The sequence below is a fragment of the Sphaerisporangium sp. NPDC005289 genome, assembly GCF_040607455.1.
Classification (GTDB): Bacteria; Actinomycetota; Actinomycetes; order Streptosporangiales; family Streptosporangiaceae; genus Sphaerisporangium; species Sphaerisporangium rhizosphaerae.
Window position 1 is genome coordinate 275070 of sequence record NZ_JBEXGS010000001.1, and the last position, 57427, is coordinate 332496.

Annotated in this window: 47 protein-coding genes (2 of these 47 only partly in view); 22 read left to right on the plus strand and 25 right to left on the minus strand. The window is 72.1% G+C overall.

Features of this window, described 5'->3' with window-relative positions:
• The 8 genes from ABZT47_RS01000 to ABZT47_RS01035 all read right to left on the minus strand — a co-directional run.
• A protein-coding gene (locus tag ABZT47_RS01000) for a hypothetical protein (RefSeq protein WP_354834605.1) crosses the window boundary here: on the minus strand, positions 1 to 215 show its beginning. It extends 373 nt beyond the left edge of the window; only the first 215 of its 588 coding nucleotides appear in the window; its start codon is at positions 213 to 215; the stop codon falls past the left edge of the window.
• A gap of 216 nt (positions 216 to 431) precedes the next feature.
• Complete coding sequence (locus tag ABZT47_RS01005) at positions 432 to 1232, minus strand: AfsR/SARP family transcriptional regulator (protein ID WP_354834608.1); 801 nt, start codon at positions 1230 to 1232, stop codon at positions 432 to 434.
• A gap of 330 nt (positions 1233 to 1562) precedes the next feature.
• Positions 1563 to 4178 (minus strand): glycoside hydrolase family 2 TIM barrel-domain containing protein, encoded by a 2616-nt coding sequence (locus ABZT47_RS01010; protein WP_354834610.1) that lies wholly within the window; start codon positions 4176 to 4178, stop codon positions 1563 to 1565.
• Between the two features lies 1 nt (position 4179).
• Positions 4180 to 5067 (minus strand): ATP-binding cassette domain-containing protein, encoded by an 888-nt coding sequence (locus ABZT47_RS01015; protein ID WP_354834613.1) that lies wholly within the window; start codon positions 5065 to 5067, stop codon positions 4180 to 4182.
• Positions 5067 to 6014 carry an ABC transporter ATP-binding protein gene (locus ABZT47_RS01020; protein WP_354834616.1) on the minus strand — a complete coding sequence of 316 codons (948 nt, stop codon included), beginning with the start codon at positions 6012 to 6014 and terminating at the stop codon, positions 5067 to 5069. The genes ABZT47_RS01015 and ABZT47_RS01020 overlap by 1 nt, the downstream gene beginning before the upstream one ends.
• A complete protein-coding gene (locus tag ABZT47_RS01025; protein WP_354834619.1) occupies positions 6011 to 6904 on the minus strand; it encodes an ABC transporter permease in 894 nt (297 codons plus the stop codon). The genes ABZT47_RS01020 and ABZT47_RS01025 overlap by 4 nt, the downstream gene beginning before the upstream one ends.
• Positions 6905 to 7006: 102 nt before the next feature.
• Positions 7007 to 8002, minus strand: a complete 996-nt coding sequence (locus ABZT47_RS01030; RefSeq protein ID WP_354834622.1) for an ABC transporter permease — start codon at positions 8000 to 8002, stop codon at positions 7007 to 7009.
• Positions 8003 to 8072: 70 nt separating this feature from the next.
• Entirely contained in the window at positions 8073 to 9842 is a 1770-nt protein-coding gene (locus tag ABZT47_RS01035) for an ABC transporter substrate-binding protein (RefSeq protein WP_354834625.1), read from the minus strand.
• 479 nt (positions 9843 to 10321) lie between these two features.
• Between ABZT47_RS01035 and ABZT47_RS01040 the strand changes: the two genes are divergently transcribed.
• The 6 genes from ABZT47_RS01040 (at position 10322) to ABZT47_RS01065 (ending at position 16519) form a co-directional block, all read left to right on the plus strand.
• Positions 10322 to 11203, plus strand: coding sequence for a helix-turn-helix transcriptional regulator (locus ABZT47_RS01040; RefSeq protein WP_354834628.1), 882 nt, complete (start codon positions 10322 to 10324; stop codon positions 11201 to 11203).
• Entirely contained in the window at positions 11200 to 11613 is a 414-nt protein-coding gene (locus ABZT47_RS01045) for a VOC family protein (RefSeq protein WP_354834631.1), read from the plus strand. The genes ABZT47_RS01040 and ABZT47_RS01045 overlap by 4 nt, the downstream gene beginning before the upstream one ends.
• Before the next feature lie 51 nt (positions 11614 to 11664).
• Positions 11665 to 12609: an acyl-ACP desaturase gene (locus ABZT47_RS01050; RefSeq protein WP_354834634.1), complete on the plus strand. Its 945-nt coding sequence runs from the start codon at positions 11665 to 11667 to the stop codon at positions 12607 to 12609.
• Between the two features lie 196 nt (positions 12610 to 12805).
• Positions 12806 to 13141, plus strand: a complete 336-nt coding sequence (locus ABZT47_RS01055; protein ID WP_354834637.1) for a hypothetical protein — start codon at positions 12806 to 12808, stop codon at positions 13139 to 13141.
• Positions 13142 to 13325: 184 nt separating this feature from the next.
• Positions 13326 to 14180 carry a hypothetical protein gene (locus ABZT47_RS01060; RefSeq protein WP_354834640.1) on the plus strand — a complete coding sequence of 285 codons (855 nt, stop codon included), beginning with the start codon at positions 13326 to 13328 and terminating at the stop codon, positions 14178 to 14180.
• Positions 14181 to 14383: 203 nt separating this feature from the next.
• Positions 14384 to 16519: a tetratricopeptide repeat protein gene (locus tag ABZT47_RS01065; RefSeq protein WP_354834643.1), complete on the plus strand. Its 2136-nt coding sequence runs from the start codon at positions 14384 to 14386 to the stop codon at positions 16517 to 16519.
• Between the two features lie 183 nt (positions 16520 to 16702).
• Here the strand turns inward: ABZT47_RS01065 and ABZT47_RS01070 are convergent, their stop codons facing one another.
• The 3 genes from ABZT47_RS01070 to ABZT47_RS01080 form a co-directional block, all read right to left on the minus strand.
• Positions 16703 to 17854 (minus strand): PfkB family carbohydrate kinase, encoded by a 1152-nt coding sequence (locus ABZT47_RS01070; protein ID WP_354834646.1) that lies wholly within the window; start codon positions 17852 to 17854, stop codon positions 16703 to 16705.
• Positions 17851 to 18507, minus strand: coding sequence for a hypothetical protein (locus ABZT47_RS01075; RefSeq protein WP_354834649.1), 657 nt, complete (start codon positions 18505 to 18507; stop codon positions 17851 to 17853). The genes ABZT47_RS01070 and ABZT47_RS01075 overlap by 4 nt, the downstream gene beginning before the upstream one ends.
• A 200-nt stretch (positions 18508 to 18707) precedes the next feature.
• Positions 18708 to 20246 (minus strand): hypothetical protein, encoded by a 1539-nt coding sequence (locus tag ABZT47_RS01080; protein WP_354834652.1) that lies wholly within the window; start codon positions 20244 to 20246, stop codon positions 18708 to 18710.
• A gap of 231 nt (positions 20247 to 20477) precedes the next feature.
• Here ABZT47_RS01080 and ABZT47_RS01085 point away from each other — a divergent pair, with 231 nt between their 5' ends.
• On the plus strand, positions 20478 to 23624 hold the full coding sequence (locus ABZT47_RS01085) for a tetratricopeptide repeat protein (protein ID WP_354834655.1): 3147 nt from the start codon (positions 20478 to 20480) through the stop codon (positions 23622 to 23624).
• 489 nt (positions 23625 to 24113) lie between these two features.
• Here the strand turns inward: ABZT47_RS01085 and ABZT47_RS01090 are convergent, their stop codons facing one another.
• Positions 24114 to 24995, minus strand: coding sequence for a sigma-70 family RNA polymerase sigma factor (locus ABZT47_RS01090; protein ID WP_354834658.1), 882 nt, complete (start codon positions 24993 to 24995; stop codon positions 24114 to 24116).
• Positions 24996 to 25221: 226 nt separating this feature from the next.
• On the opposite strand from ABZT47_RS01090, the gene ABZT47_RS01095 reads away from it, so the two are divergent.
• Together ABZT47_RS01095 and ABZT47_RS01100 are read left to right on the plus strand one after the other, a co-directional pair.
• Positions 25222 to 25578 (plus strand): DoxX family protein, encoded by a 357-nt coding sequence (locus ABZT47_RS01095; RefSeq protein WP_354834661.1) that lies wholly within the window; start codon positions 25222 to 25224, stop codon positions 25576 to 25578.
• Between the two features lie 302 nt (positions 25579 to 25880).
• Complete coding sequence (locus tag ABZT47_RS01100; protein WP_354834664.1) at positions 25881 to 26594, plus strand: SDR family oxidoreductase; 714 nt, start codon at positions 25881 to 25883, stop codon at positions 26592 to 26594.
• 167 nt (positions 26595 to 26761) lie between these two features.
• Here the strand turns inward: ABZT47_RS01100 and ABZT47_RS01105 are convergent, their stop codons facing one another.
• Complete coding sequence (locus ABZT47_RS01105; protein WP_354834667.1) at positions 26762 to 27382, minus strand: TetR/AcrR family transcriptional regulator; 621 nt, start codon at positions 27380 to 27382, stop codon at positions 26762 to 26764.
• 94 nt (positions 27383 to 27476) lie between these two features.
• Positions 27477 to 27938 (minus strand): nuclear transport factor 2 family protein, encoded by a 462-nt coding sequence (locus ABZT47_RS01110; RefSeq protein ID WP_354834669.1) that lies wholly within the window; start codon positions 27936 to 27938, stop codon positions 27477 to 27479.
• 89 nt (positions 27939 to 28027) lie between these two features.
• On the opposite strand from ABZT47_RS01110, the gene ABZT47_RS01115 reads away from it, so the two are divergent.
• The 3 genes from ABZT47_RS01115 to ABZT47_RS01125 all read left to right on the plus strand — a co-directional run bounded on the left by ABZT47_RS01115 (position 28028) and on the right by ABZT47_RS01125 (position 29775).
• Positions 28028 to 28747, plus strand: coding sequence for a TetR family transcriptional regulator (locus ABZT47_RS01115; RefSeq protein WP_354835436.1), 720 nt, complete (start codon positions 28028 to 28030; stop codon positions 28745 to 28747).
• A complete protein-coding gene (locus ABZT47_RS01120; protein WP_354834672.1) occupies positions 28722 to 29228 on the plus strand; it encodes a GNAT family N-acetyltransferase in 507 nt (168 codons plus the stop codon). The genes ABZT47_RS01115 and ABZT47_RS01120 overlap by 26 nt, the downstream gene beginning before the upstream one ends.
• A gap of 151 nt (positions 29229 to 29379) precedes the next feature.
• A complete protein-coding gene (locus ABZT47_RS01125; RefSeq protein ID WP_354834675.1) occupies positions 29380 to 29775 on the plus strand; it encodes a CoA-binding protein in 396 nt (131 codons plus the stop codon).
• Between the two features lie 35 nt (positions 29776 to 29810).
• Here ABZT47_RS01125 and lepB read toward each other — a convergent pair whose 3' ends face one another.
• The 5 genes from lepB to ABZT47_RS01150 form a co-directional block, all read right to left on the minus strand.
• Entirely contained in the window at positions 29811 to 30293 is a 483-nt protein-coding gene (gene lepB, locus ABZT47_RS01130; RefSeq protein WP_354834678.1) for a signal peptidase I, read from the minus strand.
• Positions 30294 to 30432: 139 nt separating this feature from the next.
• Entirely contained in the window at positions 30433 to 32268 is a 1836-nt protein-coding gene (locus ABZT47_RS01135) for an ABC transporter ATP-binding protein (protein ID WP_354834681.1), read from the minus strand.
• Positions 32265 to 32939 (minus strand): TlpA disulfide reductase family protein, encoded by a 675-nt coding sequence (locus ABZT47_RS01140; RefSeq protein WP_354834684.1) that lies wholly within the window; start codon positions 32937 to 32939, stop codon positions 32265 to 32267. The genes ABZT47_RS01135 and ABZT47_RS01140 overlap by 4 nt, the downstream gene beginning before the upstream one ends.
• Positions 32936 to 33085, minus strand: a complete 150-nt coding sequence (locus tag ABZT47_RS01145; RefSeq protein ID WP_354834687.1) for a hypothetical protein — start codon at positions 33083 to 33085, stop codon at positions 32936 to 32938. Before ABZT47_RS01145 ends, ABZT47_RS01140 begins: the two co-directional genes overlap by 4 nt.
• Positions 33086 to 33190: 105 nt before the next feature.
• Positions 33191 to 33355 (minus strand): hypothetical protein, encoded by a 165-nt coding sequence (locus ABZT47_RS01150; RefSeq protein ID WP_354834690.1) that lies wholly within the window; start codon positions 33353 to 33355, stop codon positions 33191 to 33193.
• 163 nt (positions 33356 to 33518) lie between these two features.
• Here ABZT47_RS01150 and ABZT47_RS01155 point away from each other — a divergent pair, with 163 nt between their 5' ends.
• Entirely contained in the window at positions 33519 to 36461 is a 2943-nt protein-coding gene (locus ABZT47_RS01155; protein ID WP_354834693.1) for a BTAD domain-containing putative transcriptional regulator, read from the plus strand.
• 66 nt (positions 36462 to 36527) lie between these two features.
• Positions 36528 to 38312 carry a HAMP domain-containing sensor histidine kinase gene (locus tag ABZT47_RS01160; RefSeq protein ID WP_354834695.1) on the plus strand — a complete coding sequence of 595 codons (1785 nt, stop codon included), beginning with the start codon at positions 36528 to 36530 and terminating at the stop codon, positions 38310 to 38312.
• 103 nt (positions 38313 to 38415) lie between these two features.
• Here the strand turns inward: ABZT47_RS01160 and ABZT47_RS01165 are convergent, their stop codons facing one another.
• The gene (locus ABZT47_RS01165) at positions 38416 to 39756 is read right to left on the minus strand and encodes an NAD(P)/FAD-dependent oxidoreductase (protein WP_354834698.1); all 1341 of its coding nucleotides are present in this window, start codon (positions 39754 to 39756) and stop codon (positions 38416 to 38418) included.
• A 101-nt stretch (positions 39757 to 39857) separates the two neighbouring features.
• Between ABZT47_RS01165 and ABZT47_RS01170 the strand changes: the two genes are divergently transcribed.
• The 3 genes from ABZT47_RS01170 to aceE all read left to right on the plus strand — a co-directional run bounded on the left by ABZT47_RS01170 (position 39858) and on the right by aceE (position 44217).
• On the plus strand, positions 39858 to 40349 hold the full coding sequence (locus ABZT47_RS01170; RefSeq protein ID WP_354834701.1) for a MarR family transcriptional regulator: 492 nt from the start codon (positions 39858 to 39860) through the stop codon (positions 40347 to 40349).
• A gap of 192 nt (positions 40350 to 40541) precedes the next feature.
• Positions 40542 to 41180, plus strand: a complete 639-nt coding sequence (locus tag ABZT47_RS01175; protein ID WP_354834704.1) for a GntR family transcriptional regulator — start codon at positions 40542 to 40544, stop codon at positions 41178 to 41180.
• A gap of 367 nt (positions 41181 to 41547) precedes the next feature.
• Positions 41548 to 44217, plus strand: a complete 2670-nt coding sequence (gene aceE, locus ABZT47_RS01180) for a pyruvate dehydrogenase (acetyl-transferring), homodimeric type (protein WP_354834707.1) — start codon at positions 41548 to 41550, stop codon at positions 44215 to 44217.
• Positions 44218 to 44298: 81 nt separating this feature from the next.
• Here the strand turns inward: aceE and ABZT47_RS01185 are convergent, their stop codons facing one another.
• Positions 44299 to 47424, minus strand: a complete 3126-nt coding sequence (locus ABZT47_RS01185) for a hypothetical protein (protein WP_354834710.1) — start codon at positions 47422 to 47424, stop codon at positions 44299 to 44301.
• A 642-nt stretch (positions 47425 to 48066) separates the two neighbouring features.
• Here ABZT47_RS01185 and ABZT47_RS01190 point away from each other — a divergent pair.
• Positions 48067 to 49587, plus strand: a complete 1521-nt coding sequence (locus ABZT47_RS01190; RefSeq protein ID WP_354834713.1) for a M1 family metallopeptidase — start codon at positions 48067 to 48069, stop codon at positions 49585 to 49587.
• Between the two features lie 79 nt (positions 49588 to 49666).
• Here the strand turns inward: ABZT47_RS01190 and ABZT47_RS01195 are convergent, their stop codons facing one another.
• Together ABZT47_RS01195 and ABZT47_RS01200 are read right to left on the minus strand one after the other, a co-directional pair.
• The gene (locus ABZT47_RS01195) at positions 49667 to 50578 is read right to left on the minus strand and encodes an SAM-dependent methyltransferase (RefSeq protein WP_354834715.1); all 912 of its coding nucleotides are present in this window, start codon (positions 50576 to 50578) and stop codon (positions 49667 to 49669) included.
• A 115-nt stretch (positions 50579 to 50693) separates the two neighbouring features.
• On the minus strand, positions 50694 to 51173 hold the full coding sequence (locus ABZT47_RS01200) for a pyridoxamine 5'-phosphate oxidase family protein (RefSeq protein WP_354834718.1): 480 nt from the start codon (positions 51171 to 51173) through the stop codon (positions 50694 to 50696).
• A gap of 178 nt (positions 51174 to 51351) precedes the next feature.
• On the opposite strand from ABZT47_RS01200, the gene ABZT47_RS01205 reads away from it, so the two are divergent.
• A complete protein-coding gene (locus tag ABZT47_RS01205) occupies positions 51352 to 53562 on the plus strand; it encodes a hypothetical protein (protein ID WP_354834721.1) in 2211 nt (736 codons plus the stop codon).
• A 55-nt stretch (positions 53563 to 53617) separates the two neighbouring features.
• Here ABZT47_RS01205 and ABZT47_RS01210 read toward each other — a convergent pair whose 3' ends face one another.
• Positions 53618 to 54478 carry an aldo/keto reductase gene (locus tag ABZT47_RS01210; RefSeq protein ID WP_354834724.1) on the minus strand — a complete coding sequence of 287 codons (861 nt, stop codon included), beginning with the start codon at positions 54476 to 54478 and terminating at the stop codon, positions 53618 to 53620.
• A gap of 106 nt (positions 54479 to 54584) precedes the next feature.
• On the opposite strand from ABZT47_RS01210, the gene ABZT47_RS01215 reads away from it, so the two are divergent.
• The 3 genes from ABZT47_RS01215 (at position 54585) to ABZT47_RS01225 (ending at position 57361) form a co-directional block, all read left to right on the plus strand.
• Positions 54585 to 55490, plus strand: coding sequence for a LysR family transcriptional regulator (locus ABZT47_RS01215; RefSeq protein ID WP_354834727.1), 906 nt, complete (start codon positions 54585 to 54587; stop codon positions 55488 to 55490).
• Between the two features lie 124 nt (positions 55491 to 55614).
• Positions 55615 to 56049, plus strand: coding sequence for a Fur family transcriptional regulator (locus ABZT47_RS01220; protein WP_354834730.1), 435 nt, complete (start codon positions 55615 to 55617; stop codon positions 56047 to 56049).
• A gap of 124 nt (positions 56050 to 56173) precedes the next feature.
• Positions 56174 to 57361, plus strand: coding sequence for a VIT1/CCC1 transporter family protein (locus tag ABZT47_RS01225; protein ID WP_354834733.1), 1188 nt, complete (start codon positions 56174 to 56176; stop codon positions 57359 to 57361).
• A gap of 30 nt (positions 57362 to 57391) precedes the next feature.
• On the opposite strand, the gene ABZT47_RS01230 is transcribed toward ABZT47_RS01225, so the two are convergent.
• A protein-coding gene (locus ABZT47_RS01230) for a sulfite exporter TauE/SafE family protein (RefSeq protein ID WP_354834736.1) crosses the window boundary here: on the minus strand, positions 57392 to 57427 show its final stretch. The gene runs 702 nt beyond the window's last position; only the last 36 of its 738 coding nucleotides appear in the window; its start codon lies beyond the right edge, outside the window; it ends in the stop codon at positions 57392 to 57394.

Below are 57427 nucleotides of genomic sequence, written 5' to 3' on the forward strand. Positions count from 1 at the left end.
ACTCGATGCGCGGGAGGCTCGGGGAGATCGGCCGACGAGTCCGCCCGCGCCGTAGTGGGACCGGGGCCGATCACCGTCGGACCAGGGCCGATCACCGTCGGACCAGGGCCGATGTCGGTGCTGGAGTCGGCCATCGCCTGGCTCGGGCCGGTGGCGGCCACGATCACGGTGACGATGCCGGCCAGGAGTCCGGCCATGATTTTTGATCTGGACATGCCTCTCCTCTGTATCTGTGGCTGTATCGCTCGGCGGCGGAAAAGTGCCTGCGAGAGTTTCGCGAATCCCGTTGCCTCGCCAAGGCCACTGATGCGATGTCGTGAGCACCGCTCGGCGCCTGAACGGTGACCGCTGTCCTGGACAGGATGACGACCACGGCTTGACGCGGACTTGCCACGACCGCTGCTCATCCCGGCGGCTCGCCGCGAGCGGGATCAGGCGCCCAGAGCGTGAGAGCGTGAAGGCGCGAGGTGGAGGGAGTCGTCCGCGCGGATCATCCGGTCGTGCAGGTCCTGGAGTTCTCTCGTCGGATCGAGGCCCAGTTCCCGCCCGAACCGCCGGCGGGCCGTCCGGTACGCCGCCAGCGCGTCCGGCTGACGGCCGTCGCGGTACAACGCGAGCATGTACGCCCGGATCAGTGCCTCCCTGAAAGGATGGCGCCGCACCAGGTCGGCGAGCTCCGGGAGGAGTTCGCGATGCCGGCCGCACTCCAGTTCGGCGTCGACCCACGACTCGGTCGCCGACAACCGAAGCTCCTCAAGGCCGGTGCCCACCCGGTCCCGCAGCCGGTCCGTAGCGGCATCGGCGAGCAACGGCCCACGCCAGTACGACAGCGCGCCCCTCAGCAGCCGAGACCGCTCTTTGGGGCCCGCCGCACGACGGGACCGTCCCACCAGGTCCTGGAATCGATGGACGTCCACCGCGTTGAAGTGGGTCTCGGCCAGGTATCCGTCACCCCGGCGCAGCAGGCGGAACCCCCGGCAACCGGTCCGGTCGGGATCGAGCGTCCCCCGGAGTCTGGCGACGTGACTGTGCAGGCTCCCCCGGGCCAGCTCCGGCGGCTCGCCGTCCCAGAGCAGCTCCAGCAGCCGGTCCACCGGCACGACCCGCCCCGCCTCCAGCAGCAGCAGGCCCAGCAGGCAGCGTTGCGCGCGCCGGCGCAGAGCGATCGGGCCGTCGTCGCCCCACACCTCGACCGGACCCAGTAATCGGAAGTACCAACCCCCGTGATGCATGATCTCCCTCTCTCGTACGTGTCCGAAGCACGTCCCCGTGACCATGAGGCCCCCTTCGAGAACGGGCCGGTGAAGCCCCCGAACGCCGGCGTCCTGGTCGCGGGCTCGGGAGCACCATGGAGAGCCGGGCCCGGCGAGACGGACCTGGCCCATCTCGCTGCCCTCTACGCCGGCGGAGGGCCGGCCGCGCTGGTGATCCAGTGGCTTGCCATGCCGCGAACGCTAGGTGCTAGACCGCGGTCTAGGTCAACGGAGTATTCACGTGCGGCGGCCTCCCGGTGTGATGGCAGGCGTGGGAGGCCGCGATGTGTCGCACGGGACTCCGGCGTCTCACCCTGCGGCGGGCTCGTTCAGGCAGCGCAGGACGGGCGGGGTGGTCAGGGCGGCGGGGTCGAGGGCGCGGGTGGTGGTGACGTGGAAGGTCGCCGTTTCGCCGGGGAGGAGGGTGAGGAGCATGTCGTCGACCTCGGCGGCCGGGTCGAGGCGGTCGGGGAACAGGGCCAGCTCGCGGACGATCGTCCGTGCGGTCACGGTGACCCGGTAGCCGCCGGGGGCCGGTTCGGCGCGGGCGTCGAAGTCGGCCGCGGGGAAGGCGACGGCCGCGTCCTCGGCGAAGAACGCGAGCGTCCGCCGGTCGTCCAGGCGGGCGGCGAGCACCTCGGCGGCCGGGTCGCCGGGCGTGGCCAGGGGGCGGGGCAGCTCGACTCTGGCCACCGAGCGGGGCTCGGCGGCCACCTGGAAGGTCTCCTTGGCCAGCGGCTCACCCCCGAGCGCGTACCGGATCACCGACAGGTCGCCGCGCCAGGGCTCGTCTGAGTCGTTGACCGCCACGACGGCGCCGTCCCTGATCTCCAGGATGCGGTCGGCGTAGACGCGGCGCAGGGCGTACCAGAGGGGCTTGCGCCGGGCGTCGCCGTCGATGGCCGACCAGGAGGTGACCGGCCAGCAGTCGTTGAGCTGCCACATGATGGTGCCGGAACAGTACGGCGCCAGGGTGCGGAACCAGCCGATGCCGAAGGCGACGGCGCGAGCCTGGTTGACCTGGGTCAGATAGTGCCAGTCGTCGAACCTCTCCGGCCGGGTCAGGTAGTGCCACTCCTCGACACCCTCCGGCCGGGGCACGTACCGGCCGTTGTCGACACTGTCCGGCCGGGGCCCGTGCGTTCCGCCGTCGGCATCCTCGGGGTTGGTCAGGTGGTGTCCGTCGGCGAAGGCCCGCGGGCGGGGCAGGTGGTCGGCGAGGCCGCGCAGGAGTTTGGCGTTGCCGTCTATGGCCTTCTGGTGGTGCAGGACCAGCGGGGCGTCGGCCGACAGTTCGCCGCTGACCGCGCGGCGCAGCGTCGCGTAGGCCGGCGGGCCCTGGAAGCCGAACTCGGCGGCGAACCGGGGCCGGTACTCGGCGTACCGGGTGTAGTCCTCGCGGTTCCAGACGTCCCAGATGTGGATCGTGCCATGTGCGGGGTCGTTGGGCGGCAGGTCCGGGGCGCCGGAGTACGGGCTGCCGGGCCAGTACGGGCGGGTCGGGTCCAGCTCGGCGACGATCGAGGGCAGCAGGTCGTGGTAGAAGCCGGCGCCCCAGCTGCGGCCGCCGAGCCGGTCGCGCCACCCCCAGTCGGCGTGGCCCTCCAGGTTCTCGTTGTTGCCGCACCACAGCACGAGGCTCGGGTGCGGGGCGAGCCGGGAGACGTTCTCGCGCGCCTCGGCCGCCACCTCGGAGCGGAACGGCTCCTCCTCCGGGTAGGCGGCGCAGGCGAACGGGAAGTCCTGCCACACCAGCAGGCCGAGGGAGTCGGCGAGGTCGTAGAAGTCCTCGCTCTCGTACAGGCCGCCGCCCCAGACGCGCAGCAGGTTGACGTTCATCTCGACGGCCTGGCCGAGGCGGGCGGCCAGGCGGTCGCGGGTGACGCGGGCGGGGAAGCAGTCGTCGGGGATCCAGTTGACGCCTCGGACGAACACCGGCCGGCCGTTCACCGAGATGGCGAACGCGTCGCGGTCCAACTCGACCGAGCGGAAGCCGATGCGCCGGTGCCACCGCTCTTCGCCCATGCTGACGGTGAGGTCGTACATGGTCTGGCCGCCGTGGCCGCGCGGCCACCACAGCTCGGGGTCGGGCACCTCCAGCCGCAGCACCGCCTCCCGGGCGCCCGGGGCCAGAAGCGACCGAGCCTGGATTCCGGCCACCTCGGCGGTGATCTCGTGCGGCTCCTCGGTGGTGCGCTCGGCCCGTACGCGGACCTCGACGTGGCCGGTGCGGCCGTCGGTGGTGACCAGCGGACGCACCTCGGCCAGCCGGGCGCCCGACCAGCTCGACAGGCCGATCGGCCGCCAGATGCCGGCGGTGACCACCGTCGGCCCCCAGTCCCAGCCGAAGTTGCAGGCCATCTTGCGGATGAACTGATAGGGCTCGTCGTAGGCGCCGGGCCGGTCGCCGAGGGCCGCCCTCTGCGCCTCGGCGTAGGCGTAGGCGGAGGCGAAGCGCACGCTGAGGGTGTTGTCCCCCTCGCGCAGCAGGTGGCGCACCGGGAAGCGGTAGGACCGGTGCTGGTTGGCGGTGCGGCCCACCTCGACGCCGTTGAGCACGACCGTGGCCACGGTGTCCAGGCCGGCGCAGACCAGGTCGGTGCGCTCGTGCTCGTCCGGGGCCCAGGCGAAGGAGGTCTCGTACACCCACTCGGTGCGGCCGATCCACGACAGCCGGATCTCGTTGTCGTCGAGGTAGGGGTCCTCGATCAGCCCTGCCGCGAGCAGGTCGGTGTGCACGCACCCGGGAACCGCGGCCGGCACCCCGGAGATCGGGACACCCGTGCCCGGCAACCCCGAGGTGGGGCCACCGGCGCCCAGCTCGTCCGAGTTCGGGACACCGTCGCCTGGCACGCCCGAGATCGGGACGTCCGCGTCGGCGGCGGTGAGGGTCCAGCCGTCGTGCAGTGCACGATAGGCGCTCAAACTAGCTCTCCTTAGGGCAGTCGCCCAGCCTGGCGCAGGCGACGAGGTGGTCCTCCTCGGCGGCGTACAACCGCCCGGAGGCGCCGTGCTTGTGGTAGAGGCAGGCCTCGACCGGCTCGGCATCCTCCCACGGGGCGTGCAGCCGCGGCACCGCCGACAGCAGCTGACGGGTGTAGGGGTGCAGCGGGCGGGTGAAGACGGCCTCGGTCGGGCCGGTCTCCACCACCTCGCCGTGCCGCAGCACGACGGTCCGCTCGGCCAGGTAGTGGCCGAGGGACAGGTCGTGGGTGATGTAGAGCACGCCGAGGCCGCGCTCCTTGAGGTCGGCGAGCACGTTGAGCACGTCGATGCGGGTGGAGGCGTCCAGCATGCTGGTGATCTCGTCGGCCACCAGCAGCCGGATGTCCAGCAGCAGGGCGCGGGCGATGAGCAGGCGCTGCAACTGACCGCCGCTGAGCTGGTGGGGGAACCTGCCGAGCACCTGGCCGGGGTCGAGCCGCACGTCCCGCAGCGCGGCGTCCAGGCGGTCGGTCCAGTCGGCGTCGGGCACGCCGGGGAAATACGCCTCGCGGATCATGGCGAAGACCCGGTCGGCCTTGAAGACGGGGTTGAACGTGCTGAACGGATCCTGGAACACGCCCTGCACGTGGCGGTAGTACGCCTTGCCGGGCTTGACCGGGGCGCCGTCGAAGGTGATCGTCCCGCTGGTGACCGGGGTCAGGCCGAGGATCATGCGGCCCAGCGTGCTCTTGCCGCTGCCGCTCTGCCCGATCAGCGACACCACCTCGCCCTGGCGGACCTCGAAGCTGACCCGGTCGACGGCGGTCAGCGTCGTGCCGCCGAACGCACCGACCTTGAACACCTTGGTCACGTTGTCGAGTTCCAGCATCAGGCGTCCGCCTTCCAGCACGCGACAACGTGGCCGGGCTCGACCTCGCGCGCCGGCGGCTCCTGGACGCACCGGTCGAAGGCGAGCGGGCACCGGTCGCGGAACCGGCATCCGGCCGGCGGGTCGAGCAGGGAGGGCGGGCCGCCCGGGATGCCGGTCAGCCGCCGCTCGGTGTGCCGGACGCCCACCTCGGGCAGCGAGTCGATCAGCAGCTTGGTGTAGGGGTGCCGGGGCGACTCGACGATCGTCTTGGCCGGCGCCTTCTCCGCGAGCTTCCCGGCGTACATCACCATGATCGTGTCGGCGATCTGGTAGGTGAGCGAGATGTCGTGGGTGATGAACACCATGCTCTTCACCACCCCGCCGTCGCGGAAGCCGGCCAGCGCGGTGGCCACCGCCTTCTGCGTCGAGACGTCGAGGGCGGAGGTGATCTCGTCGGCGATCAGCAGCGAGGGGTCCAGCAGCGTCGAGATGACCATCACCATCCGCTGCTTCATGCCGCCGGACAGCTCGATCGGGTAGCGGCGCAGCACTTCGCGCGACAGGCCCACCAGCTCCAGGCGGCCCTCCAGCTTGGCCTGGTCGAGCGGCACGCCGCGCGACCTGAGCAGCTCGCCGACCATCTTCCCGATCTTGCGGGTGGGGTTCATCGCGCTCATCGAGTACTGCGGGACGAGCGAGACCTTGTGGAAGCGGAACGGGTTCATCCGCCGGTCGTCGCCGATGGGCAGCTTCTCGCCGTCCAGCTCGACCTCTCCGCTGATGTGGCGCATCCGGCCGTCCAGCCGGATGAGGCTCTTGCCGAGGGTCGTCTTGCCGCACCCCGACTCCCCCGCGACGCCCAGGATCTCGCCGTCCCCCACCTCGAAGGAGACCCCGTCGAGCGCCCGCACGTCGCCCTTCAGCGTCGTGTAGTGCACCCTCAGGTCGCTGACGCGCAGGCTCATGTCCGCCTCAGTTTCGGGTTGAAGACCTCGTCGAGGCCCACGTTGGCAACGTACAACGCGCCGACGATGGCGGTGATGGCGGCGCCGGGCGGGACGAACCACCACCACAGGCCGAGTTGCATGGCGCTCCACTGGCCGGCGTTCTGCAACATCAGGCCCAGCGAGACGCCCTCGGTCGGCCCGAGGCCGATGAAGTCGAGCGAGGAGGCGATCAGGATGGAGTTGCCGAACAGCAGGATGAAGGTCAGCAGCAGGTAGGAGCTCATGTTCGGCCCGATCTCCCTGGTGATGATCTTCCAGGTGTTCGCGCCGCTCAGCCGGGCGAGGTCGACGAAGTCCCGGCCGCGCAGCGAGAAGGTCTGCGCGCGGATGGCGCGGGCCGCCCATGGCCAGGAGGTCAGGCCGATGAACAGCGCCTGGGCGCCGACGCTGCGGATGCCCAGGTAGGCGTTGACGATCAGCAGCACGGCCAGCGCGGGCAGCACCAGGATGATGTTGGTGATCATGTTGAGCACCTCGTCGACCATCCCGCCGCGGTAGCCGGCCACGAAGCCGACCACCATGCCGACGATCGCCGCCACCCCGCCGCCGAGGACGCCGACCAGGAAGGTCGTGCGCAGGCCGTGGACGAACTGGGCGAAGACGTCCTGGCCGAAGGTCGTGGTGCCGAACCAGTACTGCGCGGACGGCGGGTCCATCGGCCGGCCGACGTACTCGTTGGGCGCGCCGCTCACCAGCAGCGGGCCGACGATGCCGGCCAGCAGGAACACCAGCACGACGGAGACGCCGACGATCAGTTTGGGGTTGCGCAGGGCGAAGTACAGCGCCTCGCGGCGGGCGCTGCCCGGGGCGGGCGTCCTGCGGGTGGAGATCTCCTGCAGAGCGGTCATGCCGACGCACCCGCCGTTCCCGTAGGTGTCCGCGTCTCGCGTGGAGCGGTCATGCCGACGCACCCGCCGTTCCCGTAGGTGTCCGCGTCTCGCGTGGTCCGGTCATGCCGACGCACCCGCCATTCCCGTGCGCGTCCGTGGGTCGACCAGCACGTAGACGATGTCGATGACGAAGTTGGCGACCAGCACGCCGAGCACGATGAACAGGAAGATGCCCTGCAGCAGGAAGAAGTCCTGGTTCTGGATCGCCTTGAGGATGAGGCTGCCGAGGCCCGGATAGGAGAACACGATCTCGGTGACCAGCGCGCCGGCCACCAGCACGCCGAGCTGGAGCGCCAGCCCGGTGATCTGCGGGAGGACGGCGTTGCGGAACGCGTACCTGCGGATCAGCCGCTGTGGCGCGCCGAGCGCGGACAGGTAGGTGGAGTAGTCCGACTCCAGCTCATAAATGATCATGTTGCGCATCCCGATGGCCCAGCCTCCGAGTGCGACCAGGAAGAGCGAGAAGAACGGCAGCACCCAGTGGTGCAGCAGGTCGAGCAGGAAGTCCGGCGACCAGTTCGGCCGGATGGAGAAGCTGTAGCCCCCGGCGACCGGGAAGAGGCCGGCGACGACGCCGAGCCCCCAGGCCAGCAGCACGGCCAGCCACATGTACGGGGTGGCGGTCAGCACGTAGCCGATCGGCAGCACGGTGTTGTCCAGCAGCTTGCGCCGGGCCGCGTACGCGCCGACGCGGTTGCCGACGAAGTAGCTGAGCAGCACCGAGGGGATCATCAGGCCCAGGGTGTAGGGCACGGCTCCCATGATGACGGTGCCGACCGGCGTGGGGAACACCCAGATGCTGGTGCCGAAGTCGCCGCGGAACAGGGCGCCCCAGAAGTTCAAATACTGCCGCCACAGCGGCTGGTCGAACCCGAACAGGCTGGAGTAGTACGAGCGCATGGCCTCCACGGCCTGCGGCTGGGACACGTTGGCCCGGGCCAGCATGCTCGCGACCGGGTCGCCGGGCATGAAACGCGGGATCATCCAGTTGACCGTGACGGCGACGACGAACGTCAGCCCGTAGATCAGTAGTTTCCGGCCGAAGTAACGACGCACGAGATGCCTCCCGGGCAGGCCCCTCCCCCTCGCGCGCGGGCGGGAGGGGAAGGGGCGGCGGCTTGCGAGTTCAGGAGCCCGCGGGCTGGAGCTGGGTCAGCGTCTCGAAGCCGCCGAGCTCCCACCAGTTGCGCCAGGTGACGGCCGGGGTCTTCGGCGCACCCTGGGCCGAAGAGGGCCAGTTCTTCCACACGGCCGTGCTGGTCTGCGACCACAGGCCGTTGTACCAGAGCGGGATGGCCGGAAGTTCGTCCAGGTGGATCTTCTCGATCGCCGACAGGATCGACTTCATGCCCTCGACGTCGTCGGTCTTGACCTGGTCGAGCTTCTGCACCAGATCCCAGGCCTTCTTGTTCTCGTAGCGGCCGAAGTTGACGGTGTTCTGCACCTTGTTCACCGGCAGCTGGAACACGTACTGGTAGTAGGTGAACGGACTGTTGGACAGTTGCCGCTCGTTGTTGATGACCAGGTCGAAATCGCCCTTGCCGCGCTTTTCCACCAGGGCGTTGAAGTCGGGGAAGTCCGGGGTGATGTTGATGCCGGCGTCCTTGGCGCTGCCGGCGATCGACCGGGACGCCTCCATCCAGTCCGTCCAGCCGGACGGCACGATGAGGCTCAGGCTGATCTTGGAGCCGTCCTTGTTCTCCACGAACCCGTCGCCGTCGCCGTCCTTGTAGCCGGCGTCGGCGAGCAGCTTCTTGGCCTTGGCCTTGTCGAAGGAGAAGCCCGCGCCGCCGGTCAGGGTCTTGTCGATGTACTGGTCCCACTGCGGCAGCAGCCCGGTCGGGTCGGAGGCCTTGACCAGGTTGCCGTAGACGCCTTCCACGATCTTCTTGGTGTCGATCGAGGCGGCCAGCGCCCTGCGGAACGCCGGATCGTCCATCGGCTTCTTCTTGGTGTTGGGCACCAGCCAGGCGGTGTTGGCCGACAGCATGTACGGCGGCTCGTTGTAGTAGGTGGTGATGCCGAACTTGCCGCCCTGCACGAGGTTGGCGATGCCGGGCAGGAAGTTGTTGCTGAGGTCCAGGCCCTTCTGCAGCAGCAGGCCCATCGCGACCTCGTTGCTGCCGTTGACGATGTCGACGATGTACTTGGGCTTGGGCTCCATCTTCAGCGCCGTCTTGCCCCACCAGTCGTCACGGCGCTGGAGCACGACGCGGTCCTGGTCCTTGCTGAGGAACCTGTAGGCGCCGGTGCCGACGGCGTCGTCGTTCACACCGTTCAGCACGTCCTCCTCCGAGAGCTTGCTCCAGACGTGCTGGGGGAGGATGGCGCGGCCGTAGAGGTTGAAGTCCCACTCCTGGTAGTTGGCGGTGGAGAAGGTGAACTTCACCGTCTGGTCGTCGACCGCCTCGGCGTTCTTCAGCCACTCCCACAACTGGTGGTACGGGCTGGTCTCCATCTTGCCGAGTTCGTAGGTGAACGCGACGTCCTTGGCGGTGAACGGGGTGCCATCGGACCACTTGATCCCTGGCCGGAGTTTCAGCGTGTAGGTCGTGTCGTCGGTCCAGGATCCGCTTTCGGCCAGCCAGGGGGTGAGCTTGAGGGTCGTGGTGTCGAAGTGGAACAGGGTCTCGTAGACCAGGCCCTTGGTGCCGGCGGCGTGGTCCCACTCGCGGATCGGGTTGTAGTTGGCCGGCGGCCCCCACTGCACGCCGCTGGTGTACAGGGTTTCATTGCGCGGAAGCGAGTTGGGGTCGGCGGCGGCGCCGGTCGCCGGGGCGCCGCCCGCCTGGGAGCTCTGGGAGGCGGAAGGGGAGCCTCCGCCGGTGCACCCGGCGGCGGCCAGCACACCCGCCGTCGCCAGGATCGGGAGCAGGGTCCGTAACCGGTTTCGCATCACATCTCTCCTTCCTCCGCACGTCCGGCGGAGGTCCGCGGTTCGCCAAGCCCCGATGGAATCGGCCCGTGAGGCGAACCCCACTGGCTGTGGGAGCGCTCCCAGACCGGGCCGGCGGAGATGCGCTCGATGTTTCCGTGACCGGCCAGGATTCCTGCCTCACCCGCACACGCGCCCCTGACCAGGCGCTGTACGGCCGGCCGAGCCGCCATACTGAACCGGATAAGTAGGCCCGAACGTAAATTCCGGATGTCCGTTCTGTCAATACTCGTGACGCGTTCGAAACCGTGCGCGCCATCGGAACGGCGGAGATCGCGGCCGGCGGGGATTCGAGGTGCGCACCGCCGTATCCGGGGCGTGGTGGTCGACGGTGTTCCGCACCTTGTTCACCGGCGTTCACCGGCAGCGGAGAGGGCGTCGCGGGTGCGCACGGCGCCCGTCCTGCGTACGGTGGTCGGGGGCGGCGGGAGGAGGCGGTCATGGAGATGGTGGAGGGCAGGCCCGCTCCCGCGTTGCGCCCCCTGATCGGCCACTACCACGGCTACCGGGAGCTCGACGGGACGCCGGGCCACCATCGGGGGCTGCCGTCCCCGTATCTGACGCTCATCGTGACCCTGGACGAGCCGCTGGTCGTCGAGGCCCATCCCGACCCCGCCCAGTCGCCGGGCCGGTACGAGACGCTGGTCGGCGGCCTGCACACCACGCCCGCCCTGATCGCCAACGGGGTGAGGCAGGCCGGCGTTCAGGTCGCGCTGAGCCCGCTCGGCGCGCGCGCCCTGTTCGGCCTGCCCGCGGGCGCGCTGCGCAACCTGGACGTGGACGCCGCCATGGTCCTCGGCCACGCGGCCCGCGAGTTGCACGAGCGCCTGAACGCCGCGCCGAGCTGGGAGCGGCGTTTCGCGATCCTGGACGAGCTGCTGCTGCGCCGGGCCGACCTCGGGCGCGACGTCCCGGCCGAGGTCGCACGGGCCTTCCGGCTGCTGATGTCCACCGGCGGGGCGATGACGGTCGCCGAGCTGGCGCGCGAGGTCGGCTGGAGCGCCCGCCACCTGTCCGCCCGATTCGCCACGGAGACCGGGCTCGGTCCCAAGGCCGCCGCCCGGGTCATCCGCTTCGACCGGGCGCGCCGCGAACTCCAGCGGATCGGTGCGGCGCAGGGCTCGGCACATGGCCGGGCCAGGGCGGGGGCGGGTCTCGCCGGACTGGCGGAGGTGGCGGTCGAGTACGGGTACTACGACCAGGCGCATCTGGCCCGGGAGTTCCGGGAGCTGGCGGGATGTCCGCCGAGCAGGTGGCTGGCGGAGGAGTTCCGATTCGTCCAAGCCTCCGGCACGGCTCCCGCGCCAGACTCGACGGCATGACCCAGACACCACCTCCCCAGGTATGGCCCACGCTGCGCGCCCGTGACGCCCGGCGACTCATCGCCTTCCTCGTCGAGGCGTTCGGCTTCGAGGAGACCGTCGTGTACGGCGACGGCGAACGCGTCGACCACGCCCAGCTCGACTGGCCGCTCGGCGGCGGCATCATGCTGGGCTCCGACCGCGAGCGCGGCGAGGACAACCCCTGGTGGCTGCCGCCGGGCACCTTCGGCGCGTACGTCGTGACCGACGAGCTCGACGCGTTGTACGCCCGGGCCACGGCGGCCGGGGCCGAGACGCTCTACGCGCCCCGCGACACCGACTACGGCTCCCGCGACTTCGCCGTTCGCGACCCCGAGGGCAACCTGTGGTCTTTCGGCACCTACCGCGGCGAACCGCGCAAAGGCTCGTAACTTACGCTAGCGTAAGTTACGGTCCGGTAAGCCAAACGGGGGGAACGTCCTGTGCGCGAGTTCACTGACACCGAGTTGCTGTTCGAGCTGGAGCCGGTGGTCGCCGGCGAGCTGGACCGGCACCTCAAGGTGGCCAAGGAGTGGTTCCCCCACGAGTACATCCCCTGGTCCAGGGGCCGCGACTACGACGGCGTCTTCGGGGGCGAGGCCTGGGCCGACACCCACTCGGCCATCCCGGAGGAGGCCCGGGTCTCCCTGGTCGTCAACCTGCTGACCGAGGACAACCTGCCGAGCTACCACCACGAGATCGCCACCACGTTCGGCCGGGACGCGGCCTGGGGCACGTGGGTGCACCGGTGGACCGCCGAGGAGGGCCGGCACGGCGTCGCCATCCGCGACTACCTGACGGTCACCCGGGCCGTCGACCCGGTCGCCCTCGAACGCGCCCGCATGGTGCACATGGGCGAGGGGTTCGCCAACTCCTACGAGGGCGTGCTGCACTCGCTGGCCTACGTCTCCTTCCAGGAGCTGGCGACCCGCGTGTCCCACCGCAACACCGGCAAGGTGTCGCTGGACCCGGACTGCGATCGCCTGCTCTCCCGCATCGCCGCGGACGAGAACCTGCACATGCTCTTCTACCGCAACCTGCTCGGCGCGGCGTTCGAGCTGGCCCCGAGCCAGACGATGCGCGCGGTCACCGACGTGGTGACCACCTTCCAGATGCCCGGCGCCGGCATCGAGGGCTTCACCCGCAAGGCCATGACCATCGCCAACGCGGGCATCTACGACCTGCGCCTGCATCTGGACGACGTCCTGCTGCCCGTGCTGCGCCAGTGGTCGGTCTTCGACCTCACCGGCCTGTCCCCGGAGGGCGAGAAGGCCCGTGAGGAGCTGTCGGAGTTCCTCGGCCGCCTGGAGGTCTCCGCCACCCGCTTCACCGACCGCCGCGCCTCCCGCCGCGCCCGCCTCGCCGCCACCGCGACGAGCCCCGAGTAGCCGTATGAGGGCGTCGGCCGGTCGAATCACCGACGATCCCGGTCCTGGCCTTTGCCCGCGCGACGTGATCGTCCGCGGTTCCGTGACTAGCGTGATCAGGAGTGGACGTCGTTCCGGCGACCCTTGCGCAGCCGGTTCGGCGCTCCGTGAGTCCAGGCACCACGCCCGGCTCGATCACCTGACACGGAGGTCTCCGATGCTCAAGACCGCTCTCGCCGCCGCCTCGCTGGCGGCGTTCGGCCTCGCCGTTCCGGCCGCCGCCCTCGCCCGGTCCGCCGGCGCGGACGCCATGACCGCGGCGGCCGGCTCCCCGGCCCACCCGTGCCCCCAGGCTCCCTACGGCCGGTACGCCAACGGGTGCTACTACGGCCAGCCGCAGGGTGTCCACCACTGGCACCACGGCCACCACCACTGGCACCACGGGCATCCCTACGGTCACCACCACTGGCACCACGGGCATCCCTACGGTCACCACCACTGGCACCCCGGACACCCGTATCCCTCCGGCCCTGGCTACACCCCGCGGGGGTAGGCCCCGACGAGCCGGTGGCCGCGCCGTGCACGCGCGCGCCGGTCGACGCCCGCCTCCACGGCCGCGACCGCGGCGGACCGGCCATGGAGGCGAGGCCGCTCCCCGCTATTGTCGGCGGCCGACGCTATTGTCGGCGACCGACGGTTTTCCGATGGACGCCTAGCGGCACTGGAGCGACTGATCCGTGAGCGAGTACCAGTACTACGAGTTCGTGGCGATCGACCGCCCGCTGACCGACGACGAGCGAGCGGAGGTGCATTCCATCTCCCCCGATGCCCGGGTCACCTCGACGACCTTCGCCGACGACGACACCTCCGGAGAGTTCGGCGGAGACCCGGCGCTGATGATGGAGCGGTACTACGACGCCCACGTGTACGTCGCCGACTGGGGCGCCGCCCAGGTGATGCTGCGCATCCCCGGCAAGCTGCTCGGCATCGACGCCGTGGAGCCCTACCTCCTCGACGAGCGGGTCGAGGCGTGGGTCGCGGGTGAGCACCTCATCCTCGACTTCCGGAGCGAGGACGAGGACGCCGACCCGATCGAGGCCCCCGACCGCCTGCTCCCGGCCATGGCCGGCCTCCGCGCCGAACTGGCCTCCGGCGACCTGCGGCCGCTGTACCTGGCCTGGCTGGCCGCCATCGGCGCCTGGGAGCGCGACGAGGACGCCTTCGACGAGGACATGGAGGACGAGCAGGAACCCCCCGTCCCCCCGGGCATGGCCTCGCTCACCCCGGCCCAGCGGGCCCTGGCCGACTTCCTGCGCCTGGACGCCGACCTGCTCGCGACCGCCGCGACGGCGAGCCCCGAGCCGCCGTCCGGCCGGGACGACCCGCTGACCGCGTGGCTCGAAGGGCTGCCGGAGCAGGACAAGAACGCCCTTCTCCTGCGCGCCGTGCGCGGCGACGCCGACCGTGTGCGCATGGAGGTGCTCCACCGCTTCCGCGAGGGGACGCCGCTCCGTGCCGATGCCCGGCAGGACGTGCCCCGCCGCACCGTCGCCCAGCTCCTGGACGCCACCGCGGCGCGGCGCTCCGGGTAGGGCCGACGCGGCGGCCGCGGGACGTCCGTCGCCGCTGTCCCCCGAGACCGATCGTGCGATCGGCCTTGACGGGGTGTTCGGGCGCGAGCAAGCATGGAAGTCCGGTTTCGTGCCGACAGGGAGACGGTCATCCGCTGGCTTCGGAGTTCTCACCGGTCATCACGGTGCTCCATTTTTTCAGCCGATTTACCGAAATCCCCGTTATGCCGGGTCTTCTGGATGCCGGCGGCGTCATGAACGGCGGACCCGGCGACGACGAGGTGCGTGACGGTCACGTCAACGACGTCAGCGGGTCGCTCACGGGTCCGCTCGTCCAGGCCCGCGAGATCCACGGCGGCATCCGGGTCCACCACGGGTTCGAGCCGCTTCCCCCGCCGTTCCAGCTCCCCCCGGCCGGCATTCTGGTCGACCGGGAGGAGGCGCTGGCCGCTCTCGACTCGGTCCGCATGGACGACCAGGCCGCCGGGTCGCCCAGGGTCGCCGTGCTCAGTGGCCCGGCGGGCATCGGGAAGACCGCCGTGGCGCTGCACTGGGCGCACCGCGAGCGTCAGGCGTTCCCCGACGGCCAGCTGTACGCCGACCTGCGCGGGCACGCGGCGGGCGAGCCTGTCGAGCCGGCGGAGGTCCTCGGCCGGTTCATCCGGGCGTTCGGCATCTCCCCCGAACGCATCCCGGCCGACGCCGCCGAACGTGCGGCGCTCTACCAGTCCCTCGTCAGCGAACGCCGCATCGTCGTCGTCCTGGACGACGTGCTCTCCGCCGCCCAGGTCGGTCCACTGTTGCCCGCCTCGGCGGCGGGCATGGCCGTCGTCACCAGCCGGTGGCGGCTGGCCGGGCTGCTGATGCGCGGCGGCCGTGGCATCCGGCTCGAGCGCCTCAGCGCCGAGGGGGCGCTGGACCTGCTGCGGCGGACCCTCGGCGAGGACCGCGCCGAACGGGAGCCGGACGCGGTCCGCGAGCTGGCCGAGCTGTGCTCGGGTTTCCCGCTCGCGCTGTGCGTGGCGGGGGCGCGGCTCGCGGCCCGGCCGGGCTGGGATCTGGCCGAGATGGCGGACGCGCTGCGCCACGAGAGGCGGCGCCTGAACGCGCTGTCGGTGGAGGAGGACATCACGATCCGGGCCACCTTGACGCTGTCCTACCGCGGCCTCAGCCCGCCGGAGGCCGCCCGCGTCTACCGGCTGCTGGGGCTGTTCCCCGGCCCGACGTTCGACAGCCGGGCCGCCGCCGCCACGGTAGGGCTCCCGCGTGCGCGCACCCGCCACCTGCTCGGGGTGCTGGTGGACGCGAACCTGCTGGACGACGTCCCCGGCGGGCACTACCGGTTCCACGACCTGACCTTGCTCCACGCGCGGGAGACGGCCGAGGAGGTCGACGTCCCGGCCGTGCGCGAGGAGACCGTTCGGCGGGCGCTGGACTGGTTCCTGCACGCCACCTTCGCCGCGAGCGGCGCCGTCCTGCCGTACCGGCGCCTGTCCGCGCCGGAGCCGGCCTACCCGCCGGCCGAGCCCCTGGCCTTCAACGGCCGCGACGAGGCCCTGGACTGGCTGGAGAACGAGTTCGCCAACGTGCGGGCCGCCGCGCGCGCGGCCTTCGAGCTGGGAGCGTTCCAGACGGCATGGCGGATGGTCGACGCGATCTGGCCGCTGTTCCTCTACCGGGGCCACCGCGCCGAGCGGCTCGCGGTGGACCGGCTCGGGCTGGAGGCGGCCCGGGCCTGTTCCGACGTCCGGGCCGAGGCGAAGATGCTCAACCGCACGGGGTTGGCGCTGCGCGACCTCGGCCGGCCGGAGGAGGCGGCCGAGGACTTCCGCGAGGCGCTGCGCATCTGGCGGCGGCTCGGCGACGCGCAGCGCGTCGCGGGCGGCCTGCGGCGGCTCGGGCTGGTGGAGCGGGACCTGGGTCACCTCGACCGGGCCCTCACCTTGTTCGGCGAGGCCCTGGAACGCCACCGCTCGCTGGACGAGTCCCGCAAGGCGGCTCTCACGCTGTGCGACATCGGCCAGACGCTGATCGCCGAGGGGCGGGCGGCGGAGGCGGTCGCGCCGCTGACCGAGGCCCTGCACCTGCTGACGGCCCAGGCCGACCCGCACAACGAGGCGCGTGCGCTCATCCTGCTGGGGCGCGCCGAGGCCGCGGACGGAGGCGCCGCGGCCCGTCTGCTGACCCGAGGTCTGCGCCTCATGCGCGACATCGGCTCGGCCACCGGTGAGCTCCAGGCGCTGCGGGCGCTGGGCGACCTCGCGCTCGCGGAGGGACGGACCGACGACGCGCGCCGCTACCGGGAAGAGGCCCGGCAGGTCGCCGAACGCACCGGCACAGCGACCACCCCGCCCGCGTGACCGGCCCGCACCTCACCCCACAGCGGCCGGACCGCGCGCCTTCCGGCCGATGCATCGCACGCCGCGGCGGGCCGGCGGGTCGCGGGGCCTCGTCAGGCGGCCGGCATACCCTGGCAAGCGGGTTCCTGTGGCGCACACGATGAACACGCGTTCCCGCGAGCGGGCCGGCCGGGTGCGGCGGCCTCATGGCCGGCCGGTTCCAGGGTCCGCCTTCGGCGAGGCTCCATCGTCCCAGCGCCCGGTCGTGGCGCTGGGAGTGTGCGCCCGTTCCAGTTCCGCCAGTTCGGCGCCGGTCAGGCAGGCCGCGACCGGCAGCCGATGGCCGATCTTCCAACCCGCGTACGCCACGGCCGTCCGCAGGGCGCGTGACGGGTCGCGCGTGCGCAGCCAGACGCGCAGGAACGCCGCGAACAGCGCGTCGCCCGCCCCCGAGGTGTTGACGACCTCCCCCGGGACGACCGCCTCGACCCGGAACAGCCGCCCGTCGCGGGTGCCCAGCACCGCCCCCCGCGCCCCCAGGCCCACGCACGCCAGCCGGCACCTCGGGTAGCGCCCGAACAGCCGCCGCAGCCAGGTCTCGGGCGGGCAGGGAAGCCGCTCGTGGCTGCAGAAGACGATGTCGGCGGCCTGCAGCCAGGGCCGGTTGTACCCGTCGTCCAAATCGGTGATGAGGTGGGCGTCCACCGCGATGGGCACGCCGAGCCGGGCCGCCCCGCCGACCAGTGGGCGGACGAACTTGGCGTTGGTCAGAACGAGCAGGTCGGCATCGCGCGCCGCCGCCCGCAGCGCCGCGAAGGGATAACACACGTCGTTCACCGGCGTGAGGTGTGGCAGGCCCATACGACTGCCGTCCGGTGCGACCAGAGCGACTCCCATGGACGACTCCTCGCCGGCCACCACACCCGGGCCGAGGAGCCCGCGCCGGTCCAGTTCGGCGCGTATCCCGACGCCGGCGGCGTCGCGGCCGACGACCGTGCAGAGACGAACGTCCTCCCCCAGCGCGTGCAGGATCTGGGCGATGTGGCCCGCCGCGCCGGAGACTCCGGCGGCCGTCCACCGGGGCGTGCACGTGGAGGCGTAGACCAGCGGGAACTCCGGCACCCCGACCGACAGGTAGAAGCTCACCGCCCCCGCGACCACGATGCGCCGCGGCGCATCCCCGCCGCGCGGCCCGGCCGTGATCCTCCCTGTCGGCCGCTCGCCGCGCGGGGCCGCCGCGACGGTTCCCGCGGCCCGCTCGCCGCGCACGCCGGCCGTGATGCTCCGCGACGCGGTGGCGCCCGCCGATTCGGGGCGCGCGTGCGGGGCCGCCTTGTGCCTCTCCCGGGCCGTCACCTCGCCCTCCGCGCGTACGCGGAGGCGGCGGCGGTCAGCGTGATCTGGGCCCGGCCGGCGACCTCCAGCGAACCCGGCTCCCCGGCCGGCGACCCGGCGTACCGGCCGTGCACCACCGACGCCGTGGTCAGGCAGTCCAGCGGCAGGCCGGCGACCAGCCATCCGTACAGGAAGGACCCGTAGACGGCGGGGCCGGGAGCGGGGCCGTCCGCCGCCTGACCGGCCGCCTCAGTGATATGGACCAGCCGTCCGTCCCGCAGCCCGGCCAGGCAGCCGCGAAGTCGCCGACCGGTCGCGACCTCGCATCCCGGGTACCGGTCCAGGATGCGCGTCACCCTGTGCGCCGCGAAAGGATGGACCCGCCGCGCCGCCCCCACCACCACGTCGGCGGCGCTGTTCCAGCCTTCTCCCGCTCCGTCGTCCAGGTGGACGACGACATGGACGCCTTCGGTGACCAGCGTGCCCGGTGGCATGGCGCGGAAGGTCCATGACCCGGTGAACAGCATCAGATGAGGGTCACGGAGCGGACCCTCGCGTGGGAGCACCAGCACCGCCGGTGCCCGGCGCCCCGCCGCCGGGACCGGGCGCACACGACTCATCCGGAACGCCTCCTGCAGCCGGAACAGATGCACACTGACCAGCTTCTCCAGCACGATCGCCTCCCTGGACTGACGAATGACCGCTCCACCGCTCGCGTCCGGTGGAGGTGAGGTGCCCGCCGGCTGGTGACCACCGCACCGGCGCGGCTCTCCGTTCCGGGGCAGGTGCCCGGGTGATCGGCGCCGGGCCTGCGGGCGGCGATGCCGGCACCGATCACGGCGCCCGTGCCGGGTGCACGTTCGTGGACGGCGCGCTAGGCACGGCGCCGGCCGCGCGTCCACCAGCGCGCCGTGGCGTCCGCGTCCACGAGCCGGGCGGCTCCGCCGCCGGGACGGTCCGCGCAGTGCGCGCACCCGGAGGGACGCTCGCCCGGCGGCCGGCCGTCCCACGGGTCGCGGACCTGCCAGGGCCATCTGCCGAGGAGGTACGGCACCGCCGCCGGCGGCGGCGCGGTGATGGCCGCGGGCTGGCGCAGTCCCAGCAGCCGGTACATCAGCCGGCGCATGTTGCGGTCGAAATGCCCGGGTTCGGAGGTGATGCGGGCGACCACGCCGTCGTACCGGCCGTCGCGCGTGTACTCCTCCGCCGTCGCCAACTGTTCGCGCAGCGGCCGGTCCAGGGACAGCCGGGGTGCGACGGTGGCCAGCCGGCCGGCCGCGGAGGTCGGGTCGACCGCGGCGTCGAAGAACTCCGCGAGCATCACCGGGACGCCCGCGACGGTTCCGTACACCGTCGCCGACCCGTGGTCGCCGATGATGACGTCCGCCGCGGCGACCACCCCCCGCCAGTCGGCGTCGGGCGGCACCAGCCCGAGTCCCTGCCGCAGGCCGTCGGCGAGCCAGGTGCGCACCTGCCGGCTCCCGTGCCCGGACCAGACGTTCGGGTGCAGGAGCCCTACAACGCGGAACCGGCAGGACGGCAGTTCGGCGACCAGCCGGGACAGCAGCTCGGACCTGCGCCCGAACAGGGACGCCGTGCCCCAGGTCGAGGTCACCACGACGAGCGTGTGGCCGGGGCCGACGGCCAGGGCCCGGCGGTAGGCGTCGCGATGAGGCAGACTGGCCTTCAGCCGGTCGAACGACGGATCGCCGACCACGTTCGCCGCGGGCACCGCCTGCGGGCAGGAACGCCCCAGCGTCCCGAGGTCGGCCTCGTGCGGCAGGACGATCGCGGCCGGGACGACGACACCGTCGTGCATCAGACGCTGCGGGTCCAGTCCGTACACGACGGACCCGCCATCGATGCCCGAGCCGTCCAACCCGTACGCACGGGGCCAGCCCTCGATGCCCGAGCCGTCCACCCCGTACACACGGGACCCGCCATCGGCGGCGGAGCCGTCCGTCCCATAGACGACGGACCCGCCGTCAGCCGCGGGTCCCGCCGTACCGCGGGAGACGGCGCCGCCGATGGCGCGCAGGCCCGGGCGTCTCACCAGTTTGGTGAAGCCCGCGCCGTGCGGCATCACGACCAGCGGGGCGTGGAGTTCGTGGATCGCCCCCAGGCTCGCGGCGAGCGCGAGGTCGAACCGCTGGCGCGTCGCCTGCTCCCAGGGGACGCGAAGCGCGCCCAAGCCATCGAGGAACTCGGCCGCCCCGTCGCCGAACACGTCGGGCGCCGTCGTGTACACCATCTGAACGCGCAGATCCGGCTCGATGAGCCGCACGGCCTCCAGCAGCCGCTGCGCCGAGGTCACCGTGTGCACGACCGCGAGGACCGCCTTGCAGTTCGGGCGGGTCACCCACCTGTCGGCGTCGAGCCCGATCGGAACCCGACGCCATTGCTGACCAGACATTCGGTTCGCGTCTCCCCCTCGCCGGCCACCGGAATCGGGCGAGACATCTCGCCCTCCGCCACAGACTGGACGAGGGACCCTGCGGAGAACCTTGCGGCGGCCCTGCGTTTTACAGGCGGAGCCACTTCAGGCAAGGAACACCTTTACCGATCGGGGCGCATCACTGGATCGATCGGCTCGGGGGTGATATTAATCCGGACGAAGGGGCGGCGTCCCGAGAAGGGACTCGAAATGGAATTCCGCATTCTCGGCCCGGTGGAGCTACGCGTCCGCGAGCGGCGCCACGACCTCGGCTGGACCCAGGCACGGCTGGTCATGGCCGCCCTACTGCTGACTCCAGGGCGTCCAGTCCCGATCCGCTCGCTCATCGCGAGGGTATGGGACGGCGACCCGCCCGCGAAGGCGGCAGCGCATTTACAGAGCAGTGTCTCGCGGCTGAAGAAGCGGCTGCGGGAAATCGGCGCCGCCACCGACGGTATGACCGGAGGCGTCCGTCTGCACCGTGTTTCCGGATCATACATATTAGAAACGGACGTCGAAAACATCGATTACCACCGGTTCCTGGGACTGCGGTCGAGGGCCCGGGCGTCCGCGGCATCGGGGGATATCGAGAACGCCCTGCGGCTGTACCGCGAAGCGCAGGAGTTGTGGCGCGGGGAGCCGCTGGAGGGCCTGCCCGGGACCTGGGCGGACAACACCCGCAGGCGCCTTGAGGACGAGATGGTCGGCGGCACCGTCGAGCGGATCACGCTGGAACTCGAACGCGGGGACCATTCCCGGCTCATCCCGGAGCTGTCGGACCTGGTGGCCCGTTTCCCACTGGACGAGACGCTGGCCGGCCTCCTCATGCGCGCGTTGTACGCCGGCGGGCGACAGGCGGACGCGCTGCGCGCCTACCGGCAGGCGCGCGAACGGCTCCACGACCAGCTCGCCGCCGAACCGGCGGCCGACCTGCGCGACCTGCAGCAGCGCATCCTCCGCCACGATCCCGCGCTCACCGTTCGGCGCCGTGCCGGGCGCGCCCCGGAACCCGCCCCGCCCAACGACCTGCCGCGCGAACTGGGCACCTTCACTGGACGAGCGGCCGAACTGGCGTCCCTGACCTCCGAGCGAGTGCTCGGCGCGACGGCGGTCCCCGTGCTGGCCATCGACGGCATGCCGGGCGTCGGCAAGACCACGTTCGCGGTCCACCTGGCGCACCGGCTGGCCGCCAGATACCCCGACGGGAGCGTCTACCTCGACCTGCACGGCCACAGCGCCCGCCACCGGCCACTGGACCCGGCCGCCGCCCTCGACCGCCTGCTGCGGCACCTCGGCGTGCCGGGCGACCTCCCGGAGGACCTGGACGCGCGGGCCGCGAGATGGCGCAAGGAACTGGCCGGACGCCGGGTCCTCATCGTCTTGGACGACGCCACGGGGCACCAGCAGGTCCGTCCCCTGCTGCCGGGGGAGCCGGGGTGCCTGGTCATCGTCACCAGCCGGCGCAGGCTCGCGGGTCTGGAGGGCGTCGAGCCGCTGTCCTTGGACGTCCTGCCGCCCGACGACGCCGCCGAACTCTTCCACCGCGCCGCCGGGCCGCACCGCCCCCTCGAACCCGAGGGCGTCGCCGCCGTGACCCGGCTGTGCGGCCACCTGCCCCTGGCGATCCAGCTGGTCGGCAGCAGGCTGCGTCACCATCCCTCCTGGACGGTCGCCGACCTGGCCGACCGGCTCAGCAGGGAAGGCCGGCGGCTGGCCGAGATCCGGGCGGAGAACCGGGAGATCACCGCGGCGTTCCGGCTCTCCTACGAGGGGCTGAGCGAGTTCCAGCGGCGCGGCTTCACCCGTCTCGGCTTCCATCCGGGAACCGAGATCACCGCCCATTGCGCGGCGGTGCTGCTCGAATGCCCGCTCGCCGACGCCGAGCGGTTTCTGGAGGACCTGCTCGAACACCACCTGCTGACCGAACCGCGACTCGGCCGTCACCGCCTGCACGACCTGATCCGCGACTACGCGGTCTCACTGGCCGAGCAGGAGCCACAGGACGTCCGCACCAAGGCGGTGCGGCGCGTGCTGGACTACCACCTGTTCCTGACCGACTGCGCGGACCGCCTGCTGTACCCGCACCGCACCCGCACCCCCGTCGACCTGGAGACACCGCCGCGCGCCTTCCCCGGCATCGCGACCGCCGACCAGGCCAGGCGGTGGCTGACCACCGAGTTGGACGACCTCCTCCGCCTGACCCGCTACGCCGCCGACCATGCCCACCCTCGCCACGCCGCGATGCTCGCCCACGTGCTCGGCGGCTACCTGTACTCCTGGGGACACTGGGATGAGGCCGTCGCCGTCCATCGCGGCGCCGTCGAAGCCTGGCGAGAGCTGAACGACCAGCGTGGCGTCGCACGTGCCATGACCGATCTCAGCGCGGCGCTCGGCAGAACGGGACGTCTCGAGGAGTCTCTCCGCATCGCCACCCAGGCGTCACGCATCCAGATCGGCCGTGGTGACCGGCAGGACGCCGCGGAAGCGCTCGACCAGATCGGCCTGGCGCACTGGCACCGCGCCGAATTCGACGTGGCACTGGGCCACTTCGAGCGTGCCCTGGCCCTGAAACGGGCCGGCGGCGACCGCTACAGCCAGGCGGTCACCCTCAATCACATCGCGGGCGTCGCGGAGGCCAAGGGCGACTACCGCGCGGCGGCCGACCGGTTGCGCGAGGTCCTCACCCTGCACGAGGAGGACGGTGACCTCCGCGGACGCCAAGTGGTGCTGAACAATATCGGCGAGGTGAAGGCGCGCCTCGGTGACCATCAGGCCGCGCTGCGCCACTACGAGCAGGCCGCCTCCCTGGCGATCGAGACCGCGCCCAAGGACAGGGCGACTCTGGCGCACAACATGGCCGGCGCCTTACGGCACCTCGGCCGGCACTTCGAGGCGCTGGACCGCTATCAGGACGCCTTGCGCGTGTACCGCGAACTGGGCGACAGGCGTTCTGTGGCACAGACCCTGAACAGCATCGGCTCCTGCCATACGAGTCTCGGCCAGGTGGAGCAGGCGCTCACCCACCATCGCACGGCGCTGCGGATCTCGACCGAGCTTCTGGAACGTCAACAGCAGGCACGAGCGCTCCGCGGCCTCGGCGACGCATCCCAGAAGGCAGGGAGCCTTCACAATGCGCTCGACTTCTATGGCAGAGCGCTGGACCTGGCGCGGGCCATCGGTGACGCCCGGGAAGAGGCCGAGATCCTCCACCAGATGGGCAGTACACATGAACGGCTCGGCGCCCTCATCCGCGCCGAGCCGCTGTGGCGGAGAGCCGCGGAATTGTACGATCGTCTAGGCCTCGGCGAAGCCCGCTCCCTTCGGACGCGCATCGACCAGGGCCGACAAGCCCCCTGACTCCCGACATTTCACGCCTAATACAGCAAACCACACATTCTGCTCATAGCACTTGGACCTGCTGCTAGCCTCCGCTTACTCCTCAACTACGGGCCTTACAGACTCATCCCCGTGGATCCTGAGATCACCTTTCATATCGGGCCGGGAAGCACTAGGTTTGAGGCGGGCCGGACAAGATCATCCGGCCGCGCCTTGAATAGCACGATGTGTAAGGTTGAAAATGAAAATAGTTCGGGTGCTCCAGTGGGCCATGCTTTCGTCGGCCTTCATCTGGATGACGCATGTGGCGCCGGCGATTCCGGGCACATTTGCCGCATGACGCGTCAGCGGGTGGCATGGAACCACAAGGCACGTCGTCCTTTCCGTCCATGCCACCCGTCACAGATCCGAGCGACCGTACGAGCATCTCTCCTCGCACACGACCGCACGGCGTCGACCTCCACCGGCAGGACGCCGAGCATCGTGCGACTCGCCGCCATCACACTCCGTTCACAGAGGAACGGCGATGGAGGTGGCGTTCAGCCGGTCCGGGGTGCCGGTGATGTCGATGACGTGGATGGTTCCGGCGTCGATGGTCAGCCGGATGACGGCTTCGAGCCGGCCGCGCGGGGCGACCACGATGCCAGGGGCGCCGTCGATCCACGCGAGCGCGGCGGCGCGGGCCCGGGAGGCGAAACGCCTGGTCTCCTCGGCCACGGCCCGGCTGCCGCTGATCTCGGCCGTCACGTCGGCGGGAACCAGGGCGGGGTCGACGCGCCGTACGACGCCGGGGGCCAGCAGGTCGAGCAGCGCGGGCAGGTCCCCGCCGCGTGACGCGGCGATGAACGCCTCCACCAGCGGGAAGTGCTCGGCGCCGAGGCGCCGCCCTCCGGCCTCCGGCCCGTGGACGAGTTCCCTGGCCCTGCTGGCCAGCTTCTTGGCCGCCACCGGCGAGCGATCCAGCACGCGGCCGATCTCCTTGAACGAGACCCCGAACAGGTCGTGCAGCACGAAGGCGACCCGTTGCGCCGGCGAGAGCCGGTCGAGTACCACCAGCAAGGCCAGGCCGACCGATTCGGCGAGCAGCACCTCTTCCTCGGCCGTCCGCGGCGAGGCCGGAGCGGCGGCGGCCTCGATCTCGTCGCCGGGCAGTACCACCTCACCGCGCCGCCGCCTGGCCCGCAGCAGATCCAGGCACTCCCTGGCCGTGATCGTGGTGAGCCACCCGGTCAGGTTACGGACCTGGCGCGAATCGGCCTGGCAGGCCTTCAGCCACGTCTTCTGGACGGCGTCCTCGGCGTCCTCCAGGGAACCGAGCAGCCGGTAGGCGACGCCCCGCAGGTGGGGCCGGTCGTCCTCGAATCGTCGGGCGAGCAGTTCGTGGGCGCTCACAGGTCACCTTTCCCGCGTGCTTGACGTCATGAGGGGTGACCAATCCCGAACTCAGGCAGATCCTACCGAGGAACGAGGAGACCGACGCCGTGACCTCGCCACCGACCCCTTTCCCCGTCGTCACCGCCTTCCGCCGGTCGACGACCCCGTGGACGGGCGCCGCGTCCGTACCGGTCCCGCTGCCCGTCCTCACCGGCCGCGCTTCCGGCTGACCGGGGACGGACGCATGCCTGCCATCCATCTGACGGTCACCGTCGTGACCATCATCGCCAACGCCGCGATCGCCGTCGCCGACTTCTCCCGTGCGCCGTTCGTGCTGGCCAACTCCGCCGAGGTCGGCGTACCGCCGGGGTCGCTGCCACTGCTGGGCGCGCTGAAGGCGGCCGGAGCCGCCGGTCTCCTGCTCGGCCTGCTCGGCGTCCCCGTCGTCGGGCCCGCCGCCGCGGCCGGTCTCGTCCTGTTCTTCGTGGGCGCCGTCGCCGCGCACCTCCGCGCCCGGGTCTTTCACAACATCGCCTTCCCCGCCGCCTACCTGCTGCTCGCCGTCGCCGCCCTCACCCTGGCCGTCACCACGACGACGTAGCCCTCCACCGGCCGAACCGCGGACCTCACCGTGCGGGACTCCACGCCCCCTGTCTCCTGTCGTGTTCCGCCGCGCCCCGGAGGCGCACCCGCCGGCCTGGGCGGACGGCGTCTCCGCGCCGTTCCGCGCGGCGCCCGGACCGGCCGTCGCGCGCCTTGACACGTGGCGACGTGCCGCCTACGGTCGTAGTAGACCGTTCGTCTATGTGCTCTGTCCTGCGATGATGGCATTGGCATCGATCGATCGCCCAAGATAGATGACCGGTCTACTAATTTGCCGAAACCAGTCAGAAGAGGGTCATCATGAGCAGCAACGGGCAGAAGGTCGCCGTCATCACCGGGGCGTCCCAGGGCATCGGGGCGGGCCTGGTCGCCGCCTACCGCAAGCTCGGTTACGCGGTCGTCGCCACCTCGCGCGGCATCGCCCCCTCCGGAGACCCGGACGTCCTCACCGTGCAGGGCGACATCGCCGACCCCAGCACCGGAGAGCGCGTCATCGCCGCGGGCGTCGCGCGGTTCGGCCGCATCGACACCCTGGTCAACAACGCCGGGTTCTTCGTCGCCAAGCCCTTCACCGAGTACACCGAGGAGGACTTCTCCTCGCTGGTCGCGGTGAACCTCGGCGGGTTCTTCCGCACCACCCAGCATGCCCTGCCGCACATGCTGCGCCAGGGTGGCGGGCACGTCGTCCAGATCACCACCAGCCTGGTCGACCAGCCGAACTCCAGCCTGGCGTCGGCCCTGGCCTCGCTGACCAAGGGCGGGCTGCAGTCCGCCACCAAGGCCCTGGCCATCGAGTACGCGACGCGCGGAGTCCGCGTCAACGCCGTCTCCCCCGGCATCATCAAGACGCCCATGCACGCCGAGGCGACCCACGGGTTCCTGTCCGGCCTGCACCCCGTGGGCCGGATGGGAGAGATCGACGACATCACCGACGCCGTCATCTACCTGGAGAACGCGCCGTTCGTCACCGGTGAGATCCTGCACGTCGACGGCGGCCAGAACGCCGGCCACTGAGCGCACCCGCTCCCCCCGGGAGCGACCACGGGCGCGCGGACCACACCCGGCCCACCGGAGCGGCCGGACGGGTGTGGCCGCGCGCCCGCGCGCTTCACGGGGATGCTCCGGCAAACCCCACCCGCCGGTCACGAGCGGGCCGTGCTGCGGCAGATGCCACTCGCCGGTCACGAGCGGGCCGGCGCCTCCTGCCGGGGACGGGCGCCCAGCAGCGCCAGGCAGTTCGCCCACAGCGCGTCCAGGCGGCCGGTGTTGTTGAAGAGCTTCGCGAACAGCACCTGCCCCTCCAACTGGGCCACCAGGGACCGGGCGGCGTCACGGGTGTCCGGGACGTCGACCTCGCCGCGCTCGCCGGCCTGCGCGACCACCGCCTCCACCATGTCGACCTGCGCGTCGAAGATGTCCTGCAGCCGGACGCGGATCGTCTCGGCCTGGTTGCTCAGCTCCAGGGTCAGGTTGCCGAACAGGCATCCGGACACGGTGCCGCAGGTCTGCTGGCCGGCACGCTGCGCGGCCTCGGTGATCTCGAACAGCCGGCGCAGCCGATCGAGCGGCTCCCCGTCCCCGTCGAGGACGGCGGACCAGTCACGACGCTGGCGGCTCCAGTGCTCGTCGATGACGGCCAGCGCGAGGGCTTCCTTGGACTCGAAGAAGTAGTAGAAACTGCCCTTGGGCACCCCGGCGGCCTTGCAGATCTCGGCCACGCCCAGGGCGGAGTAGCCGCGTGACTCGATGAGCGACTGGGCGGCGGCGAGGATCCTGTCCCGCGCATCACTGGTGCGTCCCATGTCCCCAGTGTACGGCCGGTCGGCTCTTCGTAGTAGACCAGTTGACTACTTCATTCCTCCCCGCAGAAGAGCCCGGATGTGACCGGCCGTCAGCTCAGCTCGCCGCCGGAGCGTCCATGGCGGCCACCATGTCCTTCAGGCGGCCTATGGCGTGGAAGGTGCCGAAGACGTCCATGTAGTCGCGCATCTCGACGATCTCGCCGCCGCGCACGCGGAACATGAGCAGCCCGGACGCCTCGAACGGTCGCCCGTCGGGTCCGACCGTCCCCGTGCCGCGCCACTCCGCCACGATCACCTCCGGGTCGGCGGCCTCGTGCACGACCACGTCGCCGACCTCCGCCAGCCGGACCGGGCTCGCGTCCCACGCCTTGTGGTAGCCGGCGCGCACCTCCTCGCGGCCGTGGAAGCGGGCGGGGAACCCCGGCGCCCGGAACGGGAACTCATGGACCGCGTCCACCGCGTACAGGCCGGCGAGATCGTCGGCCGATCCGGCCACCATGGCCTGCTGGTACAGGGCGAGCACGTCGCGAGGGGTGCGGTCGGACCGGGTCGTCATCGGGTGACTCCATTCGCTCTACAACCGTTGAGTCAACGACTGTAGAGCGAAACGGCGACATCGGTCAACACCGGTAGAGTCGGGTGGTGATGGACACGCCGACCAGCCGTGCCGAGCGCCGGCGCCGCTCCGAGGAGCGCATCCTCGCCGCCGCGCGCACCGTGTTCGCCGAGCGCGGCTTCGAGCGCGCCACCATCCGGGCGATCGCGTCCATGGCCGGAGTGGACCCCGCGCTGGTCATGCAGTACTTCGGCTCCAAACAGCAGCTGTTCGACCAGGCCGTGCGCATCCCCGCGATCCCGCCGCTGGACGGCGCCCTGGATGAGCTGGTCGAGGAGCTGCTGGCGAGGATCGGCATGAAGATCGGGCCGATTCCGCAGGCGTCGCTGGCCATGATGCGTTCCATGCTGACCCACCCCGAGGCCGCCGCGGGCGTGCGCGCCCGGCTCGACGAGCAGGTGGAGCAGCTCGGCCGCGCGATATCGGCGCAGGACCCCGAGCTGCGCGCCGCCCTGATGATCAGCACGATGCTCGGGGTGACCATCGCCCACCAACTGCTCGATCTCACCGCCCTGCGGGAGGTCTCCCCCGCCCGCATCGCCGCCATCGCCCGCCCCGCCCTGATGGCCCTGACCCACCCCGACGCGAGCCTCGAGACGAACTCCGGCGCGTACCCCGACACGAACTCCGGCGCGAAGCGCGACGCGAACGCCGGCGCGGCCTCTGAAGCGAGCACCGGCGCCCCGGTGAGGACGCCCGGGGCCACCGACCACTGGGACGGACATGGCGAGCACCCGGCTGACCTCTGACCGGCTTCGGCTCGACCCGCTGGCGCCGGGCGACGCCGACGAGATGGTCGAGGTGCTGGCCGGCGACGATCTCTACACCTTCATCGGCGGCTCCGCGCCCACCCTTCCGCAACTGCGCGCCCAGTACGCCCGGCAGGTCGCCGGCGGCTCTCCCGACGGTCTGCAGGAATGGCACAACTGGATCATCCGCCGGCAGGCCGACGGGCGCGCGGTCGGCTACGTCCAGGCGACGATCATGGACGACGGGCGGCGGGCCGAGATCGCCTGGGTCGTCGGTTCCCTCTGGCAGGGGCAGGGGTACGCCTCCGAGGCCGCTCAGGCCATGGTGGCCTGGCTCGGCTCCCGCGGGGTCGTCCGCGTGCAGGCGCACATCCATCCCGACCACGCCGCCTCCGCCGCCGTCGCCCACCGCGCCGGGCTCGCTCCCACCTCCCACTTCGACGACGGGGAACAGCTCTGGCAGCACGACGCCCCGCCGTGAGCGCCGCCGAGGGCTAGCTCATCCGGAACCAGGCTCTGAGGCCACAACGCCGACGCCATCGGGGATCCGGTCGACCTGCGCCTTCTCCGGGGCGGGAAGCGGAGGCCGGTTCCCGGCGTTGACGCACGACGTGGACGATCGTTTCGCGGATGTGGATGTCATCAGAAGGCTGCTCGGCGAGTCCGGGACGTGGGCGTTCGTCGGGCTCGGCGACGACCCGTCGCGGACGGCCTACGAGCAGGCGCGGCTGCTCCAGACCAGGGGCAAGCGCATCTTCCCGGTCCACCCGGCGGCCAGGATGGTGCTGGGTGAGCAGGGATACGCGTCACTGGCCGAGGTGCCGGTCAAGGTGGACGTCGTCGGGGTGTACCGGCGGTCGGAGTTCGCCGGGCAGGCGGTGGACGAGGCGATCGCGGCGGGCGCCGGAGCGGTCTGGCTCCCGCTCGGCGTGGTCGACGAGGCCGCCGCCCAGCGCGCCCTCGACGCCGGGCTCGACGTCGTCATGAACCGCTGCCCGGGAGTGGAGTGGGCCCTGCGCCGCGGGTGATCGTCACCTCATTCCTGGGGACGGCGACGGCTTCGTCATGGGGAGGTTCCGCGGCCGCCGAGGCGGCGGATCGCCACGCCGATGAGGCGGTCGCCGGACACCGGTCCGTAGTGCCGCGAGTCCCAGCTGGTGGCGCGGTTGTCGCCCAGGACGACGAGCGATCCGGGCGGCACCACCGTGCCGGCCATGTGGTGGACGTCGGGCTGCTCCCATTCGTCGGGCACCCGTTCGCCCGGCACGGCCACGGCCCGTTTGATGAGGAGCGCGCCGTCCCGTCCGGATACGGGGTCTTCGTCGTGCGCCGTGGCGGAAGAGCCGGAAGGCGCGGAGTAGCGGAAGACGACGACCTGGCCGGCGCGGACGCGTCTGGTCCTGCGGACGAGCAGGCGGTCGCCGGGGCGCAGCGTCGGTTCCATGCTCGTGCCGTGGACGGTCGTGGCCAGGAAGCCGCGCCGCACCCAGAGCGCCGCCAGGCCGACGGCCGGCAGCACCACGGCGAGACAGAGGGCGAGCGTCATGGCGCCTCCTCACCTCCGGCGGCGACAGGAGCCGGTGTCATCGGCGCCTCCCGTGACCGGCGGCCCGGACCGCGCGCCTCCCGCAACCGGCGGACCCGACCGCGCGCCTCCCCGTGTCCGGCGGGCGGGAGCGCGGGCCTCACCAGGTCCCCTGGTAGCCGGTGGCCTGGAGGCGGAACAGGCGGGCGTAGCCGCCGTCGGCGGCCAGCAGCACGTCGTGGGAGCCGTGTTCGGTGATCCGCCCCTCTTCCAGGACCGCGATGTAGTCGGCGTCGCGGACGGCGCTGAGCCGATGGGAGATCAGCAGGCTGGTGCGGCCCTCTCGGTAGGCACGCATGCGGGCGTGGATCTCGTGCTCGGCCTCCGGGTCCAGGCCGGAGCTCGGTTCGTCGAGGATCATCAGGTCCCTGCCGTCCCGTACGAACGCGCGCGCCAGCGCGAGGCGCTGCCACTGCCCGCCGGAGGGGACGACGCCGGTCGCCGGGCCGTCCTCGTCCTCGCCCATCATGAAGGTGCGGGTGAGGGGCGTGTCGTATCCGCGAGGCAGCCCGGCGAGCGTGTCGTGCAGCCCGGCGCGCGCGGCCGCCTCCCTGACGCGCCTCGGGTCGTCCCGCGCACTCAGGTCGCCGAGGCCGATGTTGTCGCGGGCCGTCATGTCGTAGTTCATGTGGTCCTGGAACACGGCGCTGATCCGCTCGCGCAGGGCGGCCGGAGGAATGTCGCGCAGGTCCGTTCCGTCCCACAGGATCCGGCCTCGGGTCGGGTCGTACATCCGGCACAGCAGCTTGACCAGCGTGCTCTTTCCCGCGCCGTTCAGCCCGACGAGCGCGACGGCGCACCCGTGCGGGATGGTCAGGTTCACCCCGCGCAGGACCCAGGGATGGTCGTCGCTGTACCGGAACCACACGTCCCGAAGCTCCACGCCCTTCCGCAGCCCCGGCGCCCGCCCCCGTTCGGCGCGCGGCAGGTCCGGTTCGGCCGTGACGACGGCGACGTAATGGGCGAAGGCGAGCAGCCGCGCCTGCCAGCCGGAGATGGACGAGCTCAGCGCGCCCAGGGCGGACTGCACACCGGTGACGGCCGCGAGGAACATGGCGATGTCGCCGATGCCGAGTTCGCCTCGCCGCGCGGCGCCGACCGCCCACCACAGGCCGATCCCGCCCACCATGGCGCTCACCGCCGTCAGGCCCGCCTGGGTGCGCAGCTCGCGCAGGTCCATGCGCCGGATCGCCGCGTTCGCCGACCGGCGTTCGTCGGTCATCCGGGCGCGCAGGAACGCGCCGATGCCGAACAGGCGGATCTCGGTGGCCGCGGCGACTCCGGTGAGCAACTGGCTGTAGAAGAACTCCCGCCGGTAGTACCGTTCGACGCTCCACTCCGTGCCCGCCCGGCTCCGGGAGAGATACAGCTCGGCGACGAGCGCGGGCAGGGCCGCCAGGACCACCACGGCGGTCATCACCGGGCTGAGGACCAGCATGGACGCCACGAAGCCGACGAGGGAGAGCGCGCCGCCGAGGCCGTTGCCGATGCCGTCCACCAGTTCGGCGATGCGCCCGGTCGCCCCCTGGGCCAGTCTGAGCCGGTCCTGGAACGCCGGGTCCTCGAAGGCGCGCAGGCCGACCTGGCGTTCGGTCGCCGCGAACAGCCGCTCGGTGGCGGCCAGGTTGGCGGACCGGCCGACGTGCGCCCTCAGGTAGCGCAGCGCCACCGGCAGGGCGGCGGCCCCCAGCCCGGTGGCGATCAGCCCGAGTGCCGGCCCGGCGACCGCGCCGTACGGGGTCGCCAGCCCGTCGAGCACCAGCTTGGTCAGCCAGGCGGCGGCGACCGGAGCGGCGGCCGCGAGGAGGGTGAGCAGCAGGACGCCCGTCACGTCGGCGGGCGCCGACCGCCAGATGAGCGAGAGGGCCTGGGCGACGGAGGCCCGCAGTCGCCCCGCGCCGATGTGCTGCGGGTCGGCGTCCGGGGCGGCGCTCACCTGCGCCCCTTGCCCGCGAGCCCGGCGACGTCCGCCGCGGCGGGGACATCACGGACGCCCGCCGCGCCGGCCAGGTCAGGAACGTCCGCGGCACCGGCCGGCTCACCAGCGGCTTCGGGGACGTCCGCCGCGCCTGCGCGGGGAGTCGCGCCGTCGTCGCGCCGGCTCGGGAGGGGCAGTTCCTCCATCCGGGTGCCCACGGCGGCGATCCGGTGGTCCTCGCGGATCAGGTACAGCATGGGGGTCCAGGTGTTCTGGAACGCGCGCGCCACCGGCCCGCCGTCGCGCTCGGCCACGACGACCCGGGCGACCGGGCCGAGGGCCCGCAGCGCCGCCTCGTCGGCACCGCCGAGCACCGCCAGCACGTCCTCGCGGCCGAGTTCTCGCGCACGTTCGACGAACCTCGGCAGCAGCTTGTGGCAGGGCTCGCACCCGGAGGAGAAGAACCCCACCAGCCCGGTCAGGGTCGCGGAGGACACCGGTTCGCCGTCCGTCGTCACGGCGGTGAACGTCCCGATGGCGGCGCCCGGCCCCAGCGCGGACGGCGCCCCGGCGGGCCCGCCCGTCAGCGTGGCCTGCGCCCGCATCCGGCGCAGGATGCCGATCGTGAGCACCAGGTTCAGCAGGCACAGCGTGCCGAGCAGCACCACGGCGGCGGCCAGGTAGGTCATCGGGAACTCCTCGCGAACAGGTCGACGACGTCGTCGAACGAGATGATCAGGACCGCTCCGACGAGGCCCGCCTCGGCCGCCACCGCCAGGCCGGCCGGCGCCGGGGAGCCCTGGGGCGCCGGCAGGCCGAGCACGGTGACGGCCATCAGCGCGGCGTTGCGGACGAGGTGACGAGGCCCGGCGGGCGCGCCGAGGCGCCGGCCGGGCGGCGGCGTGGGGCCGCCACCGCCCGGCGTCGTCGCGGCGACCGGTCAGCAGGAGCCGACGTAGGTCCAGTGGCAGCCGGTCTGGGCGCAGCACTCGCGCCACCACAGGCCCGGGTGGCCGGCGGCGTTGCAGACGTCGCGGTAGTCGCAGGCGGAAACGGTGGCCTTCGGGACGATCCGGTCGATCATCCGGTCGATGAGACGGCTCATGCTCTCTCCTTCGCGTTCTGGACCGGATCGCCGATCACGCTGCTCGGACGTTCCGGTCCGTACCTCGCCCCGTGAACCCGTTGACACGGGGTGATCACCGGGTTCAGCATCGGCCAGGAAAGTGGCCAAAACCCTGCAACTTTCTCAATCACCAGGTCAGTGCGTGAGCAGGCGAAACCGGGGCTACGGGGGGATCGACGTGGAGTTACGGATGCTGGGCCCGCTGGAGTTATGGTCGGGGAGCGGGCCGGTGGATCTCGGACCTCCGCGGCAGCGGACCGTCTGGGCGGCGGTGGCGGTGGACGCGCCACGGCCGGTGCCGATGGAGACCATGGTCGACCGGGTGTGGGGCGAGGCTCCACCGGAGCGGGCCCGCCACGCGCTGCACGTCTACCTCGCCCGCATCCGGCGGGTGCTGGAACAGGTGAGCCTCGGCGAGGACGGGCCGGCCAGGCTCGGACGCCGCAGCGGCGGCTACGCGCTGGAGGTCGATCCCGACAGCATCGACGTGCACCGCTTCCGGCGCCTGGTCGGACAGGCCAGAGACGGGCGGTGCACGGGGACCGAGGAGGCGGGGCTGCTGCGGCAGGCCCTCGGCCTGTGGCGGGGCACTCCCCTGGGCGGCATCGACGGCGACTGGGCGGACCGCGTACGGCAGGCGTGGCACCAGCAGCACCTGGACGCGGCGGTGCGCTGGGCGCAGGCGGAACTGGCCCTGGGCGAGGCCGCCGCGGTCATCGGCCCGCTCGCCGACCTGCTGCTGGAGAACCCTCTGGCGGAACCGCTGGTCACCGCGCTGATGCGCGCTCTGCACGCCACCGGGCGCGTCCCGGAGGCCCTGGACTGTTACGCCGCCTTCCGGCGGCGGCTGGCCGACCAGCTCGGCCTGGATCCGGGGGACGAACTGCGGGAGCTGCACCGGGCGATCCTGCACGGGAACGCCGGCGAGGCGCGTGCGGCGCCCGCGCCGGCGCAACCCGCCGGGGCCGGCGCCGCTCCACCCGCGACGCCCGCAAGCGCAGCGAGTGCGGGTGGTCCGGGGGGCCCCGCGAGTGCGGGTGGACCGGCGGCGGACCTCAGGTCCACCCCACCGGCGCAACTGCCTTTGGACGTTCGCGGATTCACCGGGCGCGACGCCGAGCTCGCCGCGCTCGACGCGGTGCTCGCCCACGCCGCCGACCAGCCGACCGCGGTCCTCATCGCGACGCTGTCGGGGACGGCGGGCGTGGGCAAGACGGCGCTGGCGGTGCACTGGGCGCACCGGGTCGCCGCCCGGTTCCCCGACGGCCAGCTCTACGTCAACCTGCGCGGGTTCGGCCCCGACGGGACGGTGATGACGCCGGCCGAGGCGCTCGGCGGGTTCCTGCACGCCCTGGCCGTGCCGGTCGCGAGCCTGCCGCCCGACGTGGACGCGCAGACCGCGCTGTACCGCAGCCTGCTCGCCCGGCGGCGCATGCTGGTGGTGCTGGACAACGCCCGCGACGCCGAGCAGGTGCGGCCGCTGCTGCCCGGGGCGCCAGGCAGCCTGGTGCTGGTGACCAGCCGCGCCCAGCTCACCAGCCTGGTCGCCGTCGAAGGCGCCCATCCGCTCGCCGTGGACCCGCCGGACGCCGCCGAGGCGCGGCGGCTGCTCGCGCGCCGCCTGGGCCCCGAACGCGCCGCCGCAGAACCCGAGGCGATGGACGACATCATCACCTGGTGCGCGCGGCTGCCGCTGGCGCTGGCGATCGTGGCCGCGCGGGCCGCCGGGCGTCCGGCCTTCCCGCTGGCCGTGTTCGCCGACGAGCTGCGCGACGAGCGCGGGCGGCTCGACCAGCTCAGCGCCGGTGACGAGGCCGGCGAGGTCCGGGCGGTGCTGTCCTGGTCGTACCGGACGCTGAGCCCCGCCGCGGCGCGCATGTTCCGCCTGCTCGGGCTGAGCGCGGGGGCCGACATCGCCACGGCGGCCGCGGCGAGCCTCGCCGGCCTCACCCCGGGCAAGGCGCGCGACCTGCTGGCCGAACTGGCCCTGGCGGGGCTGGCCGTCGAGCACCGGCCGGGCCGGTTCACCTCGCACGACCTGCTCCGCGCGTACAGCGCCGAACTCGCCCGGCAGGACGACGCTCCCGAGGGGTACGCGGCGACGCGGCGGCTGCTGGACCATTACCTGCACACCGCGCAGGCGGCGGCCATGTCGCTCAACCCGCACCGCGACCCGGTGGTGGTGGCCGAGCCCGGGCCGGGGGTGACCCGCGGCGAGGTGCCGGACGCCGAGCGGGCGGCGCGATGGTTCACCGCCGAGCACCAGAACCTGCTCGCGGCCGTGCGGCACGCCTACCGGTCGGGCCTTGACGTCCATGCCTGGCAGCTCGCCTGGACCGTGGCGGAGTTCCTGGAGCGCCGCGGGCACTGGACCGACCGCATGGCCGTCCAGGGCGTGGCGCTGGAGGCGACCAGGCGTCTGGGCGACCGGTCCGGCCAGATCCGCGTGCTCCGCGTCCTCGGCACCGCCTGCGCGCAGCTCGGCCGGTTCGGCGAGGCGCGGGCCCACCTCGGGGAGGCGCTGGAGCTGGCCGCGAGCCACGGCGACGACGGCGTCCGCGCCAACGTGCACATCAGCCTCGCGCTGGCCCTGGAGGGGCAGGGCGACTACCGCACGGCGCTGGAGCACGCCTCGCAGGCCCTGCTGCTGTTCCGGTCAGCGGGCCACGTCGCCGGGCAGGCCAACGCGCTCAACATGATCTGCTGGTGCCGCACCCGGCTGGGCGACTACGCCGAAGCGCTCGCCGCGGGCGAACAGGGTCTCGTCCTGCAGCGGCAGATCGGTTCGCGGTACGGCCAGGCGGGCACGCTGGACAGCATCGGCTACGCCCGCCACCACCTCGGCCACCACGACCAGGCGGTCGACTGCTTCGAGCAGGCCCTCGCCCTGTTCAGGGAGCTCGGCGCCCGCTCGTTCCAGGCCGCCGCCCTGACCCACCTCGGCGACACGCACGCCGCGGCGGGCGACCCCGGCCGGGCGCGCGAGCGGTGGCGCTCCGCGCTGACGATCCTCGACGAGCTCAACGACGCCGACGCCGCGGCACTGCGCGAACGCATCCGCCACTTCGGCAGCGAGACCGCCTGAACGGCGCCGGGGGCCCGCCGGGTCCGTTCACATCAGGTTCGCAGGGACGTCCGTACGGTCGCTCGCATGAACAAGTCGTGTGTCACATCACTGGCGGTCGCGGTGGTGGCCCTGTGCGTGGCGTGTGGCGCTCATCTGAGCATGCCGGGAGGCGGATCCGCCGCGGCCGGCGCCGGTCGGACGGGCGCGGCGGGCGCGGCGGCTATGGTCGGAACCTACGCGCTGGACACGGGAGGTTCGTTCGACGTGAGCGCGACCGGCGGCCGGCTCGTGATCTCGGCGAGGGGCGCGGACGCCGTCGCGGCGCTGTTCCCGCCCCGAGGTGTTCCCGCCGCCGAGCTCCGGGCGAACGAGCGGCGCGTGCTGGCGCTGCTCAACGGGCGTACGAAGCAAGGGCGCGAAGAGCGCGCGGGCATCGAGCGGGCGTTCGGGCCGATCAGCGGTCTCACGCTCGGCGGAACGGCCGCCATCGGCGGTGACGTGCGCACTTATGTCGCCGTCACCGCGAGGGACAAGGTGCTGACCGGCTGGTACTCGGTGAACGAGGAGGGCGGCGTCCGGGCGGCGGAGTTCCCCGCCGGGCCACCGGCGCTGACGCTGGCCCCGTCCGGCGACGGTCGCCACCACCCGGACGATCCCACCGGCGCCGCCCCGCGGGTGACCGTGGGGGTCGAGGCGGGTCGCCTCACCGTCTCCGGACCGGCAGGGGTCACCAGCGCCCGCCCCACCAGGGCGGCGACCCGCGCGCGCGGATCGCCGCGCCCACCGGCTGACGGACCCCGCGCGACCCGCGCGCGCGGATCGCTGCGGGTGCGGCTGGCGGCCCTGGGATTCCTGGCGATCTACGTGCCGGTGCTGCTGCTGTTCGGCGTGATCCTGCTGACCGACGACGAGACGGCCGCGAACGCGGTCAACGGCGTCGAGACGATCAGGCGCACCTCCGTCCACCACTCCGCCTGGGTCACCTGGACGATCGTCGCTCTCGGCCCGGCCGCCGCCGGCCTGGCCTGGTGGTGGGCGGGACGGGCGGTGCGTCCCATCGAGCGCGTGCGCGAGGTCGCCGAGGACATCGAAGGCACCGAGGGCACCGACCTCGGCCTGCGCATCGGGCTGGACCACGGCCCGGCGGAGGTCGTGGCGCTCGCGGCGAGTTTCGACGCGATGCTCGACCGGCTGCAGCTCGCCGCCGAGACGCAAAGGCGGCTCGTCGAGGAGACCAGCCACGAACTGCGCACGCCGCTGTCGGTGCTGATGACCAACACCGAGGTCCTCCTGGCCCACCCGGCCCCCACCGTCGAGGTGTACCGGCAGGGCCTTGAACGGTCCAGGAAGGCGATCGCCCGGCTGGAGACGACGATCGGCGAGCTCCTCGTGGAGGCCCGCGGAAGGGCACGGGTCATCGAACGGCGCCCCGCCGACCTGACGGCCATCGTCCGGGACGTCCTGGACGAGGCGCGGGTGCCGGCGCCGGCGAAGGGCACCTCCCTGGAGCTGACCGGCCCGCCGTCCGCCGCGTGCTCGGTCGACGGACCCACCGTGCGACGGGCGGTCGCGAACCTGGTGGACAACGCGGTCAGATACGCCCCCGCCGGCTCGGCCGTCGAAGTGGACGTCGCGCTCACCGGGCCGATGGCCGTGGTCACCGTCACCGACCACGGCCCGGGCATCCCCGCCGACCAGCGAGAGCGCGTCTTCGAACGCTTCTGGCGCGGCCGCAGCGACCTTCCCGGCACCGGCCTCGGCCTTCCCATCGCCCTCCAGATCGCCCAAGCCCACGGCGGCACCCTCACCGTCCGCTCCCCCACCCCTTCGGGCGACGGCAGCGCCTTCCGCCTGACCCTCCACCGCTGAACCCGGCCGGATCTCCGGGCGCCGTTCCCCCGCGACGGCGCGGAGGGTCCGGCGGCCTTCCCCGCGACGGCGCGAGACTCCGTCCGCCGCTCCCCGCACCGCCTCAGAGGGCGGCGGCTTCGTCGCCGCCCCGGTAGGTGTGAAGGTCGGTGAGGAACTTCTCCCGCAGGGGCGGGATGCGGCTGCTGAGGAAGAAGTACGTGCGGGTCAGGGCGAGGACGGCGCGGCCGATCACGGGTCTGTGGAGGGGGTCGTGGCCGCTGGTGCCGTTCTGGGCCAGCGAGTCGGCCACCCGGGCGAAGCCGTAGGGGATCATCTCGGCCTCGTAGGCGCGGAGGGCGTCCAGCAGGGGTTCGGCGGCGTTGTGCGCGGCGGTCAGTTCCCGGCACAGCAGGGAGGCGTCGCGCAGGGCGGTGTTGGCGCCGACGCCGTGGCCGGGGGTCATGGTGTGGATCGCGTCGCCGAGCAGGGTCACCGTGGTGGTCTCCCATGGCTCGACGGGAACCGAGGTGCGGATCTTGATCGGGAAGCAGCTCCCGGGGTCCGCCAGGGCGAACAGCCTGCGCATGTCCGGATGCCAGCCGGTGGTCATGCCGAGGGTCAGCCGCATCAGCTCCTCGCCGCGCATCTCCATGACGTTCCCGGGGAACCTGCCGGCCGCGGCGGAGAAGCCCCAGTTGATGTAGTCGCGGGTGTTGTCGTACAGCAGGCCGGGCCGGCGCTCGATGAGATCGGCGTCGTTTCCACCGACGCCGGTCCCGGCGGCGTCGTGCCGGTCGAACTCCATGACGTGCCAGACGCAGAACCTGCCCTTGGGGGCGAAGACCAGGGAGATGCCGTGGAACGCCTCGCGTGGCAGCAGGGCCCGGGTCTCCTCGGTGACGGGGACCTTGGCCGAGATCGCGATGACTCCGGCGTCCTTCACCTCGGCGTGCGGGAGGTACTGCCGACGGACCCGGGAGTTGGTGCCGTCCGCGGCGACGAGCACGTCACCGGTGGCGGAGGTGCCGTCGGCGAAATGCGCGGTGACCGTGCCGTCGGCGTGCCGTTCGTAGTGGGTGAAGGTCTTACCGAACCGGACGACGTCCTCCATGCCGGTGAGGAGCACCTGGCGGAGGGTCATCCGGGACACCGACCGCTCGCTGTTCACCGGGTCGGTGTCCTCGCGAAGCGGGAAGGACGCGGTCCGCTTCAGGTGCTCGGTGAACACGTTGAAGTACCTGGGCGGCCGCGCGCAGGTGGCGGCGAAGGCGTCGAACAGCTCGGGCGGCAGGCATTCCTTCAGCGCGCGGTTGCCGGTGGGGTCGATGCCGACTCGGTAGCCGTGCAGGCCGTCGGCGCGCGTGCGGTCGCGCTCGTACACCTCCACCGGGACGCCGGCGCGTTTCAGGCCGTGGGCGAGGCACATTCCGCCCGTACCGGCCCCAATAATGATCACCTTCATGAGACGCTCTCCTCCGGCAACGAACAGGCGGGCAGTGTTCCTTGGACGTCGACTATCTTGATGTTCAAGGGGAATATTAGCTTGATAGTCGAGGTACTTGAATGTCAAGGGAAAATCCGGACCGTCTGAGAGAGCGGCTCGGCGTGGAGTCGCAGGCGCACCAGTCGGCCGTCGACGCGCTGGACGACGCGGCGGCCGCCTGCCTGGGCGTCAACCGCACCGACCTGCGCTGCCTGGAGTACCTGATGCAGCGGGAGACGGCGGCGCCCAGCGAGCTGGGCTCGGCGCTCGGGCTCACCACGGGCAGCGTCACCGCGATGCTCGACCGACTGGAGAGGCTCGGCTACCTGACCCGCTCCCCCGATCCCACCGACCGCCGCAAGGTCGTCGTACGGGTGACACCGGACGCGACGCGCCGGGGCCGCGACATCTACGGGCCGATCGCCGAGGAGGGCGCCCGGACCATCGCGGCCTCCTACACCGCCGACGAGCTGGAGCTGATCATCGGCTTCCTCACCGGCTCGCGGGAGCTGTACGAACGGCACCTGGACCGCGTCCGCGGCATGCCCCAGGCCGGGCGGCGCGTCCGCTGACCCGGCGCCGGCGGCGGGCCGGCGGCGCACGGTGCGGCTCGCGCCTGGCCGGGGAGGCGGGGCGTACTAGTCTTTTGAGCAGATGACCGCTCACCGATCCCCATCGGCCGGGCCACCGGTACGGACGCCGGCGCGACGGTGCGAGTCCCGGGCACACGGACCGGGCGGGCGGCGATCTTCCAAGGAGCACTCATGGCCTCGCCCGTCGTCCACTCGCTGCGCGAGCAGATTCGCGAGTACATCGTGGAGGGCATCGTCAGTGGACGCTGGAAGCCGGGCGAGCGCATCGTCGAACGGCGGGTCGCCGTCGAGCTCGAGGTCAGCCAGACCCCCGTCCGGGAGGCGCTGCGGGAGCTGGAGGGACTGCGGCTGATCGAGTCGGCGCCGAACAAGGGGGTCCGGGTGCGCGACCTCACCGTGGCGGACCTGGAGGAGATCTATCCGGTGCGGGCGGGGCTGGAGCAGATCGCCGCCGAGTTGGCCGCGCCCCGGCTGGGCGAGGACGTCTCGGTCCTCGAGCCGCAGGTGGCCGCGCTGTACGAGGCCGACCGCGGGCGCGACGCGGAGGCCCAGGTGCGCCACACCGTCGCCTTCCACCGGGAGCTGGTGCGGGCGTCCGGGAACGCCGTCCTGCTGCACACCTGGGAGTCGCTCGGCATCGAGGTGTGGACCGCGCTCTCCATCCGCTGGCTGGGCACCCACCAGCAGTCCTACGCGGAGGAGCACGAGGCGGTCGTCGCGGCCTTCCGGCGGCGCGATCCGGGGGTGGGCCGGCTGGTCAAGGAGCACGTCCTGGCCTGCGCACCGCGCCGCCCCTCCGCTGGGGACTGAGGCCCGTCCCCGACGGCGGCGGCCGCCGGCACGGCCGAAGCCGTGACACCGGATCTGGACGCCGAACCGTGACACCGAACTCAGACGCCGCATCATGACACCAGCCTTAGGCACCAGACCTAGACACCGAACTGTGACACCGAACCCAGACGTCGCACCATGACGCCGGGACCCCGCGCCGGGCGGCGATGGTAAATATCGCTTTCCTTTCGTTTAGCGAAAAATGGACCCCCTGTTTTGATCGATCATCGATCAGTCGTACAGTGGTCCGCGAGCTCACCTGCTCCTCCGCCCTGTCCGGCCGGCAGGGCCCTTTCTCACCGTCTCGTCCTCCACCGAGGTGCGGGCCACTTGGAAGGCGACCCCCATGAGCGATCCCCTGCGTGACCAGCGGAGCCCTCTCGACCAGCTCCCCGACCGCGACGCGGAGGAGACCGCCGAGTGGGCGGCCTCACTGGACGCCGTCACCGAGGCCGCCGGGCCCAGCCGCGCCGCCTACCTCCTGCGCCGCACGCTCGAGCACGGCGAGCGGGCCGGTCTGGCGCTGCCACATCTGCTGGAGACCGACTACCTCAACACGATCCCCACGGCGGCCGAGCCGGAGTTCCCCGGCGACGAAGCCATGGAACGGCGGATCACCGCCTGGAACCGCTGGAACGCGGCCGCCATGGTGACCCGGGGCAGTCGCCTGGGCCTCGGCGGCCACATCGCCACCTTCGCCTCCGCCGCGTGGCTCTACGAGACCGGCTTCCAGCACTTCTTCCGCGGCAAGGAGGCCGACGGCTCGGGCGACCAGCTCTTCATCCAGGGCCACGCCTCCCCCGGCATCTACGCCCGGGCCTTCCTCGACGGACGGCTCACCGAGGAGCACCTCGACCGCTTCCGGCGGGAGACGGGCGGCGACGGCCTGCCCTCCTACCCCCATCCCCGCCGGCTGCCGTGGCTGTGGGAGTTCCCGACCGTGTCGATGGGCCTGGGTTCGCTGGCGGCGATCTACCAGGCGCGGTTCAACCGCTATCTGCAGCACCGCGGCATCAAGGACACCTCCGGCTCGCACGTGTGGGCGTTCCTCGGCGACGGCGAGATGGACGAGCCCGAGTCGACCGCGGCGCTCGCCCTGGCCGGGCGCGAAGGGCTCGACAACCTCACCTTCGTGATCAACTGCAACCTGCAGCGGCTGGACGGGCCGGTACGCGCCAACTTCAAGATCGTCCAGGAGCTGGAGGCCCAGTTCCGCGCGGCGGGCTGGAACGTGGTCAAGTCCCTCTGGGGCTCGGCCTGGGACGAGCTGTTCGCGCTCGACACCACCGGCGCGCTCGTACGCCGGCTGCGCGAGGTGCCCGACGGCCAGTTCCAGACGTACGCGACCCGTGAGGCCGCCTACATCCGCGAGCACTTCTTCGGCGCCGAGCCCGCCCTGGCCGAGATGGCGAAGGTGCTGACCGACGCGAAGATCGCCGAGTGCTTCCGCACCTCCCGGGCGGGCCACGAACCGCGCAAGGTGTACGCCGCCTACCGCGCCGCGGTCGAGCACCGCGGCGCGCCCACCGTGATCCTCGCCCAGACGGTCAAGGGCTACACCCTGGGCGCCGGCTTCGAGTCGCGCAACGCCAACCACCAAATGAAGAAGCTGACCGGCAAGCAGTTCCGCGAGATGCGCGATCTACTCGAACTGCCCATCCCTGACAGCAAGCTGGACGAAGAGGTGGTCCCCTACGTCCACCCGGGCGCCGATTCTCCGGAGGTGCGTTACCTCCAGGAGCGCCGGGCCGCCCTGGGCGGCCCCGCCCCGGCCCGCAGGGTCCACGCGGTGGCGTTGCCCGAGCCGGCGGCCAAGCCGTTCGAAGCCCTCGCCAAGGGGTCGGGCAGCCAGGAGATCGCGACGACGATGGCGTTCGTCCGCCTGGTCAAGGACCTCATGCGCGAGAAGGAGACCGGCAGGCGCTGGGTGCCGATCGTCCCGGACGAGGCGCGCACCTTCGGCATGGAGTCGCTGTTCCCGAGCGCCGGCATCTACTCCCCGCTCGGCCAGACCTACGACCCGGTCGACCGCGACATGCTCATGTACTACAAGGAGGCCGCGGACGGCCAGATCCTCAACGAGGGGATCACCGAGGCCGGCTCGATGGCGGACTTCACGGCGGCCTCCACCTCCTACGCCACCCACGGCGAGCCGATGATCCCGTTCTACATCTTCTACTCGATGTTCGGCTGGCAGCGCACGGCCGACCAGATGTGGGCGATGGCCGACCAGCTCGGCCGCGGTTTCCTCATCGGCGCGACCGCCGGCCGCACGACCATGACCGGCGAGGGCCTGCAGCACGCCGACGGCCACTCCCACCTGATCGCCTCCACCAACCCGGCGGCGCTGGCCTACGACCCGGCCTTCGCCTACGAGGTGGCAGTGATCGTCCGTGACGGCCTGCGCCGCATGTACGGGCCGGACGCGGAGGACGTGTTCTACTACCTGACGGTCTACAACGAGCCGAAGGTCCAGCCCGCCATGCCCGAGGGGGTGGAGGAGGGCATCCTCAAGGGGCTCTACCGCTTCCAGCAGGCGCCGAGCCTGGCCGAGGACGCCCCGCGCCTGCAGCTTCTCGCCTCCGGGACCGCCATTCACTGGATCCTCCAGGCCCAGCGGCTCCTCGCCGACGACTGGGGCGTGGCCGCCGACGTGTGGTCGGCCACCTCCTGGAGCGAACTGCGCCGCGACGCCCTGGCCTGCGACGAGGCGCAGCTCAGGGGCGAGGATCACCTTCCGTACGTCACCCGCGCGCTGGACGGCGCGCCCGGGCCGGTGCTGGCCGTCAGCGACTGGATGCGGGCCGTCCCCGACCAGATCAGCCAGTGGGTGCGGCAGGACTGGCACTCGCTCGGCACCGACGGCTTCGGCCTGTCCGACACCCGCGAAGCGGCCCGCCGTCACTTCGGGGTCGACCCTGAGTCGATCGTGGTCGCGGCGCTCGCGGCGCTGACCCGGCGCGGCGAGGTCAAGCCGGAGACCGTCCAGGAGGCCCGCGCCCGCTACGGGCTGTGACGCAGGGCGGGTCGCGCCGGTCGGCGCGACCGTTCCGCCGGCCGGGGCAGGCCGGCGGAACGGTCGCGGAGGCAGGGCGGGTCAGCTCGTCACCAGGTCGAAGGACTCCCAGGCCCCGACGGCGTCGCGGTTGGCGATGAGGGGGGCGGCTCCGCCGTTGTCGGCGCAGACGTACCTGCCGTTGGCCTGGGCGCGCAGGCTGATGGTGCCGTCGGAGTTGGCGACCTGCAGGAAGGTCTCCCACGGGCCGATGGCGTCCCGGTCGGCGACGAGGGGGTCGGCGCCACCGTTCTCGGCGGTGACGTACCGGTTGTTCGACCGGGCGCGCAGGGCGATGCCGCCGTTGCCGAGGTCCACGCGCTCGAACTGCTCGCCGGTGCCGGCACTGGAGGCGCCCGCGATCAGCGGGGAGCCGTCCACGGCCGTCACGAACTTGCCGTTGGCGCGGGCGCGCAGGCTCACCGAGGGCGTCCCGCCGGCCTGGGTGCGGACGCGCAGGGCGTCGACCATGCCGACGGAGGTCGCCTTGTTGACGATCTTGATGGTGTGCTGCCCGTTCGACAGGCCGGTCTTGCTGTAGACGACCTGCTGCGCCTGGCGGGCGCCCGCGGCGTACAGGGTGACGTTGGCCTGGAAGACGTTGTCGAGGTACACGTCCACGTTGCCCATGTCGCCGTTGCGCTCGGACAGGTAGTCGATGCCCGTGCCGGTGAAGGTGTACTGAGCGGTGGCGCCGACCGTGGTCGTGTGGTGGGTGTCGTCGTTGTAGTCGCCGTAGCCGCGGCCGGTGGTCTGGTACCAGTTCGCGTCATAGGTCAGCTCGGTGTCGTTGACCAGGCCGCCGCTCTGGCCGGGGACGCCGAGGCCGAGGGTGGAGGCGGTGTTGCGCAGGGTCTTGACGCCCTGGTTGGCGGAGCCGGTGAGGCGGGCGGAGGTGTAGGAGCCGAGCGGCTTGGCGGTGCGCTCGACCACGTACACCGCGCCGGACGCGGTGGCGAAGGTGATCTCGGCGGCCGAGCTCGTCGTGACGACCGCGTTGTCGGAGGTCCGGCGGACGCGCACCTGCTGGCCGCTCCACGGGTTGACCACGGTGGCCTGCTTGCCGTAGAGGCTCTTCAGCCCGACGTACTTGGTCTCGCCGCCCTCGCGTTCCGAGCTGACCAGGAAGCCGTCCTTGGCGAGCAGCGTGAACTTCCCGGCGAAGGAGGAATCGCCCGGGACGGCCGGGAAGACGCGCACCTTGCCGTTGTAGCTCTGCAGCAGGGACTCGTTGAGCGCGGTGAGGTGGACGCCGAGGTACTCGAAGACGCCGTTGGTGTTGGCGGTCATGCCGTTGGGGTAGTTCTGGTACTTCTGCAGCATGGTCTTCATGCCGTTGTACGCCTGGTCGCCGAGGCCGAGCCGGGCCGCCTGCACCGCGTCGTTGGACCAGACGTTGCCGTAGGGGAAGGGCCGCTGGTTCCAGGTGTTCACTGCGGTCTGGTAGTCGGGGTAGCCGATGCCGGTGAGGTCGTAGGGCCAGATCAGCTCGGCCGAGACGTTCTCGTTGTTGCGGGTCTGGGAGATCGGCGGCTGGTGCGGCTGGTAGGCGCCGTTGGAGACGACGTAGGGGGTCAGGTGGTCCACGACGTTCTGCCACCCGGCGCGCAGCCCGCCGTCCACGCCGAGCTGCTGGCTCACCTGGATGGTGAGCGGGAAGATACTGCGCACGGCGGCCAGGTCGGTGATGGCGTTGCGGACGTTCCAGTACGTCTCGTGCGAGTTGGAGTTGGCCATGTAGTACGTGCCCGTGCCGCTGTCGTAGGACAGCATGGCCGAGTAGAACTTCGCGGTCTCGCGCATGAACGGGTAGGCCACGTCGCGCAGGTAGCCGGCGTCGTTGGTGTACCGGTACCGCATGTACATGCTGTAGGCGGCCTCGTACCCGGTGGACAGGATGTTCTTGGTGTAGTCGCTGCCGACCGTGCCGCGCGCGTTGCCGTCCCAGCCCATGGTCTCGGGCACCCACAGGCCGTCCACGCCGTACCGCGTCTGCGTGTAGGACTTCAGCGCGTTGTAGTTACGGCTGTAGAGGTTGTTGTGCCGGTCGGCCAGCTCGGGGTGGTTGGCGGCCAGGAAGGACAGGTAGACGTCGCGCTGGTTCCAGTACCAGTAGGCGTTGCTCCACTTGGTGTTGTCCTGCGTGGCGCGGAAGACGCCGTTGATGAAGTGGGCCGGGTAGCTGCCGTAGCCGGCGGCGGCGATCATGTAGGTGGACAGGTAGTAGAGGTTCTCCAGGTAGTCGCCGTCGCCGGACAGGCCCGAGTACTGGACGAACGACCTGGCCCAGAACGCGTGCCACCAGTTGCGGTAGTTGTTCAGCGTGGTGGAGTACCCGGTCGACTTGACCGACGAGAGCTGGCTGCGAGCCTGGGCGACCGAGTCGCGGTTCGGCGCGTTGATCCGGCTGGCCGCGGTGAACCAGATCGTGTAGCTCGAGGACGGCGTGATGGTCAGCCGTACCGTCCGGGAGTCGACGACCTGGGTCGCGTACCCGGCGCCCTCGACCGTGGCGGCCAGCGTGTAGCCGAAGCCGTTGGGATCGGCCTGCCCCCGGCTCAGGCCCGCGCCGGCGGCGTCGGCGAAGGTCGAGACGGTCTTCCAGGTGGTCAGGTCCGGGACGTCCGCGCTGTTGGTCACGGTCGCCGGGTCCCACATGCTCAGCGTGAGGGCGATGCCGGAGACGCCGCCGCGCGTGTCGTCCACGTGGATGCCCATCACCTCGGAGTTCGGCGATCCGAGGACGGTGACGGTGCGGTTGGCGTCGTACTTGGTGACGAGCGTGCCGTCGTACAGCGAGAGCCGCTGCTGGAAGGTGGTGTAACCCGACTCCATGCTCGGGGTGGTCGCCAGGTTCACCAGCCCGGCCGCGTACGCGGACTGCTCGGACAGGTCCACGCCCGAGGTCTGCATGGTGAGGCCGTTCTGGCTCCAGGCCATGGCGCCGGTTCTGCCGTTCCCCACGGTCAGGCCGTACAGGGGGTTGGTGTTGGGCCGGTTGTAGACGACGTCGTGCTTGGCGAGGTAGCTCGCGTAGTCGACGTTCAGCGCCCCGGCCGTCTGGTCGAAGGCGGCATCGGTCGTCGAGGCCGCCGCCGGCGCGGTCGGCGCCCCGGCGAGCAGGCCCGCGGCGAGCGCGAGCAGCGGCAGCGAACGTAGGAACCTCATCACCATGATCACCCTTTCTCGGTGTTCTCCTGGTGGTGGTCGCCGCCCCTCGTTTCCTGGGTGGACGCATCGCGGCATGGTCGATCGTCACGCGGCCGGGTTCCGGCCGGTGATGGGGTGGTGATGCGCGGTCAGGGGGAAGGATCGCGAGGTCGCCGGTGGGAGAGGCCCGGACGTGCACGCCGGTGATCGGCGACCGGCGATGCACGCCGCGGGCCTGTTCCACAGCGCGGCCCTGTGGAGGGGGTTTCCATGCGCCGCCTCGGCACCAGGCGGTGCACAGCCCCTCCCTCAGAACCGTTAGGCGCAGTTAACATCGGATGAATTTCCCCGTCAATAGGGTCTCGCGAGATTCGTGCATGTACATCCCGGACATGCCATCCCATGCCACCACGCTTCCTGGGCGTTTTAGGGCTATACATCCAAACAAGTAGGCGAACGTCCGGATTAAAAGAGGTCCGATGTGTCCCGGCTCGACTTTCGCCCGCCCCGTCGTATCCCAGGCCGGTCCGTCGGCCGGTACACGGTTGATACACGGCTGAGCGGCGGTGAAGGCCGTGCTCCGACGGGCCGGACATGTTGCTCGCCCAAAGTGGTCCGAGCGCGCCGGAAGCGGCGCCCCGACACCCCGAAGGCGGCCCTTTGTCCTCCAGCATCAACCCCCGGCTCACCAGACGGCTCACCAGACTGACCAGGCTGACCGCCGCGTCGGCGCTGACGCTGGCGATGTCCACCGCGCTCTCCCCCGCCTGGGCGGCGGGCCCGGGCCGCGAGGCGCCGAAGCCCGGAGCGCACACCGCCGGCGACCCGCTCTTCACGTACCTGGGGAACGGCGGGTACGACGTCGAGTCCTACGACATCCGGTACGACTACCGGCCCGGCACCCTGAAGATGGACTCCTCCGTCCGCATCACCGCCACGGCGAAGCAGACCCTGTCCGGCTTCAGCCTGGACTCGGCGGTGGAGCACGTCGGCTCGGTCTCCGTGCAGGGCGAACCGGCCGCCTTCAGAGTCTCCGGCGAGAAGCTGCTGGTCACTCCCAGGCACGCGCTGCGCGAGGGACGGCGCTTCCGCGTCGAGGTCTCCTACCGCGTCGACCGGGGCCAGAACCCGCCGTCGCCGTCCTATCCTCCCGGCACGCACATCATCGACCACTGGATCAACAAGCCCGACGGGTTCGCGCTCATGGGCCAGCCGGACCGCGCCCACATGTTCTTCCCGTGCGACGACCGGCCGAGCGACAAGGCCCGGTTCACCTTCCGCATCACCACGCCGAAGGACCTGCAGGCCGTCGCCATCGGAACCCTCCGATCACGTGTCACGACCGGGGACCGCACCACCTCGACCTACGCCGGCCGCGACCTGGTCCCGACCCACGTCGTGCAGGCGGCCGTCGGGCATTTCACGATGACGACGGCGCGCGGCCCGCACGGGCTGCCGATCCGCAGCTACATCGCGACCGATCGGTACAAGGCGGCCAAGCCACGGGTGGACGACATCCCCGGCCAGGTCGCGTGGATGGAGAAGCGGCTCGGCCGCAGGTTCCCCTACACGGCCTACGGGGTGCTCGGGGTGCCGGGGGACTACGACGGGGTCGCCCTGGAGTCGGCGACGCTGTCGACCTTCAGCGTCGAAGGGCTGACGCGCCCGGCTCCCGACATCGCCCCGACGATGATCCACGAGCTGGCCCACCAGTACTTCGGCGACGCCGTCTCGGTGCGGAACTGGAACGACATGTGGATCAGCGAAGGCCACGCCGACTACTACCAGTTGCTCTATTCGGTGGACAAGGGATACCACCGGCTCGACGACATCCTCAAGCAGCGGTATGAGTTCGAGTTCGGCAAGCGGGTGGAATCCGGCCCTCCGGCCCGGCTGAAGACGGCGGCGGACGTGCTGACCGGCGGGAACAACGGAGGGCTGCTGATGCTCGCGGGGCTGCGCCGGCAGGTCGGCGACGCCGTCTTCACGCGCATCGAGCGCGCGTTCTTCGACCGGTACCGCGGCACGTCGGCGACCACCCGGGACTACATCGACATGGCCAACAAGATCAGTGGGCGCGACCTCACCGCCTACATCGAGGGGTGGCTCTACAGCGACAAGGTGCCGCCCATGCCGGGGCATCCGGACTGGACGGCGCCGCAGGCCGAGAAGACCTCCTGACACCTCCCGAGACCTCCTGACACCTTCTGAGCCGCACCGCCGCCCGGGACCTCGCACGCCGGCCGCCGGTGCGGCCGGTTCACTTGCGGCCGAGCGCGCAGAACTCGTCCATCTCGGGGAGGCCGTGGAGGGAGATCAGATCCGGGCGCCACCGGGGGCAGGAGACTATGCCCGGGTCCAGCAGCGTGAGGCCGTCGAAGAAGCCCGCCATCTGGCCGGGGGTGCGCAGGTGATAGGGGGCCGGCGCCACCGCGTTCCACTGGCGGACGGCCTCGATCACCCGGTCGCCGGTGACGGCGCTCGTGCTGTGGGTGATGGCCAGGTGGCTACCCTCGGGCACGGCGTCCAGCAGGCGGGTGACGATCGACCTGGCCTCGGCGTCGTCGCCGACGAACGGCAGCACGCCCAGCATGATCACGCCGACCGGCCGGGTGAGGTCCAGCGTCGCGGCCGCGGCCCGCAGGATCGCCTCCGGGTCGCGCGCGTCGGCGTGGACGTAGCCGGTCATGCCCTCGGGAGTGCTGGTCAGCAGCTCCTGGGCGTGCGCCAGCACCAGCGGGTCGTTGTCGACGTAGACGACCCGGCATTCGGGCGCCACCCGCTGGGCCACCTCGTGGGTGTTGTCGACGGTCGGCAGGCCGGCGCCCACGTCGAGGAACTGGCGGATGCCCGCCTCGGCGACCAGGTAGCGGACGGCCCGTTCGAGGAACGCCCGGGAGTGGCGGGCGATGTCCACGATCTCGGGCAGCACCCGCATGGTCTGCTCGCCGACCGCGCGGTCGACCGGGTAGTTGTCCTCGCCGCCCAGCCAAAAGTTCCAGATGCGCGCCGCGTGCGGCACCGAGGTGTCGACCCCGGCCGGCACCGCGTCGGGGGTTACGGCGGCCCCGGGCCGCTCCGCCGGCTCATCGGGGGACACGGCGACCTCGTCGAGCGCGGTGTCGCAGGAAGGGGGCCGGGGCCGGTCGAAGGGCGTCGCGTGGTCTGTCACCGGGCACTCTCCTGCACTGCGGCTACGCGACGTCCGCCGGCGCGTACCCGAGATCATCGCACCCGGCCCCGCCCGCCGGAAGGGCGACGACGGCCCGGCGGCCCCGCGCACCGGATCATTCGCGGCGCACGACGCGGTGGCCGGTGGCCTCGTGCCACATCTCGATCACCAGATGCCGCCCGTCGGCGTCGACGCAGGTGAAGACGACTTCGGCGACCTCGACGCGGAACAGGTGGAAGTCGTGCCCGGGCGGCGCGCCGTACGCCTCGCGGACCCGTTCGTCGGTGATCTCGACGGCCCTCCCGGCGATCTTGGCCTCACCGCTCCAGCGCCCCGGATCGGCCTCGTCGGGATCGCTGGTAGGGCTGTGGATCGCCACGCGGGGGTCTCTGCGCAGGTCGAGGGCCTTGACGGCGCCGAGCATGGAGCCGAGCCACACCTGGCCCTGCTTGAACTCGACCTCGATGCCGCTGATGCGCGGCGAGCCATCCTTGCGCAGGGTGGCCATCGTCTTGTGCTTGCCCTTGCCCATGACCTCGGTCACGCGGGCGGCCAGTTCGGGGACGGCCTTCTCGATCTCCTGCCATGAAGCCATGCCTCCCATCGTGCCGAACGGCCCCGACAGTTCCCGCTTCTGGCGTTTCCCGCCCAGGCATCACTCTCCGGAGTGAACATGTAGGCCGTGCGTGACATCCGGCGCGGCGGTGCTCGCGTCCAACAGGAACGGGGGACCTGGCCGTACCTTTCACCATCGACCGACCGAAGGGCAGACAGTGGGGTCCACGACACGGCTGTACCAGGCTGTACTGCGAGACGGCGCGAGACCCATCTGGGTCCGGCTGCATCGCACCTTTTCGCGGTGGGGAGAGGAGAAGGGCTTCCCGGCCGCCGACGCCGCGCGGCAGCGGACGCGGCACGAGGTGGGCGGGGCACGGCTGACCATGGAGCGTCGTGACGAGTGCGGCCGGTATGTCCTTGAGGAGCCGTGCGACGGCGGCGCGCTGCGCACCGAAGCGGTCTTCCTGGACGGGACCGACCGGGTGCCGGGCTGGGTCGTGGTGACCGTGGAGCGATCCGGCGGCGGGCATTCGGGGACGGCGCACGCGCCGGGGTTCCTCCCTGCCTACCTGCGCACCCATCGCATCACCGACGGCGCGGTCCACCTGGAGGACGCGCCGGTCGTCCTGGCCGAGCAGGAAGTGTCGCACTTCGTCCATATACTCACCGAGCCGCGCCGTCGCGTGCCCATCGCCGTGGTGACCCCCGACCCGGGCAGCGCCGGGCGCGCGGAGTGGCTGGCGGCCGCGGTCGCCGGCGCCGGGGTGGTGGTACGGCTGGCCGACAAACCCACCGAAGACCTGTTCAACCAGGCGATCGGCCGGGATCTCGGGGTGTACGGCGGGGCGATCCGCACCTACGCCGCGCCGTTCGATCCGGCCACCGAGCGCCACAGCTACCGTCATCCTCCGATGCGCCCGGCCAAGCTGCGCGAGGAAGGGGAGGCGGCGCTCGGCAAGATCGTCGAGGGCATGATCGGCCGGTCCGCGGGCGCCGACCTGCCCGAGGAGGTACGGCGTGCCCTGCCGGTGGTCCACCGTGTGCTGGTGGGTCGCTCGCCGTCCGGGGACCTCGCGGGCGCGCTGGACCCCCGCCTGGCGCCCTCCGGGCCGGCGCGCGAGGCACTGCGGCGCCGGCTGATGCCGCCACCCGCGCGTCCCGGACCGGCGGGCGCGCCCTTCCCGCCGAGTCCCGGCTCAGCGGCGACGCCCCTCCCCCGTCCCGGCGCCGCGCCCATCCCCGGCGCAGTACCCGTCCCTGGCGTCGCGCCCGCCCCCGGACCAGGTGGCACGCCCGTGCCGGGGCCCGGGGCCGTCCCGGCGCCTCGGCGTCCCGTCGTGCCGCTGCCCCCCTCCGCGCCGGGCGCCTCACCCGCCCACGCGGCCGGACAGGCGCCGACGGCAGGACGCGCGGGCGAGGCGACCGGGCCGGACGAGAGCGGGGAACCGGCGGCGGACGCGAGCGGAGAGGCGGCGGCGGGCGGCAGCGGGAAAGCGGCGGACGCGGGCGGGGAGGCAGGGGCGGACCGGCGCGCGGACGAGGGCGTACGGGCGGAGATGAACGCGCCCGGGGAGGCGCCCCCCGGGCTGGCGTACGAGGTGGCGGAGCTGGTGGTCAAGGAGGTGCGCGAGGAGCTGGAGACGGCACTCGGGCTGGCGGCGGGCATGGACACCGGACAGCGGCTCCTGCGCGAGGTGCGCACGCTGGGCCTGCGGCTGGACGCCCTGCGCGACCTGGTCATCGACGACCCGGCCCCGTCGGACGAGCCGGAGGACCCGCGGGTCGCCTACCGGCTGCTGCAGGAGGAGTACGCCGACGCGGTGGACTCGGCGCGCACGCTCGCCGAGCGGGTGCGCTGGCTGGAGGGCGCGCTGGCCGCGCTCGGCCACCCGATGTACGGCGTCGCCGTCCCCGAGGAGGTGTTCCAGCCCGGCAGCCTGGCCGAGGCGCTGGTCGAGGCCAGGTCCCGGCTCACCCACGTGGTGATCGGCGACACCGACTCCCCCGCCGCGCGGCTGGACGTCGTCTACCCGGGGCTGCGCCGCAGCTGGGCCGGCAAGGCGTGGGACGCGCTGCACGCGCTGAACGACTTCGCCCGCGCCCGTTCCACCGGGGAGTTCGCCGGCGGGTTCTACGACTGGTGCGCCGTCGGGGAGCCCGGACGCTACAGGGTGCCGACCGGGATGCTGGTCATGCGCGAGTCCAAGAGCGTCACCAGCCGCGACAAGTTCCGCGACCCGCGGACCTTCCCCGTGCCGACCGAGGTCGACCCGCGCGGCGAGATCCTCATGGAGGCCCACATCAAGCTGCGCGCGGTCGGGTACCCGGCGCCGCGCATGCACTTCCACGACGACTCGGGGGGCGCCACGGGCAAGGTCTACGTCGGCTACCTCGGCGCGCACCTGCCCAACACCCGGACCAACTGACCGCGCGCGCCCGGGTGGCGTCCATCGGCGGACGGCCACCCGGGACCGCTCGCGGTCAGGCCGCGTCGAGGCGGGACAGCTCCTCGGGCGACAGCTTCAGGTCGACCGCGGCGGCCGAGTCGCGGATGGTCTCCGGACGCGAGGACCCGGGGATCGGGATGACGACCGGGGCCTTGGCGAGCATCCACGCGAGGCAGACCTGCTGAGCGCTGGCGCCGTGCTCGCGCCCGATCTCGGCGAAGACGTCGAACCGCGAGCCGAGCTCCCCTGCCCGGGCGATGCCGCCGAGCGGGCTCCACGGCAGGAAGGCGATGTCCATCTCGGCGCACAGTTCGAGCTCGGGATCGCTGGAGCGGAAGGCGGGCGAGAACTGGTTCTGGACGCTCACCAGCCGCCCGCCCAGGATCTCGTTCGCCTGGCGGATCTGGCCGGGGTCGGCGTTGGAGATGCCGGCCATCCGGATCTTCCCGGCGTCCAGCAGGTCGCGGACGGCCCCGACGGAGTCGGCGTAGGGCACGCGCGGGTCGGGCCGGTGGAACTGATAGAGGCCGATGGCCTCCACGCCGAGCCTCTTGAGCGACGCCTCGCAGGCGCTCTTGAGGTAGTCGGGCGAGCCGTTCTGCGTCCAGGAGCCGTCGCCGGGGCGCAGGTGGCCGCCCTTGGTGGCGACCAGCACGTCGGAGGTGTCGCCTCCGTAGCTCGCGAGGGCGCGGGCGATCAGCGCCTCGTTGTGGCCCACGTCGTTGGCGAGCAGGTGGTAGGCGTCGGCCGTGTCGATGAGCGTGACGCCGGCGTCGAGCGCGGCGTGGATGGTCGCGATGGAACGCTGCTCGTCGGGGCGCCCCTCGATGGACATGGGCATGCCGCCCAGACCGATCGCGCCGACCTGGACGTCGCCGATGCGGCGAGTCTGCATGAGAGTTCCTCCTCGGAGATGTCTTGTCCTTCGCAGTCTCCTCTGCCCACGATTAAGCTGTCCAACAGAAGAAACTGATCTCATTGAGCAGCGATGGTGATAGATCATGGAGCTCCGGCAGCTCGAGTACTTCGTGGCCGTCGCCGAGGACTGCCACTTCACCCGGGCCGCCAAGCGGCTGCGCGTCGCCCAGTCGGGCCTGTCCGCCTCGATCCGGTCGCTGGAGCGCGAACTGGGCGCCCCGCTGTTCCTGCGCAGCACCCGGCAGGTCGAGCTGACCCCGGCGGGCCGGGCGCTGCTGGTGGAGGCCCGGCGGGCGCTCGCGGCGACCGGCGCGGCCGTGGACGCCGTGGCGGCGGTGCAGGGCCTGCTGCGGGGCAGCCTCGCCATCGGCTCGCTGCAGTGCCTGCACGTGGTGCACCTGCCGGCGGTGCTCGCCCGGTTCGTGGCCGCGCATCCCGGCCTGGAGGTCAGCCTGCGGCACGGCGGTTCCGGCGAGCTCGTCGAGCAGGTGCGGACGGGCCGGCTGGACGTGGCGTTCGTCGCCCGCCCGGCCCGGTGCCCCGGCGACGTCGTGGCCACGCCCCTCGCCGGCGAGCCGCTCGTCCTGGCCTGCCCATCGGACCACCCGCTGGCCTCCCGCGCGGAGGTCGGCCTGGCCGAACTGGGCGCCGAGCGGTTCGTGGACTTCCCCGCCGACTGGGTCAGCAGGAACCTGGCCGACAGCGTGCTGGCCGGCGCGGGGGTGGAGCGCCGGGTGGCGCTGGAGGTGACCGACGTGCACTCGCTGCTGGACCTGGTGACCTTCGGGCTGGGCGTGGCGCTCGTACCGCGGTCGTTCTCGGCGAAGACCGACCGCGTGCGGTTCGTCCCGCTCGCCGGCGCGGTCCCGCCCTGGGAGATCGTCACCGTCACCGGCGACCCGACCAGCGCCGCCGCCGCGGCCCTGCTCCGCGAGGTCGCCGCAGAGGGCTCCCCCGCCGTTCCCGCCGTCTCCGTCGCCGCCGGCTGACGGGCATGAGGCCGGCCGGGCCGGCGGCGGACGCCATAGGACCGGCATACCGGCACTTGTATCGGCGATGTAGACTTATTTGCACAATATCCATATAAGACTGGGCCGATGGCCGGAGGAGCCGGTGGGTGAGTTCGCCGACGACACCGTGGCGTCGCTGCGGGCGTCCGGGCTGCGGGCGACGCGGCCCCGCCTCGCCGTGACCGAGGCGCTGCGCTCGATGGGCGGGCACCGCACGGCCGACGACGTGCACGCGCACCTGGCGGGGCGCGGGATCACGCTGCCGCGCACCAGCGTCTACAACTCGCTGGTCACGCTCGCCGAGCTCGGGGTCGTGCTGCGCGCCGACGTCGGGCCGGGCGCGGCGGTGTACGAGGTGGCCGACCGGTGGCACCACCACTTCGTCTGCCGTCGGTGCGGGAAGGTCAGCGACGTCGCCTGCGTCGTGGACGCGAAGCCCTGCCTCACCCCGGGTGACGACATGGGCGAGGTGGACGAGGCGCAGGTCATCTTCCGGGGGGTCTGCCGCGCCTGCCTCGGCGGGAGCGCACCGGACTGAGCGCCGCGGCCGGCGCCCCAGAGCCCTGGAGACGAGCGGGTCCTCCTGCGGCGACCAGACCTGGACCAGTGATGATCGGCGCCGCGTGGTCGGACGCGCGGTGACCGGGCAGGAGACGTGGACGATGAGCGCCGAGACCGGCAACACCCGAAACGAGCCCCGGGGCGCCCGCGGGGACCGGCAGGCCGCCGCCCGCTACCGCGGCGCCCTGGAGGCCGAGCGGCAGAGCGCGGTCCTGTACCGCGGGCTCGCCGCCGGCGCCGAGGGAGAGCGGCGCGAGGTCTTCCTGCAGCTGGCCGCCGTGGAGGAACGGCACGCCGCGCACTGGGCCGGCAAGCTCGCCGGCCTGGGCGAGAAGGTGCCCGACCCGAGCCGGCCCAGCCTGCGCACGCGGGCGTTGTCCTGGCTGGCCCGCCGGTACTCCGTCGACGCGGTGCTGCCGTTCGTCGAGCGCGCCGAGCACGCCGACGCGGGCCTGTACGACGCCGACCCGGACGCCGATCCCGGCATGGCCGTGGACGAGCGCTCGCACGCCCGCGTGCTGACCCGGCTGCGCCAAGCGGAACGGGTGGACACCGGAGAGGGCCTGCCGCTGGTGGGCGGCAGGGGCGTGGCCCGGCGCGAACGCTGGCACCGCAGCGACCGGTCGGGCACGCTGCGCGCGGCCGTGTTCGGCGTCAACGACGGCCTGGTGTCCAACACCTCCCTGGCCATGGGGTTCGCCGGTTCGGGAGCCGCCGGGCACACCATCCTGTTCGCCGGGCTCGCGGGACTGCTGGCCGGCGCGTTCTCCATGGCCGTCGGCGAGTACATCTCGATGCGCAGCCAGCGCGAGGCCTACGAACGGGAGATCGCGCTGGAGGCGGAGGAACTGCGCGACGACCCCGAGGCCGAGGAGGAGGAGCTGGCGCTGATCTACCGGGCCAAGGGCCTGGACGCCGAGGAGGCGGAGCGCGTCGCCAAGACGATCATGAAGGACCACGACACCGCGCTGGAGACCATGGCCCGCGAGGAACTGGGACTGGATCCGGAGGAGCTCGGCTCGCCGTGGTCGGCGGCGCTGTCGAGCCTGGTCGCCTTCGCCCTGGGAGCCGTCGTGGTCGTCATCCCGTACCTGTTCGCGGACGGGACGGCCGCGCTGGTGACCGCGGTGCTGCTGGCCGGGCTCGCCCTGTTCGCCGTGGGTGCCTTCCTGGGCCTGCTCAACGGCAGGCCCGCCCTGCGCACGGGCGGCAGGCAACTGCTCGTCGGCGGGGGCGCGGCCGTCGTCGTGTACGTCATCGGCCACGCCATCGGCGCCACAGGCGCCTGACCCTCCGGGCCGCGCGCCGGTCGCGGGAGGTCAGAACATCAGCCGGACGGCGGCCAGGAAGGTGAG

What these genes read in the sequence shown, in the direction of transcription:
- ABZT47_RS01005 (WP_354834608.1), bottom strand. Translation starts at nt 1,232, where the DNA reads ATGCATCACGGGGGTTGGTACTTCCGATTACTGGGTCCGGTCGAGGTG.
- ABZT47_RS01015 (WP_354834613.1), bottom strand. Translation starts at nt 5,067, where the DNA reads ATGCTGGAACTCGACAACGTGACCAAGGTGTTCAAGGTCGGTGCGTTC.
- ABZT47_RS01020 (WP_354834616.1), bottom strand. Translation starts at nt 6,014, where the DNA reads ATGAGCCTGCGCGTCAGCGACCTGAGGGTGCACTACACGACGCTGAAG.
- ABZT47_RS01025 (WP_354834619.1), bottom strand. Translation starts at nt 6,904, where the DNA reads ATGACCGCTCTGCAGGAGATCTCCACCCGCAGGACGCCCGCCCCGGGC.
- ABZT47_RS01035 (WP_354834625.1), bottom strand. Translation starts at nt 9,842, where the DNA reads ATGCGAAACCGGTTACGGACCCTGCTCCCGATCCTGGCGACGGCGGGT.
- ABZT47_RS01040 (WP_354834628.1), top strand. Translation starts at nt 10,322, where the DNA reads ATGGAGATGGTGGAGGGCAGGCCCGCTCCCGCGTTGCGCCCCCTGATC.
- ABZT47_RS01045 (WP_354834631.1), top strand. Translation starts at nt 11,200, where the DNA reads ATGACCCAGACACCACCTCCCCAGGTATGGCCCACGCTGCGCGCCCGT.
- ABZT47_RS01055 (WP_354834637.1), top strand. Translation starts at nt 12,806, where the DNA reads ATGCTCAAGACCGCTCTCGCCGCCGCCTCGCTGGCGGCGTTCGGCCTC.
- ABZT47_RS01065 (WP_354834643.1), top strand. Translation starts at nt 14,384, where the DNA reads ATGCCGGGTCTTCTGGATGCCGGCGGCGTCATGAACGGCGGACCCGGC.
- ABZT47_RS01080 (WP_354834652.1), bottom strand. Translation starts at nt 20,246, where the DNA reads ATGTCTGGTCAGCAATGGCGTCGGGTTCCGATCGGGCTCGACGCCGAC.
- ABZT47_RS01085 (WP_354834655.1), top strand. Translation starts at nt 20,478, where the DNA reads ATGGAATTCCGCATTCTCGGCCCGGTGGAGCTACGCGTCCGCGAGCGG.
- ABZT47_RS01095 (WP_354834661.1), top strand. Translation starts at nt 25,222, where the DNA reads ATGCCTGCCATCCATCTGACGGTCACCGTCGTGACCATCATCGCCAAC.
- ABZT47_RS01100 (WP_354834664.1), top strand. Translation starts at nt 25,881, where the DNA reads ATGAGCAGCAACGGGCAGAAGGTCGCCGTCATCACCGGGGCGTCCCAG.
- ABZT47_RS01105 (WP_354834667.1), bottom strand. Translation starts at nt 27,382, where the DNA reads ATGGGACGCACCAGTGATGCGCGGGACAGGATCCTCGCCGCCGCCCAG.
- ABZT47_RS01110 (WP_354834669.1), bottom strand. Translation starts at nt 27,938, where the DNA reads ATGACGACCCGGTCCGACCGCACCCCTCGCGACGTGCTCGCCCTGTAC.
- ABZT47_RS01115 (WP_354835436.1), top strand. Translation starts at nt 28,028, where the DNA reads ATGGACACGCCGACCAGCCGTGCCGAGCGCCGGCGCCGCTCCGAGGAG.
- ABZT47_RS01120 (WP_354834672.1), top strand. Translation starts at nt 28,722, where the DNA reads ATGGCGAGCACCCGGCTGACCTCTGACCGGCTTCGGCTCGACCCGCTG.
- lepB (WP_354834678.1), bottom strand. Translation starts at nt 30,293, where the DNA reads ATGACGCTCGCCCTCTGTCTCGCCGTGGTGCTGCCGGCCGTCGGCCTG.
- ABZT47_RS01140 (WP_354834684.1), bottom strand. Translation starts at nt 32,939, where the DNA reads ATGACCTACCTGGCCGCCGCCGTGGTGCTGCTCGGCACGCTGTGCCTG.
- ABZT47_RS01145 (WP_354834687.1), bottom strand. Translation starts at nt 33,085, where the DNA reads ATGGCCGTCACCGTGCTCGGCCTGCCGGCGCCCCAGGGCTCCCCGGCG.
- ABZT47_RS01150 (WP_354834690.1), bottom strand. Translation starts at nt 33,355, where the DNA reads ATGAGCCGTCTCATCGACCGGATGATCGACCGGATCGTCCCGAAGGCC.
- ABZT47_RS01160 (WP_354834695.1), top strand. Translation starts at nt 36,528, where the DNA reads ATGAACAAGTCGTGTGTCACATCACTGGCGGTCGCGGTGGTGGCCCTG.
- ABZT47_RS01165 (WP_354834698.1), bottom strand. Translation starts at nt 39,756, where the DNA reads ATGAAGGTGATCATTATTGGGGCCGGTACGGGCGGAATGTGCCTCGCC.
- ABZT47_RS01170 (WP_354834701.1), top strand. Translation starts at nt 39,858, where the DNA reads ATGTCAAGGGAAAATCCGGACCGTCTGAGAGAGCGGCTCGGCGTGGAG.
- ABZT47_RS01175 (WP_354834704.1), top strand. Translation starts at nt 40,542, where the DNA reads ATGGCCTCGCCCGTCGTCCACTCGCTGCGCGAGCAGATTCGCGAGTAC.
- aceE (WP_354834707.1), top strand. Translation starts at nt 41,548, where the DNA reads ATGAGCGATCCCCTGCGTGACCAGCGGAGCCCTCTCGACCAGCTCCCC.
- ABZT47_RS01185 (WP_354834710.1), bottom strand. Translation starts at nt 47,424, where the DNA reads ATGAGGTTCCTACGTTCGCTGCCGCTGCTCGCGCTCGCCGCGGGCCTG.
- ABZT47_RS01200 (WP_354834718.1), bottom strand. Translation starts at nt 51,173, where the DNA reads ATGGCTTCATGGCAGGAGATCGAGAAGGCCGTCCCCGAACTGGCCGCC.
- ABZT47_RS01210 (WP_354834724.1), bottom strand. Translation starts at nt 54,478, where the DNA reads ATGCAGACTCGCCGCATCGGCGACGTCCAGGTCGGCGCGATCGGTCTG.
- ABZT47_RS01215 (WP_354834727.1), top strand. Translation starts at nt 54,585, where the DNA reads ATGGAGCTCCGGCAGCTCGAGTACTTCGTGGCCGTCGCCGAGGACTGC.
- ABZT47_RS01225 (WP_354834733.1), top strand. Translation starts at nt 56,174, where the DNA reads ATGAGCGCCGAGACCGGCAACACCCGAAACGAGCCCCGGGGCGCCCGC.